This window comes from Roseovarius tolerans, assembly GCF_900109855.1.
GTDB lineage: Bacteria > Pseudomonadota > Alphaproteobacteria > Rhodobacterales > Rhodobacteraceae > Roseovarius > Roseovarius tolerans.
The window spans coordinates 1-54,877 of sequence record NZ_FOBO01000021.1 but is presented as its reverse complement, the minus strand read 5'-3'; the positions used below and the strand labels follow the sequence as shown (position 1 = coordinate 54,877).

Annotated in this window: 57 protein-coding genes, 1 tRNA gene and 1 pseudogene; 27 read left to right on the top strand and 32 right to left on the bottom strand. The window is 64.1% G+C overall.

The window, feature by feature from the left end:
* Positions 1-55 precede the first annotated feature (55 nt).
* Positions 56-337: a hypothetical protein gene (locus tag BMX04_RS16715; protein WP_175477397.1), complete on the bottom strand. Its 282-nt coding sequence runs from the start codon at positions 335-337 to the stop codon at positions 56-58.
* A gap of 668 nt (positions 338-1,005) precedes the next feature.
* Here BMX04_RS16715 and BMX04_RS16710 point away from each other — a divergent pair.
* Positions 1,006-1,569 (top strand): hypothetical protein, encoded by a 564-nt coding sequence (locus BMX04_RS16710; protein ID WP_074788015.1) that lies wholly within the window; start codon positions 1,006-1,008, stop codon positions 1,567-1,569.
* Between the two features lie 61 nt (positions 1,570-1,630).
* On the opposite strand, the pseudogene BMX04_RS16705 reads toward BMX04_RS16710, so the two are convergent.
* Positions 1,631-1,900: pseudogene (locus BMX04_RS16705) on the bottom strand (transposase domain-containing protein); the annotation flags it as partial.
* A 101-nt stretch (positions 1,901-2,001) separates the two neighbouring features.
* Between BMX04_RS16705 and BMX04_RS16700 the strand changes: the two are divergent.
* On the top strand, positions 2,002-2,199 hold the full coding sequence (locus BMX04_RS16700) for a hypothetical protein (protein ID WP_074788014.1): 198 nt from the start codon (positions 2,002-2,004) through the stop codon (positions 2,197-2,199).
* Between the two features lie 59 nt (positions 2,200-2,258).
* On the opposite strand, the gene BMX04_RS16695 is transcribed toward BMX04_RS16700, so the two are convergent.
* Positions 2,259-2,334, bottom strand: a tRNA-Lys gene (locus tag BMX04_RS16695).
* A 108-nt stretch (positions 2,335-2,442) separates the two neighbouring features.
* Here BMX04_RS16695 and dapF point away from each other — a divergent pair.
* The 3 genes from dapF to BMX04_RS16680 are packed head-to-tail and all read left to right on the top strand — an operon-like array spanning position 2,443 to position 5,166.
* On the top strand, positions 2,443-3,276 hold the full coding sequence (gene dapF, locus BMX04_RS16690; protein ID WP_074788013.1) for a diaminopimelate epimerase: 834 nt from the start codon (positions 2,443-2,445) through the stop codon (positions 3,274-3,276).
* Positions 3,273-4,532, top strand: coding sequence for a tRNA (N(6)-L-threonylcarbamoyladenosine(37)-C(2))-methylthiotransferase MtaB (gene mtaB, locus BMX04_RS16685; RefSeq protein ID WP_074788012.1), 1,260 nt, complete (start codon positions 3,273-3,275; stop codon positions 4,530-4,532). The genes dapF and mtaB overlap by 4 nt, the downstream gene beginning before the upstream one ends.
* Before the next feature lie 13 nt (positions 4,533-4,545).
* A complete protein-coding gene (locus tag BMX04_RS16680; protein ID WP_074788011.1) occupies positions 4,546-5,166 on the top strand; it encodes an FMN-binding negative transcriptional regulator in 621 nt (206 codons plus the stop codon).
* A 294-nt stretch (positions 5,167-5,460) separates the two neighbouring features.
* On the opposite strand, the gene BMX04_RS16675 is transcribed toward BMX04_RS16680, so the two are convergent.
* From BMX04_RS16675 to BMX04_RS16665, 3 genes are all read right to left on the bottom strand, one after another.
* A complete protein-coding gene (locus BMX04_RS16675) occupies positions 5,461-6,957 on the bottom strand; it encodes a phosphomannomutase/phosphoglucomutase (protein WP_074788010.1) in 1,497 nt (498 codons plus the stop codon).
* 88 nt (positions 6,958-7,045) lie between these two features.
* The gene (locus tag BMX04_RS16670; RefSeq protein WP_074788009.1) at positions 7,046-8,686 is read right to left on the bottom strand and encodes a KpsE/RkpR family capsule polysaccharide export protein; all 1,641 of its coding nucleotides are present in this window, start codon (positions 8,684-8,686) and stop codon (positions 7,046-7,048) included.
* The gene (locus tag BMX04_RS16665) at positions 8,664-9,323 is read right to left on the bottom strand and encodes an ABC transporter ATP-binding protein (RefSeq protein ID WP_050663410.1); all 660 of its coding nucleotides are present in this window, start codon (positions 9,321-9,323) and stop codon (positions 8,664-8,666) included. The genes BMX04_RS16670 and BMX04_RS16665 overlap by 23 nt, the downstream gene beginning before the upstream one ends.
* A 761-nt stretch (positions 9,324-10,084) precedes the next feature.
* On the opposite strand from BMX04_RS16665, the gene BMX04_RS16660 reads away from it, so the two are divergent.
* The 4 genes from BMX04_RS16660 to BMX04_RS16645 are packed head-to-tail and all read left to right on the top strand — an operon-like array spanning position 10,085 to position 12,002.
* The gene (locus tag BMX04_RS16660; RefSeq protein WP_074788008.1) at positions 10,085-10,564 is read left to right on the top strand and encodes a UPF0262 family protein; all 480 of its coding nucleotides are present in this window, start codon (positions 10,085-10,087) and stop codon (positions 10,562-10,564) included.
* Positions 10,565-10,567: 3 nt separating this feature from the next.
* A complete protein-coding gene (locus BMX04_RS16655) occupies positions 10,568-11,029 on the top strand; it encodes an arsenate-mycothiol transferase ArsC (protein ID WP_050663408.1) in 462 nt (153 codons plus the stop codon).
* Positions 11,026-11,421 (top strand): ketosteroid isomerase-related protein, encoded by a 396-nt coding sequence (locus BMX04_RS16650; protein WP_074788007.1) that lies wholly within the window; start codon positions 11,026-11,028, stop codon positions 11,419-11,421. Before BMX04_RS16655 ends, BMX04_RS16650 begins: the two co-directional genes overlap by 4 nt.
* A complete protein-coding gene (locus tag BMX04_RS16645) occupies positions 11,418-12,002 on the top strand; it encodes a GNAT family N-acetyltransferase (protein ID WP_074788006.1) in 585 nt (194 codons plus the stop codon). Before BMX04_RS16650 ends, BMX04_RS16645 begins: the two co-directional genes overlap by 4 nt.
* A gap of 63 nt (positions 12,003-12,065) precedes the next feature.
* On the opposite strand, the gene rimO is transcribed toward BMX04_RS16645, so the two are convergent.
* Positions 12,066-13,454, bottom strand: coding sequence for a 30S ribosomal protein S12 methylthiotransferase RimO (rimO, locus tag BMX04_RS16640; RefSeq protein ID WP_074788005.1), 1,389 nt, complete (start codon positions 13,452-13,454; stop codon positions 12,066-12,068).
* A gap of 109 nt (positions 13,455-13,563) precedes the next feature.
* Between rimO and BMX04_RS16635 the strand changes: the two genes are divergently transcribed.
* Together BMX04_RS16635 and BMX04_RS16630 are read left to right on the top strand one after the other, a co-directional pair.
* On the top strand, positions 13,564-15,507 hold the full coding sequence (locus BMX04_RS16635) for an AsmA family protein (RefSeq protein ID WP_074788004.1): 1,944 nt from the start codon (positions 13,564-13,566) through the stop codon (positions 15,505-15,507).
* Between the two features lie 52 nt (positions 15,508-15,559).
* Complete coding sequence (locus BMX04_RS16630) at positions 15,560-16,756, top strand: class I SAM-dependent methyltransferase (protein WP_074788003.1); 1,197 nt, start codon at positions 15,560-15,562, stop codon at positions 16,754-16,756.
* Here BMX04_RS16630 and BMX04_RS16625 read toward each other — a convergent pair.
* Together BMX04_RS16625 and BMX04_RS16620 are read right to left on the bottom strand one after the other, a co-directional pair.
* Positions 16,732-17,901 carry a geranylgeranyl reductase family protein gene (locus tag BMX04_RS16625; RefSeq protein WP_074788002.1) on the bottom strand — a complete coding sequence of 390 codons (1,170 nt, stop codon included), beginning with the start codon at positions 17,899-17,901 and terminating at the stop codon, positions 16,732-16,734. The two genes, BMX04_RS16630 and BMX04_RS16625, sit on opposite strands and share 25 nt — an antisense overlap.
* Positions 17,902-18,357 carry an Lrp/AsnC family transcriptional regulator gene (locus BMX04_RS16620; protein ID WP_074788001.1) on the bottom strand — a complete coding sequence of 152 codons (456 nt, stop codon included), beginning with the start codon at positions 18,355-18,357 and terminating at the stop codon, positions 17,902-17,904.
* 119 nt (positions 18,358-18,476) lie between these two features.
* Here BMX04_RS16620 and BMX04_RS16615 point away from each other — a divergent pair, with 119 nt between their 5' ends.
* Positions 18,477-19,523 (top strand): Glu/Leu/Phe/Val family dehydrogenase, encoded by a 1,047-nt coding sequence (locus tag BMX04_RS16615; RefSeq protein WP_074788000.1) that lies wholly within the window; start codon positions 18,477-18,479, stop codon positions 19,521-19,523.
* Positions 19,524-19,591: 68 nt separating this feature from the next.
* Positions 19,592-20,527 (top strand): orotidine 5-phosphate decarboxylase, encoded by a 936-nt coding sequence (locus tag BMX04_RS16610; RefSeq protein WP_074787999.1) that lies wholly within the window; start codon positions 19,592-19,594, stop codon positions 20,525-20,527.
* Positions 20,528-20,539: 12 nt separating this feature from the next.
* On the opposite strand, the gene uvrC is transcribed toward BMX04_RS16610, so the two are convergent.
* From uvrC to BMX04_RS16575, 7 genes are all read right to left on the bottom strand, one after another.
* Positions 20,540-22,405, bottom strand: coding sequence for an excinuclease ABC subunit UvrC (gene uvrC / locus BMX04_RS16605; RefSeq protein WP_074787998.1), 1,866 nt, complete (start codon positions 22,403-22,405; stop codon positions 20,540-20,542).
* 297 nt (positions 22,406-22,702) lie between these two features.
* Positions 22,703-23,482 (bottom strand): SDR family oxidoreductase, encoded by a 780-nt coding sequence (locus tag BMX04_RS16600; RefSeq protein WP_074787997.1) that lies wholly within the window; start codon positions 23,480-23,482, stop codon positions 22,703-22,705.
* A 13-nt stretch (positions 23,483-23,495) separates the two neighbouring features.
* Positions 23,496-24,461, bottom strand: coding sequence for a calcium/sodium antiporter (locus BMX04_RS16595; protein WP_050663396.1), 966 nt, complete (start codon positions 24,459-24,461; stop codon positions 23,496-23,498).
* Complete coding sequence (locus BMX04_RS16590; protein ID WP_074787996.1) at positions 24,458-24,649, bottom strand: hypothetical protein; 192 nt, start codon at positions 24,647-24,649, stop codon at positions 24,458-24,460. Before BMX04_RS16590 ends, BMX04_RS16595 begins: the two co-directional genes overlap by 4 nt.
* Positions 24,630-25,427, bottom strand: a complete 798-nt coding sequence (locus BMX04_RS16585; RefSeq protein ID WP_074787995.1) for a S49 family peptidase — start codon at positions 25,425-25,427, stop codon at positions 24,630-24,632. Before BMX04_RS16585 ends, BMX04_RS16590 begins: the two co-directional genes overlap by 20 nt.
* Before the next feature lie 89 nt (positions 25,428-25,516).
* Positions 25,517-26,278 (bottom strand): ABC transporter permease, encoded by a 762-nt coding sequence (locus BMX04_RS16580; protein WP_074787994.1) that lies wholly within the window; start codon positions 26,276-26,278, stop codon positions 25,517-25,519.
* Complete coding sequence (locus BMX04_RS16575) at positions 26,275-27,204, bottom strand: ABC transporter ATP-binding protein (RefSeq protein ID WP_074787993.1); 930 nt, start codon at positions 27,202-27,204, stop codon at positions 26,275-26,277. The genes BMX04_RS16580 and BMX04_RS16575 overlap by 4 nt, the downstream gene beginning before the upstream one ends.
* A gap of 199 nt (positions 27,205-27,403) precedes the next feature.
* Here BMX04_RS16575 and BMX04_RS16570 point away from each other — a divergent pair, with 199 nt between their 5' ends.
* Positions 27,404-28,126 (top strand): SGNH/GDSL hydrolase family protein, encoded by a 723-nt coding sequence (locus BMX04_RS16570; protein ID WP_074788019.1) that lies wholly within the window; start codon positions 27,404-27,406, stop codon positions 28,124-28,126.
* 13 nt (positions 28,127-28,139) lie between these two features.
* Here the strand turns inward: BMX04_RS16570 and BMX04_RS16565 are convergent, their stop codons facing one another.
* From BMX04_RS16565 to BMX04_RS16555, 3 genes are read right to left on the bottom strand one after another with little or no spacing between them, the layout of a single operon-like run.
* Positions 28,140-29,216 carry a 5-(carboxyamino)imidazole ribonucleotide synthase gene (locus tag BMX04_RS16565; RefSeq protein WP_074787992.1) on the bottom strand — a complete coding sequence of 359 codons (1,077 nt, stop codon included), beginning with the start codon at positions 29,214-29,216 and terminating at the stop codon, positions 28,140-28,142.
* Positions 29,209-29,697, bottom strand: a complete 489-nt coding sequence (gene purE / locus BMX04_RS16560; RefSeq protein ID WP_050663390.1) for a 5-(carboxyamino)imidazole ribonucleotide mutase — start codon at positions 29,695-29,697, stop codon at positions 29,209-29,211. The genes BMX04_RS16565 and purE overlap by 8 nt, the downstream gene beginning before the upstream one ends.
* A 46-nt stretch (positions 29,698-29,743) precedes the next feature.
* Positions 29,744-29,968: a YdcH family protein gene (locus tag BMX04_RS16555; protein ID WP_050663389.1), complete on the bottom strand. Its 225-nt coding sequence runs from the start codon at positions 29,966-29,968 to the stop codon at positions 29,744-29,746.
* Positions 29,969-30,132: 164 nt separating this feature from the next.
* Here BMX04_RS16555 and BMX04_RS16550 point away from each other — a divergent pair, with 164 nt between their 5' ends.
* On the top strand, positions 30,133-30,546 hold the full coding sequence (locus BMX04_RS16550) for an Hsp20 family protein (RefSeq protein WP_050663416.1): 414 nt from the start codon (positions 30,133-30,135) through the stop codon (positions 30,544-30,546).
* Positions 30,547-30,552: 6 nt separating this feature from the next.
* The gene (locus BMX04_RS16545) at positions 30,553-30,780 is read left to right on the top strand and encodes a DUF1150 family protein (protein WP_074787991.1); all 228 of its coding nucleotides are present in this window, start codon (positions 30,553-30,555) and stop codon (positions 30,778-30,780) included.
* A gap of 15 nt (positions 30,781-30,795) precedes the next feature.
* Here the strand turns inward: BMX04_RS16545 and hemF are convergent, their stop codons facing one another.
* From hemF to bhcR, 5 genes are all read right to left on the bottom strand, one after another.
* Positions 30,796-31,686 carry an oxygen-dependent coproporphyrinogen oxidase gene (gene hemF / locus BMX04_RS16540; RefSeq protein ID WP_074787990.1) on the bottom strand — a complete coding sequence of 297 codons (891 nt, stop codon included), beginning with the start codon at positions 31,684-31,686 and terminating at the stop codon, positions 30,796-30,798.
* A gap of 28 nt (positions 31,687-31,714) precedes the next feature.
* Complete coding sequence (locus tag BMX04_RS16535; protein ID WP_050663386.1) at positions 31,715-32,515, bottom strand: SDR family NAD(P)-dependent oxidoreductase; 801 nt, start codon at positions 32,513-32,515, stop codon at positions 31,715-31,717.
* A 42-nt stretch (positions 32,516-32,557) separates the two neighbouring features.
* On the bottom strand, positions 32,558-33,547 hold the full coding sequence (locus tag BMX04_RS16530; RefSeq protein WP_074787989.1) for a class I SAM-dependent methyltransferase: 990 nt from the start codon (positions 33,545-33,547) through the stop codon (positions 32,558-32,560).
* A 1-nt stretch (position 33,548) separates the two neighbouring features.
* Positions 33,549-33,896: an ATP-dependent Clp protease adapter ClpS gene (gene clpS / locus BMX04_RS16525; RefSeq protein ID WP_050663384.1), complete on the bottom strand. Its 348-nt coding sequence runs from the start codon at positions 33,894-33,896 to the stop codon at positions 33,549-33,551.
* A 140-nt stretch (positions 33,897-34,036) separates the two neighbouring features.
* Entirely contained in the window at positions 34,037-34,861 is an 825-nt protein-coding gene (gene bhcR / locus BMX04_RS16520; protein WP_074787988.1) for an HTH-type transcriptional regulator BhcR, read from the bottom strand.
* 204 nt (positions 34,862-35,065) lie between these two features.
* Between bhcR and bhcA the strand changes: the two genes are divergently transcribed.
* The 8 genes from bhcA (at position 35,066) to BMX04_RS16480 (ending at position 43,741) form a co-directional block, all read left to right on the top strand.
* Positions 35,066-36,259: an L-aspartate--glyoxylate aminotransferase BhcA gene (gene bhcA, locus BMX04_RS16515; protein WP_074787987.1), complete on the top strand. Its 1,194-nt coding sequence runs from the start codon at positions 35,066-35,068 to the stop codon at positions 36,257-36,259.
* Between the two features lie 11 nt (positions 36,260-36,270).
* Positions 36,271-37,239, top strand: coding sequence for a beta-hydroxyaspartate dehydratase BhcB (bhcB, locus tag BMX04_RS16510; RefSeq protein ID WP_074787986.1), 969 nt, complete (start codon positions 36,271-36,273; stop codon positions 37,237-37,239).
* A 46-nt stretch (positions 37,240-37,285) separates the two neighbouring features.
* Positions 37,286-38,449, top strand: coding sequence for a 3-hydroxy-D-aspartate aldolase BhcC (gene bhcC / locus BMX04_RS16505; RefSeq protein ID WP_074787985.1), 1,164 nt, complete (start codon positions 37,286-37,288; stop codon positions 38,447-38,449).
* An 11-nt stretch (positions 38,450-38,460) separates the two neighbouring features.
* A complete protein-coding gene (gene bhcD / locus BMX04_RS16500; RefSeq protein WP_074787984.1) occupies positions 38,461-39,453 on the top strand; it encodes an iminosuccinate reductase BhcD in 993 nt (330 codons plus the stop codon).
* A gap of 140 nt (positions 39,454-39,593) precedes the next feature.
* Positions 39,594-40,901 carry a sn-glycerol-3-phosphate ABC transporter substrate-binding protein UgpB gene (gene ugpB, locus BMX04_RS16495; RefSeq protein WP_074787983.1) on the top strand — a complete coding sequence of 436 codons (1,308 nt, stop codon included), beginning with the start codon at positions 39,594-39,596 and terminating at the stop codon, positions 40,899-40,901.
* A gap of 40 nt (positions 40,902-40,941) precedes the next feature.
* Entirely contained in the window at positions 40,942-41,823 is an 882-nt protein-coding gene (gene ugpA / locus BMX04_RS16490; RefSeq protein ID WP_074788018.1) for a sn-glycerol-3-phosphate ABC transporter permease UgpA, read from the top strand.
* Between the two features lie 20 nt (positions 41,824-41,843).
* Positions 41,844-42,680, top strand: a complete 837-nt coding sequence (gene ugpE / locus BMX04_RS16485) for a sn-glycerol-3-phosphate ABC transporter permease UgpE (protein WP_074788017.1) — start codon at positions 41,844-41,846, stop codon at positions 42,678-42,680.
* Between the two features lie 5 nt (positions 42,681-42,685).
* Positions 42,686-43,741 (top strand): ABC transporter ATP-binding protein, encoded by a 1,056-nt coding sequence (locus BMX04_RS16480; RefSeq protein WP_074787982.1) that lies wholly within the window; start codon positions 42,686-42,688, stop codon positions 43,739-43,741.
* Between the two features lie 114 nt (positions 43,742-43,855).
* On the opposite strand, the gene BMX04_RS16475 is transcribed toward BMX04_RS16480, so the two are convergent.
* The gene (locus BMX04_RS16475; RefSeq protein ID WP_050663095.1) at positions 43,856-44,359 is read right to left on the bottom strand and encodes an SRPBCC family protein; all 504 of its coding nucleotides are present in this window, start codon (positions 44,357-44,359) and stop codon (positions 43,856-43,858) included.
* A 145-nt stretch (positions 44,360-44,504) separates the two neighbouring features.
* Between BMX04_RS16475 and BMX04_RS16470 the strand changes: the two genes are divergently transcribed.
* Positions 44,505-45,584: a CaiB/BaiF CoA transferase family protein gene (locus BMX04_RS16470; RefSeq protein WP_074787981.1), complete on the top strand. Its 1,080-nt coding sequence runs from the start codon at positions 44,505-44,507 to the stop codon at positions 45,582-45,584.
* Between the two features lie 245 nt (positions 45,585-45,829).
* Here BMX04_RS16470 and BMX04_RS16465 read toward each other — a convergent pair whose 3' ends face one another.
* The 6 genes from BMX04_RS16465 to BMX04_RS16440 form a co-directional block, all read right to left on the bottom strand.
* Complete coding sequence (locus BMX04_RS16465) at positions 45,830-46,549, bottom strand: NYN domain-containing protein (protein WP_074787980.1); 720 nt, start codon at positions 46,547-46,549, stop codon at positions 45,830-45,832.
* 52 nt (positions 46,550-46,601) lie between these two features.
* Positions 46,602-47,471 (bottom strand): glutathione-dependent disulfide-bond oxidoreductase, encoded by an 870-nt coding sequence (yghU, locus tag BMX04_RS16460; RefSeq protein ID WP_074787979.1) that lies wholly within the window; start codon positions 47,469-47,471, stop codon positions 46,602-46,604.
* A 103-nt stretch (positions 47,472-47,574) separates the two neighbouring features.
* Entirely contained in the window at positions 47,575-48,654 is a 1,080-nt protein-coding gene (locus BMX04_RS16455; protein ID WP_074787978.1) for a PLP-dependent cysteine synthase family protein, read from the bottom strand.
* A 181-nt stretch (positions 48,655-48,835) separates the two neighbouring features.
* On the bottom strand, positions 48,836-50,110 hold the full coding sequence (locus BMX04_RS16450; RefSeq protein WP_074787977.1) for a bifunctional folylpolyglutamate synthase/dihydrofolate synthase: 1,275 nt from the start codon (positions 50,108-50,110) through the stop codon (positions 48,836-48,838).
* Positions 50,107-51,042 carry an acetyl-CoA carboxylase, carboxyltransferase subunit beta gene (gene accD / locus BMX04_RS16445; RefSeq protein WP_074787976.1) on the bottom strand — a complete coding sequence of 312 codons (936 nt, stop codon included), beginning with the start codon at positions 51,040-51,042 and terminating at the stop codon, positions 50,107-50,109. Before accD ends, BMX04_RS16450 begins: the two co-directional genes overlap by 4 nt.
* A gap of 60 nt (positions 51,043-51,102) precedes the next feature.
* A complete protein-coding gene (locus tag BMX04_RS16440) occupies positions 51,103-51,990 on the bottom strand; it encodes a CPBP family intramembrane glutamic endopeptidase (protein ID WP_074788016.1) in 888 nt (295 codons plus the stop codon).
* Between the two features lie 100 nt (positions 51,991-52,090).
* Here BMX04_RS16440 and ilvD point away from each other — a divergent pair, with 100 nt between their 5' ends.
* Positions 52,091-53,848, top strand: a complete 1,758-nt coding sequence (gene ilvD / locus BMX04_RS16435) for a dihydroxy-acid dehydratase (RefSeq protein ID WP_074787975.1) — start codon at positions 52,091-52,093, stop codon at positions 53,846-53,848.
* Positions 53,829-54,524 (top strand): hypothetical protein, encoded by a 696-nt coding sequence (locus BMX04_RS16430; RefSeq protein ID WP_175477396.1) that lies wholly within the window; start codon positions 53,829-53,831, stop codon positions 54,522-54,524. Before ilvD ends, BMX04_RS16430 begins: the two co-directional genes overlap by 20 nt.
* A 143-nt stretch (positions 54,525-54,667) precedes the next feature.
* On the opposite strand, the gene BMX04_RS16425 is transcribed toward BMX04_RS16430, so the two are convergent.
* The coding region (locus BMX04_RS16425) for a transposase (RefSeq protein WP_139194596.1) at positions 54,668-54,877 on the bottom strand (210 nt) is incomplete at its 5' end.

The window sequence follows — 54,877 nt, the reverse complement described above, 5'->3', positions numbered from 1 at the left end:
ACGCTGCAAACGGATCTAATCCGTGCCTCAATCCACAATCAAGAACTCTGTCGCCTCAACATGTAGTCCCGCCGGAACAAAAGGGATAAGCCTTTGCGGTCAGATCGAAACCAAAATGATCGCGGTTCGCCACCCGCACCAGATCAATCAGCCGGTCCATCACCCAGCCCAGCCCATCAACCTCGTCGGTCCACACCAGATCGGCACTGCGCATGTTGTGGTCACGGTTTCGCCCGACCAGCAGCGCCGGATCTGTGGGGGCTTGGGATATGGCGGCCACGATCGCGTCGCATTCCGCGACGCTGAAGGCCTCGGGCATCGCATGCATAGACAGCATAAATGGGCCTTTCACACATGGATACTCCGGTCCCAGGCAGCCCGCATGGGAGGCAAGCGATCAGTCACGTAACATACCACCGCGCCGCGCCCTTGTCTGAAAATTCAATCGCCCGATGCTGTGCGGCAGGCGAAATCCTGCGTGTTTGGGGGCCTTGCCCTATGTGGAAAATCACACGGATTTGACGCGACGCAGCGCAGATTTCGGATCCTATCAGCGGGCGGCGTCACGCAATATTAGGCCAAACATCATGCATTTGTGACCAGAGCCGGACCTTGAGCGCGGTATGGGGCAAGGTCAGGTGAGCGGGACTAAATGAGCTTTCGCTGTGGTTGCGCTAATGAAGCGTCAGTTGCACTTTCGGGTACGCTCGGACGAAACCGGCATATGGCTCTGAATACGGACGTTCTGAGTTTGAGGCATTGGTGGTGATTGTCAGCTTGCCAACGGGTTGTTCGGCGCGCCGATTGATCGCGGCAACATGATGATGAAACTGCCGGCCAACAAGTTTTAGCGCGGCAAGGGGATGTTGCATAATTGACCCGGCTGAACTCGCGTATCCGGACTATGCGACCTCAAGGTATTCATCACACAGTGTTTTGCTAGACTGACTTTACCACGGTGCGGAAAATAGTGCCGGGCTATAAAATATTGTGAGGCAGAAAAGCATGAAAATCCTTTCCGGGTGCGCAAGTTTGCTTGCGGCCATAATCATTGCATTTCCCGCAGGCGCGGCAGATGAAGCCCTTGATCTTGAAGAGGCGCAGTTCGACCAAGCCACAGCGATACCCTTGATGTACAGCATGGAGGATCTGGCGGATGCTGCCCCGCTGGACGAACCTGTGCCGCTCCCTACCAGCATTCCCGGCGCGTCAGACCATGAGCGTCGCCGCCCGAATTTGGGTGCAGGTGTGGATGCCAAGTCTCCCGGTGTTCCAGCGCTCCCGCGTCCCAGCAGCAACAACTTGGGCCTAAGCGGGGCTTTCGATATAACCGACACCTTCGCCCTGATGAGCGGCTATGGCATCGTGGATGCCAAAGACAGATCGCAAGATCGCGCTCAACTGGGCGTTCGGTTCGCCCCAAGCTCGCAGTCTTCCTTTACCGCCAGTATCGAGTTCTCAGACCCGAAACAGCTGAATTTCACAGAATCTGACATGGTGCTGAATATTGGCGCTGAATTCACCTTTGGGGCCCCGCGCGCGAAAAAATCAGGTGGCCGGTGGCGATGAAGTAGCTGCCGGTCAACAAGCTGTAACCAGCTTTCAATCGTAATCGTCCGGTCTGACTGGTCTACGGCGCTGTTTTCAACGGCCGCAGGTCATCGACGCGGTTGATCTTGTAGTCCGGGATGCGTGCGAGTTTATCGGCCAGCCAGGCTTGGTGATCGACGCCATTCAGTTTGGCGGTTTCGATCAGGGTGTAGGCGATGGCGGCTGCGCGACCACCGGTCTGTGATCCGACGAACAAGTAGTTTTAGCGCCCAATTGCGACGGATCGCATAGCGTGTTCTGCAGTGTTGTTGTCCAACTCCAGGATACCATGTTCGAGGTAAGGTCTGAGCACCTCAGCCGAACGGCCATTTTAGCTTCTCTCTATCATGGACTGGAACTTGAGAAGCTGACATTCGTGCAGCCCGCAGCAACAGGCAAAATGGGCTCGTTATGGACATTCGCCGCAGAGCGATCGCGGGTCTGGTTTTGGTCGGCCAGGTGCCAGAGCGCCAACACCGAACGGTCACTGCGCAAGAAATCACTGCACGCATTGACCACAGCAGGCTCAAATACCTTGGACTATCGCGCCGTTTGATTGCGTTTGTAGCAAATACTGTAGAAAAAAACGGTATGGAGATGGTGTTTTAATCAGCGCTTTTTAGGAGTTTTTAACCGATAATATCTTTTATTATCAGCACTTTATGCAGTGGTGAGCCGTGCAGGATTCGAACCTGCGACCCACTGATTAAAAGTCAGTTGCTCTACCAACTGAGCTAACGGCCCACTAGGGGCGGTATCTAGAAAGAGCGGGGCGGGGGGTCAACCCCGAAAGTGACGCTTGTTCGAAGGATCGTATGGATTCATCCCGCGCGCGGGTTTATATGCCCGGGCATGACCGATATGCGCGAAACAGGGCTGGCTTTCATGAAGATGCACGGGTTGGGCAACGACTTTGTCGTGCTCGATGCGCGCGCAGGGGATATCGCGCTTTCTGCGGCGCTGGTCGCGGCGATCGCGGACCGGCATCGCGGCATCGGATTCGATCAGCTTGCGGTGATCGGGACGGGCGAGGGCGACGCGCATCTGACCTTTTACAATGCCGATGGCTCGACTTCGGCGGCCTGCGGCAATGCCACGCGCTGCATCGCGCGCCACCTGATGGCGGAGACCGGCAAGACCGCGCTGACGCTGAGCACTGCGCGCGGGGTGTTGCAGGCGGTCGATGCGGGGGGTGGTCTGACCTCGGTCAATATGGGGCAGCCGCAGCTCGGCTGGGACGAAATTCCGCTGGCCGAGGCGATGGAGACGCTGGAACTGCCCATAGAGGGCGGCCCCGCCGCCACCGGCATGGGCAACCCGCATTGCACGTTTTTCGTCGAGGATGCCTGTGCTGTGCCACTCGACCGGTTCGGGCCGCGCTACGAGCATCACCCGCTATACCCTGAGCGCACCAATGTGCAGGTGGCGAGTGTGATCGGTGCCGATCATCTGCGCATGCGGGTGTGGGAGCGGGGCGTGGGCGTGACGCTGGCGTCGGGGTCGTCGTCCTGCGCCGTGGCCGTGGCCGCCGCGCGGCGCGGGCTGACCGGGCGGCATGTGCGGATCAGCCTCGATGGCGGCACGCTCGATGTCGATTGGCGCGAGGATGGCGTGTGGATGACCGGCGAGACGGCGCATGTCGCGAGCGGCGTGCTGACGCCGGAGTTTCTGGCGAGGGTCCAATGAGCGACGCGCCGCGATTCACCACGCTGGGCTGTCGGCTGAACGCCTATGAGACCGAGGCGATGAAGGATCTCGCCGGGCAGGCGGGGCTGGAGAATGCCATCGTGGTCAACACCTGCGCCGTCACCTCTGAGGCCGTGCGCAAGGCGCGGCAGGAAATTCGCCGGTTGCGTCGCGCGCATCCGGGCGCGCGCCTGATCGTGACCGGCTGCGCGGCGCAGACCGAGCCCGAGACCTTTGCCGCGATGGAAGAGGTCGATGCCGTGATCGGCAATACCGAGAAGATGCAGGGCGACACATGGGCCGGTCTTGCCGCCGATTTCATCGGAGACGCGGAGCGCGTGCAGGTCAACGACATCATGTCGGTGACAGAGACGGCGGGTCACCTGATCGACGGTTTCGGCACCCGGTCGCGCGCCTATGTTCAGGTGCAGAACGGGTGTGATCATCGCTGCACCTTCTGCATCATCCCTTACGGTCGGGGCAATTCGCGCAGCGTTCCGGCGGGTGTCGTGGTCGATCAGATCAAGCGGCTGGTGGGGGCGGGCTATAACGAGGTGGTGCTGACCGGTGTGGACCTGACAAGCTGGGGGGCGGACCTGCCGTCGCAGCCGAAACTCGGCGATCTGGTGATGCGCATCCTGAAGCTGGTGCCGGATTTGCCGCGCCTGCGGATTTCGTCGATCGACTCGATCGAGGTGGATGACAATCTGATGCAGGCCATCGCGACCGAACCGCGCCTGATGCCGCATCTGCATCTGAGCCTGCAGCATGGCGACGACCTTATCCTCAAGCGGATGAAGCGGCGACATCTGCGCGACGATGCGATCCGCTTTGCGGAAGAGGCGCGGCGCCTGCGGCCCGAGATGACATTCGGTGCCGATATCATCGCCGGTTTCCCGACCGAGACCGAGGCGGCGTTCGAGAACTCGCTGCGGCTGGTGGAGGAGTGTCACCTGACCTGGCTGCATGTGTTTCCTTACTCGCCGCGCCCTGGCACCCCGGCGGCAAAGATGCCGCAGTTGGACGGGCGCGCGATCAAGGCGCGGGCTGCACGGCTGCGGGCGGCGGGTGAGGCGCGTGTGGCGGCGCATCTGGCCGAACAGCAGGGGTGCCGCCATGCCGTGCTGATGGAAAACCCGCGGATGGGCCGGACCGAGCAATTCACCGAAGTGCGTTTCGACAGCGACCGTCCCGAGGGCGCGATCGTCACCGCCACGGTGACGGGCCATACCGGCACGCAACTGACAGCTGTCTGAAGGGTCGTCCGCGATGCATCCCAATCCTGCCTTTCGTCAGGCCGACACGGCCCGTAACATCGCCTTTGCGCGCGCACAGGGCTTTGGCCTGCTGGCGGTGGCCACCGGGGACGCGCCGCTGATCAGCCATATCCCGTTCCTGTTGTCGGAAGACGGCACGCGCGCCGAGTTTCACCTCGTGCGCTCCAATCCCATCGCGCGGCTCATGTCTGATCCGCTGCCTGCGCGGCTCGCGGTGCCGGGGCCGCAGTCTTATGTCTCGCCTGATTGGTACGGCGTCGAGGATCAGGTGCCGACCTGGAACTATGTCGCCGTGCATCTGGTAGGGCAGGTGCGCTTGCAGCCGCAGGAACGGATGCGCGATCTGCTCGACCGGCAATCGGCGGAGTTCGAGGCGCGGCTGGCGCCCAAGCCGGAATGGCGGGCGGAGAAAATGACACCCGAGGTGCTGGAGCGGATGATGCGCCAGATCGTGCCCTGTGAGATGCGGGTGGACGAGATCGCGGGCACCTGGAAGCTGGGCCAGAACAAGCCCGAGGATGTGCGTCTGCGCTCCGCTGATCCGCTGGCGGCGGCGGGGCAGGGGCAGGAGGTGGAAGTGCTTGCGGGGCTGATGCGGGAACCGCCGGCTTGAGTGCTTGGGGTGTTGGGACTGCGCGGGGAGCCTCAGCTGAGAAAGATGGCCTGAAGCTCTCGTGGTCGTGAGCCGCGTATCGACGGGCCGCGGTACGGCGATCCAACGTAAGTTTTGCAGCGCTTTATCTCAGCCAAGCCCGAGAAACATCAGAGCGCAGAGCAGGTTGCAGCCAAATCGCCGTGCCGTCGGGGCGGCCCGGCGATGCGCGGCGGCCTTCGGCCGCGTTTCGCGCAGGGTGCTTCAATCGGATGACCGCTCCACGCCAGATCACCCCGTGCCGGAAACCGAGCGTCAGATCATCTGATCGTAGTCGCCCACCTCGGGTTCGATGCGGATCACCGCGTCGATATCGGCGAAGATGGCGCGCATCTCGGCCTCGCTGTCGCTGCTTTCGCAGACCACCACGAGGTTGGGTGTGTTCGACGAGGCGCGCACCAGCCCCCATGAGCCATTGTCGAGAATGACGCGCGCGCCGTTCACCGTCACCACCTCCTTGATGCGGCGGCCCGCGAGTGTGTCGCCCGCCTCGTGCTTGGCGACCAGTCGCGCGACGATGCGCTCCAGCACAGCGTATTTCTCGGTGTCGGCGCAATAGGGCGACATGGTGGGGGTGGCGTAGGTCATCGGCAGGGCGCGCCGCAGGTCCGACATGGACATATCGGGATTGCGGTCCATCAGCTTGCAGATTTCCACGGCGACGCGCATGCCGCAATCGTAGCCGCGCCCCACCGGCTCGGCGAGGAAGTAGTGCCCCGATTTCTCGAACCCGGCGAGCGCGCCCAGTTCCTTGACCCGGCGCTTCATGTGGCTGTGCCCGGTCTTCCAGTAATCCGCCGTCACGCCGTTTCTGATCAACTCGGGATCGGAGGCAAAGAGCCCGGTGGATTTCACATCCGCCACGAAGGTGGAGTTGGGGTAAATCTTCGACAGGTCCCGCGCCATTATGACGCCGACCTTGTCGGCGAAAATCTCTTCGCCCTCGTTATCGACCACGCCGCAGCGGTCACCGTCGCCGTCGAAGCCGAGCGCGAAATCGGCCCCGGTGGCGCGCACCGTGTCGGCCATGTCGTGCAGCATTTCCATGGCTTCGGGGTTCGGGTTGTAATGCGGAAAGGTGTAGTCGAGCGTGTTATGCGAGGCGACCACCTCGACCCCGATGCGCTCGAACAATTCGGGCGCAAAGGCCGAGGCGGTGCCGTTGCCGGTGGCGCAGACGACGCGCAGCTTGCGGCTCATCTTGAAGTCACCGGCGAGGTCGTCGAGATAGGCCTCGCGCACGCCGGGCACGAATTCGTAAGATCCGCCGGGATGCGGCTGACCGCGCCCTTCGAGCACGATCCCCTTCAGTTCGGCCATCTCGTCGGGGCCATGCGTCAGGGGGCGTTCAAACCCCATCTTGACACCGGTCCAACCATTCGGATTGTGCGAGGCGGTGACCATGGCGACGGCGGGCACATCGAGGTGAAACTGCGCGAAATAGGCCATTGGCGAGAGGCAGGGCCCGATATCCTTGACCGTGATCCCGGCCTGCATCAGCCCGAGGATGAGCGCGTTCTTGATGCTGAGCGAATAGTCGCGGTAATCGTTGCCGACCGCGATCACCGGCGCGATCCCGCGTGCGCGGATTTGCGTGCCGAGGCCAAGACCGAGCGCGGTGATGCCGGGCAGGTTGATCTGATCGGGATATTTCCAGCGCGCGTCATATTCGCGAAAGCCCGTCGGCACGATCATCGCGTCGCGGAGGAATTCCCACGTGTTGGGGGTGACGGTCGGCAAGGGTGTGGTCATGCAATGGCTCTTTATCAAGGGGTCTCCGGTCGCTGCGCGCGTTGTGGCAAAAAGCCACGCGGGGGTAAAGCGCCCGCGTGGCCACTGGTTACGATGACACCTGTTCGCGCAGGATCGAGGCGGTGAGCGAGATCATCAGGTAGATGCCCGAAAAGATCAGGAAGGCCAGGACCGTGTTCTCGAACACGCGCGGATAGGAGGAATCCTGCGAGGGCAGGGGGCGCACGCTGACGGTGAGATAGCGGACCTGCTTGTTGGCCTCGACCTCGGATTGGCGCTTGGTTTCGAGGGCGGATTGCAGAACCATGTCGGCGGTTGCGAGATCGGCCTGCGCCATCTGGATCGCGGCCGTCTTGGAGGCGAGCGAAGTTTCGCCTTCCGTGGCCTCGGTCAGGCGCCCCTTTTGCCGGTTCAGTTCGGCGCGGAGTACGTCGATTTCGCTGCGAAGGGCCGCGACCCGGGCGCTGTTGGGGCGGGCGTTGTTCAACTGGATGCTGAGATCGAGCTCTTTTTCCTGGAGCTGCAATTCGACGGTGTTGACGAGGCTGCGGATGCCCGCGATCTCGCCCTCGGGATCGAGGATGCTGCCCTCTTGCAGCGATACGAGTTGTTCCTGCGCCGTCCGCCGCTCTGCCTTGGCCTGGTCCAGGCTTTCGATGGCGGTCTTGACCGCGTCCTGCCGTTTTTCCTGACTGAGTTCATCGACCCGTTCTTCGGCATAGGCGATGAGGTGTTCCGAGAACTCGGCGCTTGCCTCGGGATCGGCGCTCGAGACCTCCATCCGGATCACCCCCTCGGTCGGGTCGTAGCCAAGCTTCACGTATTTGCGGTAGAGGCTGTAGGCCTCCTCGTTCGAGGCATCCGGGTCGAGCCGTTGCAAGGGGTCGATATGGGGCTGGCTGAAATGCGCGCGAAAGCCGACATCGGCGTCGAGGCGCAGCATCGCATCCTTTGATTCAAGATATTCCTGCGTGGCGATGGCATCCTGCCCGGTGGCGAACTGGCTGGGCAAAAGCCCGCCAAGCCCGCCGCGCCCACCGCCGCCACTATCCGCCGAGAGGATCAGAAAGGCGGATTTGGTGGCATACATCGGCGTGGCGACGGCGATGTAGTAATAGCCCACGATCACCGTCGGCAGGATGACAAAGGCCATCAGCCGCGAGAACAGCAGGGCCAGCTTGCGTCGCCGTCGCCGCCCTATATCACGCTGGATTTCCTGGATTTCCCGTGCGCGGCGGTCGGCGGGGCTGATGTCCGTCGCGGGCAGGTTGGGGTGACGCCCCGCTGGCACGGTTTGCGGCAATTGCACCCGCGTTTCGGCCTTGGCGTCATCGGTTGCGTCCGCGGTCTGGGCGGTGCCGGTGCCCTTGTTTGCGACGAGTTCGAGGATATTGGCGCGCTGGAACGGGTCGATGCCGCGTGCCCGCAACAGGCGCACGGCGTCGAAATCGGAGGTCGGGGCCAGCCCGTGTTTCTGGGCCATGCGCCGCGCCATGCGCAGTTGCCGCCCGGTCAGACCCTCGCGGCGGATCTCGTCGATGCCCTGGGCGGTGTCGGTTTCGCGGGCCGAGGCGAGTTCGCCGGTCTGCGCCTGTGCCTCGTCCTGTTCGGTCTCAGGCGGCGGCGCGTCGTCATAGGCGCGCGCGGCATTTCCCGTCTCCGCCATGGCGGAGTCGCTGGGCGTGCTGCGCCGGATGCGGAATTTTCTAACCTTGGGTTTCGTAGTCATAAAGCTCTCTTGCCTCTTCCAAGGTGTCGAACATGTAGAGTTTCCCGCCCATCAGGACGGCCGCCGAGGTGGCGAATTTCTCCAGCACTTTGGGATCGTGCGACACGATGACGATGGTGGTGGTGCGCAGGCGTTCGCGCAGGATGTCGCCCGCCTTGCGATTGAATTCCACATCGGTGGAGCCGGGCATGCCCTCGTCGATGAGATACATGTCGAAATCGAGCGCCAGCATCAGCGCAAAGCTGAACCGCGCGCGCATGCCCGAGGAATAGGTGCCGATGGGTTGATCGAAATATTCGCCCAGCCCGCAGAGCCAGCGGCAGTAGGATTCGATGTAGTCGGGATCGAGCCCGTAGAGCCGCGCGATATAGCGGGCATTCTCATGCGCCGAGAGGCGGCTGATCACGCCGCCCATGAAACCCAGTGGAAACGAGATGCGACAGTCCCGCCGGATCACCCCTTCGTCGGGTTTCTCGAGCCCGGCGATCATGTTGATCAAGGTGGTCTTGCCGGTGCCGTTGGGGGCGAGGATGCCGAGGCTGCGGCCCAAATCCACCCGAAAGGACACACGGTCAAGGATGACCTTGCGCTGTGTGCCCGTCCAGAAGGACTTGCTGACATTCTCGAATTCGAGCATCCGTTGGCCCCGATACTACTGCTCTCCCGCTTTAACGGGATACTCTTAAGGTCGGCTTAGCCTCATCGCGTCATTATTGCCGATCTGACGACAATATGCCATTGGAACAAGGCAATATTATGCGCCTGGTGACGTAAATCGTGGCAATTTCCTGATCCTGAGCGGACCGCCGCTTGTCGAAAGCAACCTGAAGGCTGCGATCCGGGCGCGGCCACGCCCTGTCTGAGCGGTCACCGCGCGGATGTTTCGACTGGGGTTTCGGGCGTTCGCCCGCGCTGTTGCGCGGCACGGGGGGTGGGTGTCGTCTGCGTGAACATTTGCCAATAGTGGTTTTGGGCGGACATACGCACCACCCGCGCGAAACGCACCGAAGGTGCCGCGCGATCGCCGGGCCGTCCCGCGGCCTGGCGATATGATAGGACGCGCAACGTGTCGAGTTCAGGATGACTTGGCTGGGATAAAGTACCCGCCACGGCAGGTACATCGCCAGTCCCCGGCCCTGCGATCACGCGGCACCTTCTAGGGGTCAGCAGTGACCGCTCCAAGCCAATCCCAACCGTCAAAATGAACACGGTCACCGGCGGTAAAGCCCGCACGCCCGGCGCGTCGCGGCGCTCGGCCTTCATCGCCGCCCGAGCCATTCCGGCGTGGCGCATCGGGCACGGGGGGCGCGCCGCGTCGCCCGTGCGGCACGCTGGCGATTGCCCAAGCGCGCCGCCTGCGCTAGGCACGAGGCGGATAAAGCTGCACGAGTGATTGCCATGAGCCGGATTTGCCATATCGAGTTGGATGACGCCAACCTGCCGCCCCCCACGCCCGAGATCGAGCAGGAGCGCAAGGTGGCGATGTATGATCTCATCGAGGAGAACAGCTTTGCCCTGCCCGCGCGCGACGATCGCGTGGCCCCCGATGGCCCCTATCGCGTCGGCCTGTCGATCCGCGAAAAGCGGCTGGTGTTCGATATCCGAACCGAAACCGGCGATCCGGCGACGGAATTCCACCTGTCGCTCAGCCCGTTCCGACAGGTGGTCAAGGATTACTGGGCGATCTGCGAGAGCTATTTCGACGCGGTCAAGAATATGCCGCCCAGCCAGATCGAGACCATCGACATGGCCCGGCGCGGCATCCACAACGAGGGCGCGCGCGTGCTGTCCGAACGGCTGGAGGGCAAGGCGGAGATCGACAACGACACTGCGCGGCGGCTCTTCACGCTGATCTGCGTGCTGCATTTCGGGGGCTGATCCATGCCCGAGGCGCTGCCGCAATCGGTGCTCTTTTGCTGCGATCACAACGCGGTGCGCTCGCCGATGGCGGAAGGCATCATGAAGAAATTCTACGGCGCGGGCACCTATGTGCAATCCGCTGGCGTCAAGAGCGACATGGAGATCGACGGCTTTTCCATTGCCGTCTGCCGCGAGATCGGGGTCGAACTGGAACGCCACCGCACGCGCAGTTTCGATGAGATGGAGCAATGGGGCGACGATCTGTCGTCGTTTGACCTGATCGTCGCGCTCAGCCCGGCAAGCCAGCGCCGGGCGCTCGACCTTACCCGCTATTTTCACCTCGATGTCGTTTATTGGCCAATCATGGACCCGACCGGGCTTGCGCAGGAGCGCGGCGCGCGGTTGGTTGCGTATCGCAAGACCCGTGATCAGATCATCGGCCATTTGCAGGACAGATGGGGCCCACCCCGGGAGGACACATGAACGAGACTGTGCGCGCCTATTTCAACTCCTTCAACCATGGCGACACGCCCGCGATGCTGGCCTGCCTGAGCGATGATATCCGGCATTTCGTCAACGAAGGGCAGGTGCGGGTCGGCAAGGATGCCTTTCGCGCCTTTTGCGATCACATGAACCGCTGCTACCGCGAGGAGTTGACCGATATGGTGATCTTCGACGCCGAGGGCGGCAGCCGGGCGGCGGCCGAATACATCGTCAACGGCACCTATCTGGAAACCGACGAGGGGCTTCCGCAGGCCAATGGGCAGACCTACCGCCTGCCTGCAGGTTCGTTCTTTTCGCTGGAAAACGGGCTGATCACCCGCGTCGTGACCTATTACAACCTTGCCGACTGGACGCGTCAGGTTTCGGCATGATCGCGGTGGAGCGGCTGACCGGCGATAAGCTGTCCGCCGCTTTGCCCGATGTGGCGCGGCTGCGGATTGAGGTGTTCCGCGCCTTTCCCTATCTCTATGACGGCGATCTGGCCTATGAGGAACGCTATCTTCAGGTCTACCGCGACAGCGATGATGCGATCCTTGTCGGGGCCTATGACGGGGAGCGCCTGATCGGGGCTGCGACCGGCACCCCGATGGAGGATCACGCCGATGATTTCGGCGCGGCGTTTGCGGGCACGGGGCTGGCGCTTGAGCAGATCTTCTATTGTGCCGAGAGCGTGCTCTTGCCCGGCTATCGCGGGCGGGGCATCGGGCATCGGTTTTTCGATGCGCGCGAGGCGCATGCGCGGGCGCTGGGCCGGACGCATTGTGCCTTTTGCGGGGTGCTGCGCCCGGCGGACCACCCTCTGCGCCCCGAGGGCCACCGCACGCTTGATGCGTTCTGGCGCAAGCGTGGCTATGCGCCTGTGGAGGGGGCCGTGGCGCAGTTCCGCTGGAAGGATATCGACCGCGAGGATGAGACCGACCACGATTTGCAGTTCTGGATGCGGTCGCTCTGAGTTTTTACAGTCAACCCCGCGAAGGCGGGGGGCGGAGGGCGAGATTGACCGGAGATCCTCGGGTCAAGCCCTAGGATGACGGGGGATGCGCCCCCACAGGTCATATTCCCCGGCCTCGTCCACCTCGACGGTGACGATGTCGCCGACCGAGAGGGGGGCTGTGTTCTCGTCGATGAAGAGGTTGCCGTCGATCTCGGGGGCGTCGGCCTTGGTGCGGCAGGTGGCGATGCCGTCCTCGTCGATATCGTCGATGATGACGTCGAGATGCTGGCCGACCTTCGCGGCGAGTTTCGCCTCGGAGATCGCCTGTGCCTTGGCCATGAACTGGTCCCAGCGGTCCTGTTTGACCTCTTGGGCGACGTGATCGGGCAGGGCGTTGGAGCGGGCGCCGGCGACGTTTTCATATTGAAAGCAGCCGACCCGGTCGAGTTGCGCCTCGTCGAGCCAGTCGAGAAGCGTCTGGAACTCCGCCTCGGTCTCGCCGGGATAGCCGACGATGAAGGTGGAGCGCAGGGCGATGTCGGGGCAGTCGCGCCGCCATGCAGCGATCTCGTCGAGGGTGCGCGCGGCGGCGGCGGGGCGGGCCATGCGTTTGAGCGTGTCGGGATGCGCGTGCTGGAACGGGATGTCGAGATAGGGCAGCACGAGCCCCTCTGCCATCAGCGGGATGAGATCGCGCACATGCGGGTAGGGATAGACGTAATGCAGCCGGACCCATGCGCCGAGCGATCCCAGATCGCGCGCCAGATCGGTGATATGGGCGCGGTGGCCGGTCGTTTCGGCATGTTTGATATCGACACCGTAGGCGGAGGTGTCCTGGCTGATGACCAAGAGTTCCTTTACGCCGCTCTGCACCAGCTTTTCGGCCTCACGGATCACCGCATGCGCGGGGCGGCTCTGTAGACGCCCGCGCATGTCGGGGATGATGCAGAACTTGCACTTGTGATTGCAGCCCTCGGAAATCTTGAGATAGCTGTAATGGCGCGGCGTCAGGCTGACGCCCGAGGCGGGCAGCAGGTCGATGAACGGGTCGGGCGAGGGCGGCACGGCGGCATGCACGGCATCGAGCACCTGTTCGTATTGATGCGGCCCGGTGACGGCGAGCACGCGGGGATGCACCCCGGTGATGTAGTCGGGCTCGGCCCCCAGGCATCCCGTGACGATCACCCGGCCATTTTCGGACAATGCCTCGCCGATGGCCTCCAGGCTTTCGGCCTTGGCGCTGTCGAGAAAGCCGCAGGTGTTCACGATCACCGCATCCGCGCCGGTATAGTCGGGCGAGATGCCATAGCCCTCGGCGCGCAGCCGCGTCAGGATGCGCTCGCTGTCCACCAGCGCCTTGGGACAGCCCAAGGAGACCATGCCGATGGTCGGCTGGCCATGGCGGGGCGTCTCGGTCAGGCGGGCGCGCGGGGCGAGGTCGGGGCGGAGGCTGGGCGGGTTCTGTGACATGGCCGCGATATAGCCTCTGCCCGGTCCCGCGGGAAGGGGCAAAAGCGGTTGCCCAAGCCCGCGCTGCACGCCTAGAGTTGTGCTGAGCGTTGCAAAAGGGGATTGTGCCATGCGGTGGGTGTTTCGGCTGATCGGGCTGGTGGTCGTGATATTGGCGATCGTTCTGGGCGCGCTGTTTTTCCTGCCGGGCGACCGGATCGCCAAGATCGCCGCCGAGCAGATCACCAAGGCGACGGGCCGTCAGGTCACCATGTCGGGGGATACGCGGATCAGCTTTTACCCCGTTCTGGGGGTTGCGACCGGGGCGGTCGAGGTCGCCAATGCCGACTGGTCCGAGGCCGGGCCGATGTTCACCGCCGACAGTCTCAAGATCGGGGTGGAGCCGGGGGCGCTCTTTGGCGGCGATATCCGCATCACCGGGCTGGAGGCGGTGGGGCCGCAGATCCGGCTGGAACGGGCCGTGGACGGCCGGGTGAACTGGGAATTGGGGGTCGAGGGTGTGGCCCCCTCTGGCCAGTCCGAGGGCGGCACGCGTGCCACCGCGAACCGGTTGTCGCTGACGCTGGACCGGGCGCTGATCAAGGGTGCCTATCTGACCTATACCGATCACGGCACTGGCGAGGTGCAGGCGATCCGCGACATGGATTTCGATCTGCGCTGGCCCGATTACGATGGCCGGGCGACATTCGACGTGGTGCTGCGGCAGGCGGGCGATCCGGTGACGGTATCGGGCCATCTGGAACAGGTGGGCGCGTTCATCGACGGGGCGGTCACGGATGTGGTGGCCAATATCGAGGGGCCGGGCGGGCGCATCGGTTTTGACGGGCGTGCCAGGCTGCAGCCGCAGGTGCAGGGGCGGTTCGACATCGACATGCCCGACACGCGCGCCTTTGTCGCGGCGCTGGATTTGGGCGCGGTGGACCTGCCGCAGGGCTTTGGCGCGGGGGTCAGGGGCGGGGCAGATGTGACGCTGACGCAAGCGATGCGGCTCAGCTTGCGCGACATGACGCTCGATCTGGGAGGGAATGCGCTGTCGGGGGCGGCGGATATCGAGCTTGCGGGCGAGGTGCCGCGCATCAATGCGCAGCTCAATGCGGGCGCGCTTGATCTCTCGAAGCTGGCCGGGGCGGACAGCAATGAGGCGGGCGCGGGCGGTGACACCGGCTGGTCGCGCGCGCCGATTGATGCAAGCGGTCTGGCGCTTGCGAATGGCGAGGTGGCGCTGGTGGCCGACAGCATCGACCTGGGTGATCTGAAGCTGGGCACGACCCGCACGCTGATGACGCTGGACCGGTCGCGCGCGGTCTTTTCCTTGCGCGAATTGCGCGGCTATGACGGGTTGATCACCGGCGAGTTCGTCGCCAACAACCGCTCGGGCCTGTCGGTGGGCGGCACCATGAAAGCCGAGGGTATCAACCTCGAACGGTTCCTTGCCGATGCCATGGACATCACCCGGTTCGCGGCCTCGGCGAGCGGCGAGGTGGAGTTTCTGGGTGTCGGCCAGTCGGTGCATGCGATCATGAATTCGCTCTCGGGCAAGGGCGCGTTGCGCACCGGTCGCGGGGTGATCTCGGGGATTGATCTGGACCGGCTGATGCGCGCGGGCGACGTGTCGGGGGGGACCACGGTTTTCGACACGCTGAGCGCCAGTTTCACCATGGACAAGGGTAATCTCTACAACCGCGATCTGGCGATGAAGCTGCCGCTGGCGCGGGCCGAAGGGACCGGCCGTGTCGGCCTTGGTGCGCGCGATATCGACTATCTTTTCACGCCGGTTCTGCTGGAGGGGGACAACTCGCGTGGCCTTGCCATTCCGGTGCGGATTGAGGGCCCCTGGGCCAGCCCACGGATCAAACCCGATCTGGAGAAGGCGCTTGACCTCAACCTCAAGGCGGAGCGTGAGGAGCTTGAGCAGAAGGCCGAGGAGCGGTTGGAACGCGAGGTGCAAAAGCGGCTCGACGTGACGCCGCAGGAGGGCCAGAGCGTCGAGGATGCGGTCAAGGACAAGCTCAAGGACAAGGCCGAGCGCAAGCTGCGCAAGCTTTTCGACTGAGGCGGGCGTCGGATTTGAGTATTTTGTCCAAGAAGAAACAGGGGGCGCGGCGGTGAGCGAGGTCAGGGCGCAATACGAGGCCTATCCCTATCCGGCGCGCGACCCGGCGGAGGAAAAGACGCGGCTGATCACAGGGTCGCCCTCGCATGTGCTGGAGGTCGATCATTTCGTCTTCGGCGGTGCGCGCGACTGGTCAAAGCCGCTGCGCGTTCTGGTGGCGGGCGGTGGCACCGGCGATGCGCTGATCCAACTGGCGCAGCAGATGCAGGATGCGGGCCGGGTGGCCGAGATCACCTATCTGGACCTCTCAACCGCCTCGCGCGCGATTGCCGAAGAGCGGGCACGGGTGCGGGGGCTGAGCGGCATCCGCTTTGTCACCGGCAGCCTGCTGGACGCGGCGGATCATGGCATGTTCGACTATATCGACTGCTGCGGCGTGCTGCATCATCTGCCCGACCCGGCGACAGGGTTTCGTGCCCTGCTGGCCGCGCTGGCCCCCGGCGGCGGCATGGGCTTCATGGTCTATGCGCCTTATGGCCGATCAGGTGTCTACCCGTTGCAGGAGGCGTTTGGCGCGCTTTTGGACGGGATGGCGTCCGAGGCGCGGCTGAAGGCGGCACGCAAGATCGTCGCGGGCCTGCCCGAGGGGCATCCGTTCAGGGCCAATATCAATCTTGGCGATCACAAGGACAGCGATGCGGGGTTCTATGACCTGCTGCTGCATTCGCAGGACCGTGCCTTTGATGTGACCGCGCTCAACGACATGCTGGAGGCGACGGGCTGGCACCTGTCTGGCTTCACCTTGCCGGTGCTTTATGATCTCGCACGGATCACCGATGTGCCGGACCGCTTGGGCCCGGTCGAGCGCATGGCGCTGGCCGAAAAGCTGGGCGGCACGATCAAGACCCACGTCGGCTATGCCGTGCGCGGCAGTGAGGCGCGGGGCCCGGCGACGGGACGCAATCGGGCGCTGGTGCCGCATCTCAAGGGGCTGCGTGCCGCTGATCTGGCGCGGGCCGTGGGGCAGGGGCAAAGCCCCAAGCTGAGCTTTGGCAGCGTTACCGCGCGGCTGAGCCTGCCGAAAGAGGCGGCCCGGCTGATCGCCGCGATTGACGGGCGGCGCAGCCTGCAAGAAATCGCGCAAGCCACCGGGACCGACCCGATCAGTATGGGCGCGCTCTGGTCGCGGGTCGAGCGGGAATTGAGCGGTCACGGGCTGTTGGTCTATTCCTCGATCCTGCGGCGCTGAAGCAGCATCAGGCCGAGGCGCGGCAGGCGCTGCACCACTTGCCAGAGGATGTCGTGGTAGTCCGTATCGCCTGCCATCAGGTCGAGGAACTGCCGCCGCAGCGTGGTGGAGCGGGCAAAGGCGCGGGCGAAGGACCGCTCGAGCGCGGGGGCGAAGATCACCGGGCGGATCAGCCGTGCCATCCGGAGGCTGCGGTGCAACGGGCGCAGGGCGCGCCGGTAGCGGCGCAGAGCCGTGTCGGGGCGGTGCGCGGCGAGCGCGTCGATTGCCGCCTGTGCGGCCAGTTGACCGCTATGGAGCGCGTGGCCGATGCCCTCGCCGGTGACCGGATCGACCAGCCCGGCGGCATCGCCCGCAAGCAGCACGGCACCGCGCCCCGGCACCTTGCGAACGTCGCCGAAAGGCAGGAACTGACCCTTGATGCGTGCCTCGGGGGCGTCGATGCCGAGCAGATCGCAATAGTCCGCCATAGCGCGTTTCATCCCGGGGTTCTTCGACAGCAGGCCGCCGACGCCGATGGTGGTCGAGCGGCGTTTCGGAAAGGTCCAGCCATAGCCCCATTGCGCCGCTGCAAGGTCGATGCGGATCGGCGCGTCGGGGGCCAGGTGCGGATCGGTTGCCTCAATCTCCAGCCCGAAACCGATGCGCGCGCGCTCGAAGCTCCGGCCGAAGAGGCGTTTCGCCACCTGGCTGTTAACCCCGTCGGCCCCGATCAGCACGCGATAGGCAAGGGCGCGGCCATCCGTGAACGTGACTGTGCGCGCGCCGAAATCCAGCGCCGACACCTCCTGCCCTGTGAAATCCCGCGCGCCCGCGCCGAGCGCCTGTCCGCAGATCATCGCATCCATGTCCCACCGCATGGTGGCGCAGAGGGGTGGCGCGTCTTCGATCAGTCCGACCGACTGGCCACGATAGCGAAAATCGACGGTGGTCTTGCAGTCCTCTGGGTCGAACGGCATCTCGTGGCCGAAAATCTCTGCATAGTGCCGCCGGGCGCGTCCGGTGACGAGACCGCCGCACAGCTTGTCACGCGGAAAGGACTTGCGGTCGATAAGCGCCACGGTGAGGCCCGCGCGCGCGGCCCAGAACGCCGCTGCGCCACCTGCGGGCCCGGCCCCGATCACGATGACGTCGAACTGCTCCATTCAGACCTCGGGCAGCGCGTCGCGCCGGATCATGGTGCGCAATGCGAAGCTGGAGCGCATAGAGCGGATGCCGGGCGTCTGCATCAGCCCGTCTTCGAGGAACCGGTCAAAGCCCGCGAGATCGGCGGCCACGACGCGAATGAGCACGTCGCGGGTGCCGGTCATCAGGTAGCATTCCATGACCTCGTCAAACCGGCGCAGGCGGGTTTCGAAGGTCTTGATGGCGTCGCGGGTGTGATGCTCCAACTCGACGAAGATGAAGGCATTGAGCGGCAGGCCGAGCTTTTCCTGATCGACGCGGGCGGCATAGCCGGTTATCACGCCCGCCCCTTCGAGCCGGGTTATGCGGCGCGCAAGCGGCGTTGGCGAGAGGCCGATGGTGGCCGAGAGATCGGCCAGTTTCTGGCGGCCGTCGCGTTGCAGGGCGGCGATGATGCGGCGGTCGATATTGTCCATAATCCCCAAAACCCCTCTCACTTTTGGGGATAATCCCCAATCGTCACGGCCAAGTGACAAAAGTTTGCTGTTTTTTCGCGTCTGCGTGGTCTTACCCTGAGTGGAAGGAGGATTCCACCATGCTGACACGTCTTTCATCGCCCGGCCACGAGGATCTGTACCGCGTCGAGGACCGCGAGAGCGGCTTGCGCGGCTATATCGCGTTGCATTCCACGCGGCTTGGACCGGCGGCGGGCGGACTGCGGATGCGGGTCTATGAGGGGGATGATGCGGCGATCGAGGATGTGCTGAACCTGTCGCGCGGCATGAGCTACAAGAACGCCGCCGCCGGTCTGCCCTTGGGGGGTGGCAAGGCGGTGATCATGGGCGATCCGGGCCACGACAAGACGCCCGCGCTGCTGCGCGCCATGGGGCGCGCCATCGACAGCCTTGCGGGGCGCTACTGGACCGCCGAGGATATGGGGATGAGCCCCGAGGACATGGCAGAGATCGCGCGCGAGACGCGTTTCGTGGCGGGGCGCGATCAGGGCATGCATGCCAGCGGCGATCCCTCGCCGGTGACGGCGCGGGGTGTGATGGGCGCGATGCAGGCGGGCGCGATGCGGGTCTGGGGCAAGGCCGATCTGTCCGGTCGCCGGGTGGCCGTGCAGGGGCTGGGCCATGTTGGCTGGCACCTGTGCCTGATGCTGCACGAGGCGGGAGCGCGGCTGATCGTGGCGGATATGGATGCGGCGCGCGTTGCCTCGACCGTCAAGGAGTTCGAGGCGGAGCCGGTGGCACCCGAGGCCATTCACGCAGCGGAGGCGGATATTTTCGCGCCCTGCGCGATTGGCGGCGTTCTGAACGCGCGCAGCATTCCCGAAATCAGGGCCGCACTGATCTGTGGCGCGGCGAACAATCAGCTGGCGACGCCCGAGGCCGCCGAATTGCTGGAGGCGCGCGGCATTCTCTATCTGCCGGATTACGTGGCCAATGGCGGTGGGATCATCAATGTCGCTGCCGAGATCCTGCAGATCGCGGATCGGGATGGCTGGGTGGCTGACCGGCTGTCGGCGATGCAGGCCAACATGGCCCATATCCTCACCCTTGCAGCGGCTGAGGGCGTAAGCCCCGCCGTGATCGCCGACCGGATGGTCGAGGAGCAACTTCTCGCGCAGGCGGTCTGACGCCGGTCTTGATTTGTGCGGGGCCACGCGGCTTGCTAAGCTGGGTGAAACAATGCCGGAGTCCCGCCATGCGTCTGCCCCTGATCCTTGCCCTTGCCCTCGGCCTTGCCACGGCCGCGCAGGCCGAGACCCGGCTGAGCGACGGGGTGAGCCTTGCTCATGGCACGTTTTCCTCTGGCGGGGGATTGACCATCGCCACCGAGTTTCGCCGCACAACGAAAGGCGGCACCGCCCTGTGTGGTGCATGGTCCGAGAGCGAGAGTCAGGCGAGTTACACCACGGGCGAGGCGCGGCGCATCGTGCAACTGGCCAGCGTCTATTCGCAGGGGCGGCGGGTGATGCAGGATCTGGGCGCGCTGCCACAGATCGCGCCGCGGCTGGATTACGCGGGTGCGCCCGCGGGCTGCATCCTGACCGATCTGCCGTGGCGGGCGGGGCGCGTGCCCGAGGTCTTCCTGCCAAGACAGCAGATCAGCCGATCCGGTGGCGGCAGCAGCGCCCCAAACATCGTCTTTCGTCAAACGGGGCCGGGGGCCATGGGCGCAGGGCTGGAGGTGGTGCCGGTCCTGCGCCGTCTGAGCCGTCTGCTGGATCTGAGCCCCGCCGCGACAGTGGCCGAGGGGCGCTATTCCTCGGGCGGCGGGGTGCGCGTGGCGGCTGAACTGGTGTCGGTCAACGGGCGCGCGCATGTCTGTGGCCTGTGGTCCGACCTGCCGGGGCAGGACAGGCGCAGCGGGGCGCTGGGGCGCGAGATCTTGCGGCGCACGCAGGCGGTGCTGGACGGGCGCATGATGCGTGATGATCTGGGCGAGCTGCGCCGCGCGCGGGCGCGGATCGATTACGCTGGGGTGGATGCGACCTGTCTCGATACCGGCCAAGCGTGGCGGGCCGAGATGGCCCGTCGCCCGCTGGTGCTGCGCCTGCCCGAAACGGTGGTGTACCGCGACACGACGCTCGAAGGCCGGGTGCTGATCCGGTTCGCGCCGGTCGCGCCGCAGGGCTGAGATGCCGCGCGCTCAACCCTCGTTGAAATAATCGTAGATCTTCTGGGCGAGGCCCTTGCTGACCCCGTCGACCGCGCGCAGGTCGGCGAGGTTGGCGCGGCTGATGGCCTTGGCCGATCCGAAATGCGCAAGCAGGGCGCGCTTGCGGGCGGCACCGACGCCGGGCACCTCGTCGAGCGGGGTGGCGGAGATCGCCTTGGCGCGTTTGGCGCGGTGCGTGCCGATGGCGAAGCGGTGCGCCTCGTCGCGCAGGCGCTGCACGAAATAGAGCACCGGGTCATTGTGGCGCAGCGCCATGGGCCGCTTGCCGGTGCGGTGGAATTCCTCCTTGCCGTGGTCGCGGTCCACGCCCTTGGCGACGCCGACCATCGGGATATCCGAAACCCCCATCTCGCGCATGATGCCTGCAACCGCGCTCACCTGCCCTGCGCCGCCGTCGATCAGCAGCAGGTCGGGCCATTGGCCCTGGCTGCGATCCGGGTCTTCTTTGAGCAGGCGTTTGAAGCGGCGGGTCAGCACCTCTTTCATCATGCCGAAATCATCGCCGGGGGTCAGGCCGTCGCCCTTGATGTTGAACTTGCGGTAGTGGTTCTTCATCATCCCTTCGGGCCCTGCCACGATCATCGCGCCGACGGCGTTGGTGCCCTGAATGTGGCTGTTGTCATAGACCTCGATCCGCTGCGGGGGGCTAGGCAGGTCGAATGCCTCGGCCAGGCCTTTGAGCAGCTTTCCTTGCGTCGCGCTCTCGGCCATTTTGCGGGCGAGGCTTTCGCGGGCGTTGCGCAAGGCGGCGTCGATCAGTTCGGCCTTTTCGCCGCGCAGAGGGACGGTGAGCGTCACCTTGCGGCCGAGTTTCTCGGTCAGGGCCTGGCTCATCAGGTCGGGGTTTTCCAGATCATGTGACAGGATGAGGGCGCGGGGCGGCTCCTTGCTGTCGTAGAACTGACCGATGAACGCCTCGAGCACTTCGGGCTCCTCCACATCCGCACCGACGCGGGGATAGAAATCGCGGTTGCCCCAGTTCTGCCCGGCGCGGATGAAGAAGACCTGCACGCAGGCCTGCCTCTGTTCCAGGTGCAGCGCGATCACGTCGGCCTCATCGACGGTGCGCGGGTTGATGCCCTGCGCGGTCTGCACCTGCGTCAGCGCCTTGATCCGGTCGCGCAGGGCGGCGGCGCGCTCGTATTCCATCGCCTCGGCGGCCTGCGACATCTCGGTGGCCAGCTTTTCCTGTATCTCGGTGGAGCGGCCCGAAAGGTAGCGTTCGGCGTCACGCACCTGAACGGCATACTCGGCCTTGGATATCTTGCCGACGCAGGGCGCGGTGCAGCGTTTGATCTGGTATTGCAGGCAGGGGCGCGTGCGGCTTTCGAACATGGTGTCGTTGCAATTGCGCAGCTGGAAGACGCGCTGCAACTGTGCGAGCGTGCGGTTGACCGCGCCGGCGCTGGCAAAGGGGCCGTAATAGCTGCCCTTCTCGCGCTTGGTGCCGCGATGTTTCTTGATCATCGGATAGTCATGCGACGTCACAAGGATGTTCGGAAAGCTCTTGTCGTCGCGCAGCAGCACGTTGTAGCGCGGCTTGAGCTGTTTGATGAGGTTCTGTTCGAGCAGCAGTGCCTCGGTCTCGGTTGCCGTGGTGAGGAACATCATCGAGGCGGTTTCCGAGATCATCCGTGCGATCCGCGCGGTGTGACCGGTGGACCGCGCATAGTTCGATACCCGTGCCCGCAGGTTGCGTGCCTTGCCGACATAAAGCACCCGCGCCTGCGCATCGAGCATGCGGTAGACGCCCGGTGAGGCATCGAGCGTGCGCAGGTAGCCCCGGATCACGTCGGGGCCGGTGGCAGGCGGGGAGGGCGGGTCAGTATCGGGCATATGCTTTCAGATATGATTCTCGTGTTGTGCTGCAATGATCCGGGGCCGAGGGCAAGGGATAAGGTTTCCACCATTGCTGTGGATAACTCTGCCTATAAGTTTTCGTGAGCGGGAAATTTTCGTTGAATCAAGCCAGCTTCGCTGAAATGATTAAAATATAGGCAGTATAATATACCATTGATTCAAAAAGATAAAAATCTCTGTCCTGAACATACCATTGAAAACGTTAGCATTTTTGTGACGCTTACGTAACGGCAGTATGACCGGTGCAAAACTTCTCTGCGAGAGTCATGTTCTCTACTCAACTCCGAGGACATCCGGGGTCTGCCAGCCCAGGTGCTGACCGCCATCGACGCAGATCAATTGGCCGGTCACGCCGGGCGCGTGCAGCAGGTAGGCGAGCGCCCCGGTGATGTCCGTCTCGTTGGCTCCGCGCTGCAGAATCGTCGCGTTTCGCTGGTTCGCGAAATGCTCGGCGCTCTGGCGATGGCCCTGCAGGGTGGGGCCCGGCCCGATGGCATTGACCCGCAGTCGGGGGGCAAGGGCCTGTGCTGCCGTCTGCGTAAAGGCCCAGAGGCCCATCTTGGCGATGGTGTAACTCATGAATTCCGGTGTCAGCTTGCGCACGCGCTGGTCGATCATGTTGACGACAAGGCCCTGCGCACGCGGCTCGTCATTCTCGTCGGTGAGCGGATCGGGAACCTGTCGCGCCAATTCCTGTGTCAGCACGAAGGGCGCGCGCAGGTTGCTTTCCATGTGCCGATCCCAGCCTTGCCGGGTGGCGCTGTCGATCGTGTCATATTCAAAGATCGAGGCGTTGTTGATCAGGGTGGTCAGTGGCCCGCCGAGCGCCTCTGCGGCGCGTGTGATCAGCGGCGTGACTTGTGCCTCGTCCAGCAGATCAGCCTGTAGCGTCACCGCCTGCCGACCGAGCGCGCGGATCTCTGTGGCGACCTCCTCGGCGGCCTGTGCGGAGGTGGCATAGTGGATCGCCACATCCTGCCCTTGCCGCGCCAGTTCCAGCGCCATCGCGCGGCCCAGCCGCTTGCCTGCCCCGGTCACCAGCCCTCGTGTCATGCCCTGCCCTCGCTTATGTCAACACGATTGCAACATAGCCCACATAGGCCGAGGTCAACAGGACACCCCAGACCCTGCCGATATCCCGCCCGAGAAACACGAACGGAATGAGAATGAGCGACGCCGCCAGCATTACCCAGAGGTCGAAGGTGAGGAATTCCGCATTGACCGGCACCTCGCCGATCAGCGCGGTGATCCCGATAATGGCAAGCAGGTTGAACATGTTCGAGCCGATCACGTTGCCAAGTGCCACGTCGGCCTGCTTGCGCAGGGCCGCCATGACGGTGGTGGCCAGTTCCGGCAACGAGGTGCCGAGAGCCACCAGCGTGAGCCCGATCGCGGCCTCGCTGATGCCGTAGCGCATCGCGAGGATGGAGGCGTTGTCGACGAGGATATCCGCGCCGAGGGGCAGGCCCACGAGGCCAAGCAGCAGGAACGTCACGATCTGCCACCATGGCATGTCGGGGTCGGCCCCTTCGACATCCTCGATGAAATCGGCCTCCGAAAGTGCCTTGATCGCCGCATCGCGCCGATGGCTGAGCGCGTCACGCAGCGCATCGCCCAGCATGAGCATGAGGGCCGCCAGCAGGATCAGCCCGGCGATCCAGTCGAACGATCCGCGAAAGGCGAGGGCGATGAACAGCACGCTTGCGCCGAGCATTTGCAGGTAGGACTTGCCGCATTTGCAGCCGCTTGTGTGCAGCACCGACAGGATCGCGGGAATGCCCAGCACCAAGAGCACATTGGCCGTGTTCGAGCCCACCACGTTGCCAAGCGCCAACCCCGCCTTGTCGTTCAGAACCGCGTTGACGGAGATCAGCAGTTCCGGGGCCGAGGTGCCGAAGGCCACCACGGTGAGGCTGACGATCAGCGCCGGAATGCCCAGCCGCAGGCTGAGGTTGACCGCGCCCTTGACCAGCGCATCCCCCGCCAGAAGCAGGATGACGAGGCCGAGCGCCACCATGAGCCATGGCATCATGGATTGCGTCCCTTTTCGCAGGAACATTGCCCCTTGCCGATGCGGTAGCGTCCGCATTTGCGGCACTTGGCCGCCGCAAGTCGTTTCTGTCCGGGAAACCGCAGCTTGCCGAACATCGCGAGCACGCCCATGGCCACGAGGAAGAGAACGACGATCTTCACCACCATGTCAGAGACCGAACCGGGCATAGCTCGCCCGTTCCTCGACCGCTGACAGCGCATCCTGTGCGATCGTCGCGCCAAAGCGTGAGAGCAGCCCGCGCTTGCGGCCGTATTTGGCAAAGCGCACCTTGTCGCCGTAAATCTCTTTCATCTTGGGCATCAGATGTCCGACGCCATCGGCCAAGCCCAGTTCGACGCTGCGCTGTCCCAGCCAGAACTCCCCTGTGAAGATGTCCGGATCATCGGCCAGCTTTGTACCGCGCCGGGCTTTGACATGCGCGATGAAGGCCTCGTGAATCTGGTCCAGCAACCCCTTGAGGCGTTTCACATCCTCGGGTTTTTCGGGCAGGAACGGGTCAAGCGTGCTCTTGGATTTGCCGGCGGTGTAGACCCGGCGTTCGATCCCCTGCCGTGAGAGAAATACCTGCGCGCCGAACCCCGCCGAGATCACCCCGATGGAGCCGAGGATCGAGCTGTCATCGACCCAGATATCGTCAGCCGCGACCGCCAGCCAGTAGCCACCCGAGGCCGCCACGTCCTCGACGAAGGCATGCACGGGGATTTCCTTTTCGGCCGCCAGCCTGCGGATGCGTGCGGCGATCAGTGAGCTTTGCACCGGCGAGCCGCCGGGCGAGTTGATCACCAGCGCCACCGCCTTGGGCTTACCCCGCGAGAACGCCTTTTCGATCACCGGGCCGAGCGCCTCGTCATTTAGCTGCGCGCGGCCGCCCGCGCCGATCACGCCCTGAAGTCGGATGACCGCCACTGTGGGGTGACGGTTGAGGAAAGGGATCAGATGCTTCATGCGTCCCGATGTAGAGTGCGAGGGGCAGACAAACAAGGCGCATGGACCAACTGAGAGCGCCCAGCGTAAAAAAGGTTACGCGCGCGCGCTCAGGACTTGATCCGGTAGCCGGTCTTGAAGATCCACCAGACCACCCCGAGGCAGAGCGTGAAAAAGATCCCGATCGCGGCGAGGCTCAGGCCGACGCCGACATCCGCCACGCCGAAGAACGACCAGCGAAAGCCCGAGATCAGGTAGACCACCGGGTTGAACAGCGTCACCGTCTGCCAACCCTCGGGCAGCATCGAGACCGAGTAGAAGGCCCCGCCCAGGAACACCAGCGGCGTGATCACCAGGAGAGGGATCAGTTGCAACTGCTGGAAATTTTCCGACCAGATGCCGATGATGAAGCCGAAGAGCGCGAAGCTGACGCAGATCATCACCAGAAAGACCAGCATCATCACCGGGTGCTGAATGTCGAGATCGACAAAGAACCCGGCGGTGATCAGGATCACCCCGCCGATGAGCAGCGATTTCGTCGCCGCCGCTCCAACATAGCCCAGAACGATTTCGAAAAAGTTGATGGGGGCCGAAAGCAGTTCGAAGATCGTGCCGATGAATTTCGGGAAATAGATCCCGAACGAGGCGTTGGAGATGGCCTGTGTCATGACGCTGAGCATGATCAGCCCTGGCACGATGAAGGCGCCGTAGCTGACGCCCTCGACCTCTTCGATGCGGCTGCCGATGGCGGCGCCGAAGACCACGAAATAGAGCGTGGTGGAGATCACCGGGGATAGGAGAGATTCGAGAATCGTGCGGAAGAACCGCTTCATTTCATAGACATATATGGCCTTGATGGCGTGCAGGTTCATGCCGCGTCCTCCCGCACAAGACCCACGAAAATCTCTTCCAGACTGCTCTGTCGGGTCTCGATATCGCGCAAGTTCAGCCCCTCGTCTGCGAGCGCCTGCAACAGCCGGGTGATGCCGGTGCGCTCGCCGCTGGTGTCGTAATGATAGAGCAGCGCATGCCCGTCATGGGCCAGTTCGAGCGCGTATTGCGCAAGCGTATCTGGCACCGCCTCGACCGGCTGCACAAGGTCGATCTGCAGCGTCTTGCGGCCCATCCGGCGCATCAGATCCGCCTTGTTCTCGACCAGCAGGATCTCGCCGCGATTGATGACGGCGATGCGGTCGGCCATGGCCTCGGCCTCCTCCAGATAATGCGTGGTGAGGATGATGGTGACGCCGCTTTCCTTGAGCCCGCGCACCACCTCCCACATGTCGCGGCGCAGTTCCACATCGACGCCAGCCGTGGGCTCGTCGAGGAACAGCACGCGCGGCTCGTGGCAGAGCGCCTTGGCGATCAGCACGCGGCGTTTCATGCCGCCCGACAGTTCTCGGATGCGGTTGTTGCGCTTGTCCCAGAGCGAGAGTTGCCGCAGCACCCGCTCGACCAGCGCATCATCGCGTGACTTGCCGAAGAGGCCGCGCGAGAACTGCACGGTGTTGATCACCTTTTCAAAGGGTTCCAGCGCGATTTCCTGTGGCACTAGGCCGATCATCGCGCGCGCGGCACGGTAGCCGGTGACGATGTCATGCCCGCCGACGCGCGCCTGCCCGGCGGACGGAGTGGTGATGCCGCAAAGCGCCGAAATGAGTGTCGTCTTGCCCGCGCCATTGGGGCCGAGCAGGGCGAGAATTTCGCCCTCTTCTATATCCAGAGAGACGTCGCGGAGAGCCCGAAAGCCGTCCTTGTAGGTCTTGCTCAGCCGGTCCACCGTGACGATCGCGCGCATTGTCCATTCCTTCTGTCTGAGCGCGAACCTAGAGGTTTGAGGCGGGAGTGCAATGTTCGTTGCCGCAGGCCATTCTGTGCGAAGGACAGGTCGCCTCCGGGCAACAGAGTGTTTTTGGGAATTTGTTAAACCTTCGGTGCCAGTCTGATAGCATGGATGCTTGGGGGCGTCCGATCCGATCATGGTGACGAGGCTGAAAATGACACGACAGATATTCGCGATCGCACTGCTGACCCTTGTTTTGACGGGGCCGCAGGCGATGGCGCAGGGGCGCGACGGGTTCCGTATCCTGGTGATGGGCGATTCGCTCATGGCGATGCACAAGCTGGTCGGCCTGTCGGTGTCGTCGACCGTGCGACGCATGACCGGGGCGCAGGTGACCGACCGCGCCATCGGCGGGGCGCGGTATTTCTACCGGCTGCCGATCAGCGGGGCACTCGGGCTCAATATCAAGCAGCAATATCATCGCGGGAACTGGGATTGGGTGGTGCTCAATGGGGGCGGCAACGATCTGTGGCTTGGTTGCGGGTGCAACCGCTGCGAACGGCGCATGAACCGGTTGATTTCGCGTGACGGTCGCCGTGGTATGATCCCCGGCTTCCTGTCGCGACTGCGCCAAGACGGGGCGCAGGTGATTTATGTGGGCTATCTGCGCTCGCCGGGTGTGAATTCCCCGATCGAGCATTGCGCCGACGAGGGTGACGAATTCGACCGACGCATGGCGCGTCTCGCGGCACTGGACCGGGGGCTGCATTTCATGCCGCTGGCCGACATGGTCCCGCATGGCGATCTGAGCTATCACGCGCTGGACCGCATTCACCCCTCGGTCAAGGCAAGCCGCCATATCGGTGCGCGCATCGCAAATGTCATCGCGTCCCAGACGCAAGGCACGGTTTCACGCAACGCGCTGACCGGAAACTGATGGGGTCAGGGCGCTAGGTCGGCTTGCGCATGATCCGGTTGACATGGCCCATCTTGCGACCCGGCTTTACCTCGGCCTTGCCATAGAGGTGTAGCGCGGCATCGGCCTCCTGCATGATCTGCGGCAGGCGGTTCACGTCATCGCCGATGAGGTTCTCCATCACCACATCCGCATAGCGCGACCCGTCGCCCAGCGGCCAGCCCGCCACGGCGCGGATATGCTGTTCGAACTGGTCGATGGCGCAGCCGGATTGCGACCAGTGGCCGGAATTGTGGACGCGTGGCGCGATCTCGTTGACCACGAGGCCCTTGGCCGTCACGAACAGTTCCACCCCCATGACGCCCACATATTTCAAACGGTTGAGGATCTTGGCCGTCAGCAGGACCGCATCGGTGCGCTGTGCCGCCGTCAGGCGCGCGGGCACGGTGGTGGTGCGCAGGATGCCGTCGTCGTGGACGTTCTCGCCGGGATCATAACAGGCCACGTCACCGGCGGCATTGCGCGCCGCGATGACCGACACTTCGTGGCTAAACTCGACAAACCCCTCGTAGATCGCTGCGGCGCCGTTCATGTCGGCCAGGGCCTGTTCGGCGTCCTGCGCCGTCATGATCCGCGCCTGCCCCTTGCCGTCATAGCCGAAGCGGCGGGTCTTGAGGATCGCGGGCAGGCCGATCTCGGCCATCGCTTCGGCCAGATCCTCGGCGTCATCGACGGCGGCAAAGGGCGCGGTTGCCAGCCCCAGATCCGACAGGAACGCCTTTTCCATCAGACGGTCCTGGCTGACCTTGAGCGCGCGGCGGCCGGGGTGGACGGGCTTAATCCGCTCCAGCAGATCAAGGGCCGAGGCGGGGATATTCTCGAACTCAAAGGTGATGACATCGACGCTTTCGGCAAAGCGGCGCAGGGCATCCTCGTCGGTGTACTCGGCCTTGAAATGGAAGTTCGCCACATGGCTCGCCGGGCAATCGCCGCCCGGCTCGAAGATGCAGGTCTTGAACCCGAGGCGCGCCGCGGCGACCGAAAGCATGCGGCCCAACTGGCCGCCACCCAGGATGCCGATGGTCGCGCCGGGAGAGAGAGGATCAGTCATCGCTTGGCTCGTCTGGAATGGAGGCAGAAAGCGCGGCGCGCCAGTCATCGAGGCGCTGCGCGAGGGCAGCGTCGGAATTGGCAAGGATCGCGGCGGCCATCAGCCCGGCATTGGCGGCCCCTGCCGCCCCGATCGCCATGGTCGCCACCGGGAAGCCCTTTGGCATCTGCACGATGGAATAGAGGCTGTCGACACCTGCGAGCGCGCGGGTCTGCACCGGCACGCCGATCACCGGCACGCGGGTTTTCGACGCCATCATGCCCGGCAGATGCGCCGCCCCGCCCGCGCCGGCTATGATCACCTGCAAGCCGCGCTCAACGGCGGTCTTTCCGTAGTCCCACAAGCGGTCCGGCGTGCGATGCGCCGAGACGATGCGCGTCTCGTATCCCAGGCCCAACTCGTCGAGAATGCTCGCCGCTTCGCGCATGGTGGACCAGTCGGACTGACTGCCCATGATGATGCCGATTTTCACGCCTGTCATGTCACGCCTCACGTTTTGAAGCGCGCACTATACCCATCAAGGGGGGTTACGCAATGATGTCGGGATAGAGCCGGTCCTCGATCCGGGCGATCATGTCGCGCAGCCAGAGTTTTTTCTTCTTGAGCCGTTGCAGGGTCAGCTGATCGGCGGTGCTTTTCTCCTGCAGCGCGCGAATGGCCGCGTCGAGATCGCCATGCTCGCGGCGGAACTCTTCCAGTTCCACGCGCAGCACATCCTCTGATTTCATCGAAAGGTCGCTATAGGCGTTCATGGCAAGCGATTCCTCCAAGGGGGCCGTGGGCTTACAAGATAGTCAATCCGCGCCCATTCGCAAAGCCCTTGCGCGCATCCGGGGCAATCCCCATATTTTTGGGCGCAGGCTGCCATAACGGGGCCTTGCGCAACGGACGGTCGCTTAAGCTCAAGGACGTGTCGATGACAAAGCTTACTCTGGGGTCGCACCCCTACATGCTGGGGTTCGAGCAGCTCGAACGGATGCTGGAACGCAGCGCCAAATCGGGCAACGAGGGTTATCCGCCCTTCAACATCGAACAGACCTCGCAGAATTCCTATCGCATCACACTGGCCGTGGCCGGGTTCTCGGAGGAGGATCTGGCGATCACCGTGGAGGACCGGCAACTGGTCATCCGGGGCCGTCAGGGCGACGACGCCGAGGGCCGTATCTACCTGCATCGCGGTATCGCCGCGCGTCAGTTCCAGCGCTCTTTCGTGCTGGCCGACGGTGTCGAGGTGGGCGAGGCGATCATGGAAAACGGACTTTTGCACGTGGACCTCACCCGCGCCCAACCCGAGCCGGTGGTGCAGAAAATCAGGATCAACAAGGGGTAAGCCATCATGGATACGAAGTATGATTTCGGAAATATCGAGGACCGGGCCATCGTCTATGTGCGGCCCGTCAATGTCGAGGATCTGCCCGAAGACATGCGCGAGCAGGTCGGCGATCTGACGACGCTCTACGCCGTGCACAGCACCGAGGGCGAGCGGCTGGCGTTGGTGCGCGACCGCAAGCTGGCCTTTCTTCTGGCGCGCCAGAACAACATGGAGCCGGTGACGGTTCACTGACCAGGCGTTGTGCCTCTAGTGCCACTTGGCCAAGGGAGGCAGGCTCATCAGCACCGCGTTTGCGTCATGCCCGGTGGCCAGCCCGAACTTGGTGCCGCGATCATAGACGAGGTTGTATTCCGCATAGAGCCCGCGATGCACAAGCTGGGTATCCTTGTCGGCCTCGGTGAAGGGCTGCACCCGGCGCCGTTCGGTCAATGGCACAAAGGCGGGTAAAAACGCCCGCCCGATATCCTGGGTCAGGGCGAAATCCGCTTCCCAGTCGCCGGTGTTGCGGTCATCCATGAAGATGCCGCCGACGCCGCGCGCCCGGTGGCGATGCGGGATGTAGAAATATTCGTCCGCCCAATCCTTGAGGCGCGCGTAAAGATCCTCGCCATGCGGGGCGAGATGCGCCTTTTGCTGGTCGTGGAAATGCGCGGTATCCTCGGGATATTCGATGCAGGGGTTGAGATCCGATCCGCCGCCGAACCACCACGCGCCGGGGGTCCAGAACATCCGGGTGTTCATGTGCACGGCCGGGCAATGCGGGTTCTGCATATGGGCGACGAGGCTGATGCCGGAGGCCCAGAAGCGCGGGTCGTCCTCCATCCCCGGCACGCCGCGCGCGGCCATCGCCTTTTGCGCGGCCTCGCCCAATGTGCCGTAAACCTCAGAGACGTTGACGCCGACCTTCTCGAAGACGCGGCCGCCGCGCATCACGCTCATCAGCCCGCCGCCGGCGTCTGATCCGTCGTCGCTGGCGCGGCTCGTCTCGGTCACGTCGAAGCGGCCCGGTTCGGCCTCTGCAAACGGCCCCGTGTCAAGGCTGTCCTCAAGCCCCTCGAATGCGGCGACGATCTCGTCGCGCAGATGGCGGAACCAGGCGCTTGCGCGGGCTTTCTTGTCGGTGAAATCGTCACTCATCGGGTCAATCCTTGGGCTCTTTGTCCCATTAATGCGCCGGGGCGGCGACGGGATCAAGCAGGGTGCGCCCGCCATCCATCGTCATGATCTGCCCGGTCATGAAGCTGGAGCCGTCGCAGGCGAGATATTGCACCGCCTCGGCGAGTTCCGTGGCCGAGGCGATGCGGCCAAGGGGGGTGTGGTCCTCGATATCGTCGCGGTAATCGCTGTGCTCGCGCAGCGTGTCCTTGAGCGACGCACTCATCACCGAGCCGAACGCTACGGCATTGACGCGAATGCGGTATGGCGCGAGCGCCACCGCGAGGCTGCGCGTCATCTGGTCGAGGGCCGCCGAGGAGATCGAGTAGGCCATGAGATCGGGATGTGTGCGGCGCGCGGCGATTGAGGAGAGGTTGACGATGGTGCCGGTGACCCCTTCGGTCTGGCCTTCGGCCTGCTTGATCATCCGCTTGGCGACCTGTTGGCTCATCCTGAGCGAGGTCATCAGGTTTTGCTGTAGCAGCATCTCGACGGCATCATCCTCGGGGTTGAGCGCGTCCGAGGGCACAACCTGACGGCACGCATTCACTAGGATGTCGATCTGCTCGAACGCGTCGATGGTGGCCGAGAGCAGATTGGCCTGCGCCAGTTTCTGCCGCAGGTCGCCTGCGAAATACCGGATATTGTCGGCTTCGGCGGCCTTGCCCAATTCGTCTTTCAGGCGTTTCTCGTCCATGTCGGCGAACATGACATTGGCGCCCTTGTCCGCGAAATGCCGCCCGATGGCGAGGCCGATCCCGTTGGCGCCGCCGGTCACGATGGCGGTCTTGCCCGCGATGGAGAATGACATGAAAGCGCCTTTCGAGCTGATCTTTGGGGAGGTTAGGCGATTCTACCGCGTCTGACGAGACGGGTGACGCGCCTGAAGGATCTTGAAGCGGGTGTCGCCCGCGATCTCTTCGACATGTTTGAAGCGTTGCGCCAGCGTCGCCTCGTAGGGCAGATGGCGGTTGGCCACAAGCCAGAGCGTGCCGGAGGGCTTGAGCGCGCGCGCCGCCGAGGCGATGAAGGCGCGGCCCAGATCGGGGTTGGCGCTGCGTCCGGTGTGAAAGGGCGGGTTCATGATCACGCTGTCAGCGCGGCTGTCGGGTTGCCACTGGGTGGCATCGGCCCAATGGAACGCGGCGCGCGGATCGAGCACATTGCGCTGCGCACAGGCGAGGGCGGCGTGATCCGCTTCGACCAGATCGAGCCGGGTGATGCTCTCGCGGCCCAGCACCTGCGCGGCGAGGTATCCCCAGCCTGCGCCAAGGTCGATCACATTCGCGCCCAGCTTTTCGGGCAGCGCGCGCGCCAGCCAGTCGGAGCCCGGGTCGATGCCGTCGGCGGAAAACACGCCGGGGGCGGTGACATAGCCGCCTGCGATCTCGCTCTCGGTGGTGTGCCAATCGGCAAACTCGGCCTCTGCGGGCAGGGTGAAGACCTTGCCATGCGCCTTGGACAGCGGCGCGCCGGTCTCGACGCGCTTGCGGCAGTCCTTGAGGATCGATTCGACCCCGTCGGTCTTGTCGCCATCGACGATCACCGACCCGTCGGTCACATCCGCCGCCTGCGCGATCAGCGCACGCGCCAGCGGCTTGGCGCGGGGCAGGCAGACAAGCGCCGCCGCGTAGCGGCCCTCGGGGGCCACCGCGCAATCGTAGCCACGCGCGGCGAACGCGTCGAAATCGGGTTTCATCGTGGTGATGACCTGCACACGTTCGGCGGGCAGTGCCGTGATATCCGCCCCGGCGCGCGGTGCGATCACGGCGATACGTCCCGCTTCGGGCAGCGTCACGGTGCCGGACTCGACGGCAAGCGACAGGCGCGAGGGCGTGCTCACGCTATTCCTTTTCCATGGTGCATTGCAGCGGGTGCTGATGACGGCGGGCGAAATCCATCACCTGCGCGACCTTGGTCTCGGCAATCTCGTGGCTGAACACGCCGACAACCGCGACGCCCTTTTTATGCACCGTCAGCATGATCTCGAAGGCCTGTGCGTGCGACATGCCGAAGAACCGCTCGAGCACCGCGACGACGAATTCCATCGGGGTGTAATCGTCATTCAGCAGCAACACCTTGTAGAGCGGCGGGCGCTGCGTCTTGGGGCGCGTCTTGATCGCGACGGAGACGTCGTCGTCGCCATCCTCGTCCTTGCCCGGACCGGCCAGTTGGGGAAACTGCACTGTCATCACTTTGCTGTCGCACCCTTGTTGCGCATGAGGTCCATCGCTTTGGCCTCTCTATATAACCTATGACCCCTCCGAGAAAAGGGGGCAGATCGGGATTCGCGGGGTCAAATTTTTCGGCGTCAGGATTGATCACCGGGCTATCACGTTCCCTCGGCGTCGTGTCCGGCGATCAGGTGGGTGATCTGTGCGGCCGCCTGCGCCACGGCGCGGCCGAATTCGGGAAGGCGCGCGTCGGAAAACCGCGAGGAGGGGCCCGAGATCGACACACCGGCACAGGGCTCTCCGCGGTCGTTGAAGATCGCGGCGCCGATGCAGGACATGCCGTCATACCGCTCGTTTCGGTCGAACGACCAGCCGCGCGCGGCGGTCTGTTCGAGGTCTTCGAAGAGGGCGCGGGGTGTGACATGGGTGTTCGCGGTAAAGCCCTGTAACCCTGCCCCTTTCAGCAGCGCGAGGCGGCGCTCTTCTGACAGCGCCGCGAGAAGAGCCTTACCGATGCCCGAGGCGTGCATGGGCGTGCGCGAGCCGGGCGGAAAGAAGGCCCGGATCGGGTTGCCGGTCTCGACCTGCCCGATGAACACCACCTCGGCCCCGTCCGGCACGGCGAGATTGGCGGTCTCGCCGGTTTGTTCCATCAGGCGGCGCATCACCGGGCGGCCCGCATCCGACAGGTTGGTGCGCTTGAGATAGGCCACACCCGTGCGATAGGCCTCGATGCCGATGGTCCAGTCCTGCCGCTCTTCGTCGAAGCGGACGAACTCGCGCTTTTGCAGGGTCGTCAGAATGCGGTGCGTGGTGGCCGTGGGGATGCCCAGCGAAAGCGACAGATCGGTGAGGTTCACCCCTTCCTGCCGGGCCACCGTCGTCAGCACGCCAAGCGCGCGGTCGAGCGACTGCATGGTGCCGGCGCTGCTTTCGGAGAATTGGGATTTGGGGCGGCCCCGGGGGCGTTTGGTCTGGGTCATGAGAAGCGATTCCCTGGGTGGGCGATTGCATGCAGAATAAAAATATTTTTCACGAGTTTATATAGGGCAGATATGAAAAAATAAAAACCTATATAACACAGATATTTATGATTTTATAATTATAAATGAAAAATGTTTTCAAGAAAATTGCCGAAAAGCTGGGCATCCCTCATATTCACTGCATCACCCAAGGAGGATGGTGTCATGTCAGATCAGAACCCGGTTTTCATTCCCGGCCCGACCAATATTCCCGACAGGTTGCGCCGCGCGATGCAGGTGCAGACGCAGGATCACCGCTCGCCCGCCTTCGTCAACACGCTGACGCCGGTGCTGGCGGGGTGCCTTACGGTGTTCGGCGCATCGGAGGCCGAGATCATCACCTTTCCGGCCTCGGGCACTGGCGGCTGGGAGGCGGCGATCACCAACACGCTGTCGCCCGGCGACACTGTTCTGGTGGCGCGCTATGGCATGTTCAGCCATCGCTGGATCGACATGTGCGCGCGGCATGGGCTGAACGTGCAGATCATCGAATGCCCCTGGGGCAGCGGTGCGCCCGCCGACAAGTTCGAGGCGGCGCTACGCGCTGATACCGCGCACAAGATCAAGGCCGTGCTCGTCACCCATAACGAAACAGCGACCGGCGTGCGCTCTGACATCGGGGCGGTGCGGGGTGCGATGGACGCTGCCGCACATCCCGCGCTCTTGATGGTCGATTGCGTCAGTTCCCTCGCGTCGATGCCGTTCGAGATGGATGCCTGGGGTGTCGATATCGCGGTCGCCGGCTCGCAAAAGGGGTTCATGCTGAATACCGGCATGGCCATCCTCGCGGTCAGCGACAAGGCGCTTGCCGCGATGGACAGCGCCACGCTGCCGCGCACCTTTTTTGATTTTCGTGATATGCTGACGACCAACGCCAAGGGCGGCTATCCCTATACGCCGCCGCTGCAACTGATCTACGGCATGGCCGAAAGCCTGAACATGCTGTTCGAGGAGGGGTTGGAGAATGTCTATGCCCGGCACACGCGCTTGGCCGAAGGTGTGCGGCGTGCGGTCGAGGCCTGGGGTCTGCGTCTCGTGGCGCAATCGCCGGAACTCTACTCTGACACGGTCAGCGCCATTTATGTGCCTGACGGGTTTGACAGCAACGCCCTGACCGAGCACGCCTTTGCCACCTATGGCATGAGCTTTGGCGTGGGGCTGGGAGAGATGAACGGCCGCGCTTTCCGCATCGGCCATCTGGGCAGTCTGACGGATGCGATGATGCTGTCGGGGCTGGCCACGATCGAAATGGCGATGGCCGACCTGAACTACCCGGTCAAGCTGGGCTCGGGCGTGATCGCGGCGCAGGATTATTACCGCAAGACCGCCAAGCCCGTTCTGACCGAACAAGCCGCGTGAAAGGAGAGAGCATGCTGGACCAACGAAGCCCGGGCGATCTGACGATTGAGGACGTGCGCACCGCGCATGAGCGGATCAAGCCCTATATCCACCGCACGCCGATCCTGACCTCGTCCTTCCTGAACGAGCTGACCGGTGCGGAGCTGTTCTTCAAATGCGAGAACTTCCAGAAGGCGGGCGCGTTCAAGGTGCGTGGTGCGTCGAACGCGGTCTTCGGGCTGACGGACGAGGTGGCCAAACTGGGCGTGGCGACGCACAGCTCGGGCAACCATGCGCTCAGCCTCAGCTATGCGGCCGGACGGCGCGGCATTCCGTGCCATGTGGTCATGCCCCGCACCGCGCCGCAGGCGAAAAAGGATGCGGTGCGCGGTTATGGCGGCATCATCACCGAATGCGAGCCCTCGACCACCAGCCGCGAAGAGGTCTTTGCCAAGGTTCAGGCCGAGACCGGCGCGGAATTCGTGCATCCCTATAATGACCTGCGCGTCATCACCGGGCAGGCCACCTGTTCGCTCGAGATGATGGAGCAGACCGAGGGGCTCGATGCCGTGATCGCGCCCATCGGCGGCGGTGGCATGATCTCGGGCACGTGTCTCACGCTGTCGAACATCGCGCCCGATGTGGATATTTATGCCGCCGAGCCCGAGCAGGCCGATGACGCCTATCGCAGTTTCAAGGCCGGGCATATCATCGCCGATGACGCGCCCGAGACGGTGGCCGATGGGCTCAAGGTGCCGCTCAAGGACAACACCTGGCATTTCGTGAGCCATAACGTGACCGACATCCTGACCGCCAGCGAAGACGAGATCATCGACGCGATGAAACTCACCTGGGCGCGGATGAAGATCGTGATCGAGGCGAGCTGTGCCGTGCCGCTGGCGACGATCTTGAAAAACCGCGAGGTGTTCGCGGGTAGGCGCGTCGGCGTGATCATCACCGGTGGCAATGTCGATCTCGACAAGCTGCCCTGGATCAAATGAGCATCGGCCGGGCCGCGCCCGGCCATAGGATAAACCGGAGGATACCATGAAAGACGTGATCAATCTCGACGACTACGAAGTGGGCTTTGACATCCCTGCCCTGCCGGGCATGGATGAGGCCGATATTCAGACGCCCTGCCTCGTGCTCGATCTCGACGCGCTGGAGCGCAACATCAAGAAGATGGGCGATTGGGCCCGCGAGCACGGCATGCGCCACCGGGTGCATGGCAAGATGCACAAGTCGGTTGATGTGGCGAAGCTGCAGGAGAGCCTTGGCGGCTCTTGTGGTGTCTGCTGCCAGAAGGTGAGCGAGGCCGAGGTCTTTGCCCGTGGCGGGATCAAGGACGTGCTGGTGTCCAATCAGGTGCGCGACCCCGCCAAGATCGACCGTCTGGCGCGGATGCCCAAGCTGGGCGCGCGCACGATCTGCTGCGTCGATGATCTGGCCAACGTGGCGGATCTTTCGGCGGGGGCGCAAAAGCACGGGACGCAGATCGAATGTCTGGTTGAAATCGACTGCGGCGCGGGGCGCTGCGGCGTCACCACGACACCCGAGGTGGTCGAGATCGCCAAGGCCATCGACGCGGCACCCGGCCTCAAGTTCGCGGGGATTCAGGCCTATCAGGGCGCGATGCAGCACATGGACAAATACGAGGACCGCAAGGCCAAGATCGACCTCGCCGTAGCGCAGGTGCGCGACGCCGTCGAGGGGCTGAAAGCCGAGGGGCTGGAGTGCGACATCGTCGGCGGCGGCGGCACCGGCAGCTATTATTTCGAGGGCAATTCGGGGGTGTATAACGAGCTTCAGTGCGGCTCTTACGCCTTCATGGATGCCGATTATGGTCGCATCCTCGACAAGGACGGCAACCGGATCGACCAAGGCGAATGGGAAAACGCGCTCTTCATCCTGACCTCGGTGATGAGCCACGCCAAGGCCGACAAGGCCATCGTCGATGCGGGCCTCAAGGCGCAGTCGGTGGATAGTGGCCTGCCGTTCATCTTTGGCCGCAAGGACGTGGAATACGTCAAATGCTCGGACGAGCATGGCGTGGTTGCCGACCCCGATGGCGTGCTCAAGGTCAACGACAAACTGCGCCTTGTGCCCGGTCACTGCGATCCGACCTGCAACGTACATGACTGGTATGTCGGCGTGCGGGGCGGCAAGGTCGAAACCGTCTGGCCGGTCTCGGCCCGTGGCCGGGCCTATTGAGGGCTGGCATGATGGATCAGAAAGTAGAGACCCAAGGCATCGTCATCGTCGGTGAGGAAATCTGCCAGGAGGTGATCAGCCGCGCCGACGCGTTTTCGGCCGTCGAAGCCGTGTTCGGCGCGATGGCCAAGGGCGACGCCTATAACTTTCCGGTGGTGCGCGAGGCCATCGGCCATGCCGATGCGCTCTACGGCTTCAAGGGCGGGTTTGACAAATCCGGCCTGACCCTCGGGCTCAAGGCGGGTGGCTACTGGCCTGGAAACATGGAGAAGGGGCTGACCAACCACCAATCCACGGTCTGCCTCTTCGATCCCGATACCGGGCAATTGTCGGCGCTGGTGGGGGGCAATTACCTCACTGCGCTGCGCACGGCGGCCTCAAGCTCGGTCTCCATCGCGCATCTGGCGCGCAAGGATTCACGCGTGCTGGGTATGGTCGGTGCGGGGCATCAATCCGCCTTTCAATTGCGCGCCGCCGCCGAGCAGCGCGATTTTGACAAGGTCGTGGCGTGGAACCCGCATCCCGACATGCTGCCGCGTCTGCAAGCGGTGGCCGAGGAACTGGGGCTGGCCTTCGAGGGTGTGAGCCAGGAGGAATTGGGCGCGCAGGCGGATGTGATCATCACGATCACCAGCGCGTTCGAGCCGCTGCTCATGGCCGACTGGATCAAGCCCGGCACGCATATCGCCTGCATGGGCACCGATACCAAGGGCAAGCAGGAGGTCGACCCGGTCCTCTTCCAGCGTGCCACCGTCTTTGCCGACGAGATCGCGCAGTCGATCAGCATCGGCGAGGCGCAGCATGCGGTCGCGCAGGGCCTTATTGCCGAGGGTGACATTACCCCCGTCGGTGCGGTGATCAACGGCACCCATGCCGGTCGTGCATCAGCAGAAGAGATCACGTTGTTCGATGGCACCGGCGTCGGTTTGCAGGATCTTGCCGTGGCCTCGGTCGCCGCAAGGATCGCGCGCGAGAGGGGGCTGGTGACACCCGTCACCCTCTGATCCGGCGCTATATGACAGTTCGGTGATTTTTGAACAGGCAGCCGTGCGCACGGTTGCCTGTTCGCGTTTTCCGTGTAGCCTGTCGCGGCCTGCCGTCGCCCGGAGATGGGCGGCGCACCATTGCTTCAGGGAGAAAAATCATGCGCAGCCTTGCACTTGGCGCGACACTCGTCGCCACCACGACGCTCACACCGCTGGCCGCACTGGCCGAAACCGAAATCCAGTTCTGGCATGCCTTTACGGGTCGTCTGGGCGAGTTGGTGGCCGAGCAGGTCGCTACGTTCAACGAAAGCCAGTCCGACTATACGGTCAACGCCACCCACAAGGGCAATTATTCCGAGACGCTCAATGCCGGGATTGCCGCGTTCCGCGCCGGTGAGCAGCCGCATATCCTGATGGTGTTCGAGGTGGGCACTGCCACGATGATGGGCGCGCAGGGTGCGATCAGGCCGGTCTACGAGGTGATGGCGGGGGATGAGTTCGACCCCGATGCCTATATCGGCGCGGTGAAGGGCTATTACACCACTACCGACGGGCAGATGCTGTCGCTGCCGTTCAACTCCTCCACCCCGGTGCTGTGGGTCAACCGCGACGCGCTCGAAGGCGCGGGGATCGACCCCGATACCGATCTGAGCACCTGGCAGAATGTCGATGCGGTTCTGGATCAGCTGGCAGAGGCCGGGCATGACTGCCCGCTCACCACAGCATGGCAGAGCTGGATTCACCTCGAGAACCTGTCGGCCTATCACGACGTGCCGTTCGCCACGAAAGACAACGGCTTTGCCGGGCTCGACACCGAGCTTGCCTTCAACGGGCCGGTGCAGGTGCAGCATATCGGCGCCATGGGCGAATGGGCCGATGAGGGCAAGTTCATCTATGCCGGTCGCCGTAACGAGGGTGGCGCGAATTTCCGCGCGGGGGAATGTGCGCTCTTCACCGAAAGCTCGGCGGGCTATGCGGGCATCAAATCCGAAGCGCAGTTTGAGTTCGACGTGCGCCCGCTGCCCTATTGGGACGGCGTCGAGGGTGCGCCGCAGAATACCATCATCGGCGGTGCGTCGCTGTGGGTGATGGAGGGGCACGAACCCGCAGAATACGAGGCGGCGGGGGCGTTCCTCAACTTCCTGTCGTCGCCCGAGATTCAGGCCAAGTGGCATCAGGACACCGGCTATCTGCCGATCACCACGGCGGCGGGCGAGTTGACCCGCGAGCAAGGGTTCTACGACGAGAACCCGGGCACCGATGTGGCCGTCAAGCAGATGACCACCAACAGCCCCACCGCCAATTCCAAGGGCCTGCGGCTCGGCTCCTTCGACCAGATCAGGGGCATCATCGACGAAGAGCTTGAGGCGGTGTGGTCCGGCGACAAGGACGCGCAGGCGGCGCTGGATTCCGCGGTTGAGCGCGGCAACCAACTGCTGCGCCGGTTCGAGCGCGCCAGCAACTAAAGGTTTGATGGGGGCGGGCGACCGCCCCCTCACCCCCCGCATGGAAAAGCGCGTCACCTTCAAGGGCTGGCTTCTGCCGCTCTGCCTGATCGCGCCGCAGGTGATCATCTCTGCGGTGTTCTTCTTCTATCCGGCGGGGCAGGCGGTGTGGCAATCGCTGTTCATCCCCGACCCGTTCGGCCTCTCGTCGCAATTCGTCGGGCTGGAGAATTTCGAATATCTGCTCGGCGATCCGTACTATCGCGCATCGTTCATCACGACCGCGATCTTTTCCACGCTGGTGACGCTCGCGGCGATGATCCCGGCGTTGTTTCTGGCGGTGATGGCCGACCGGCTGGTGAAATCGGCGGGCGTCTACCGGACGCTGCTGATCTGGCCCTATGCGGTGGCCCCTGCTGTCGCTGGCGTGCTGTGGCTCTTCATGTTCAACACGCGGGTCGGCGTGGTGGCGTGGTATCTGGGGCAGTTGGGCTATGACTGGAATCATGTGCTCAATGAAGGCGAGGCGATGGGCCTCGTCGTCGTCGCCTCCGCCTGGGGGCGCATCAGCTACAATTTCCTTTTCTTCTTCGCCGCCCTTCAGGCCGTGCCCCGCTCGATCATCGAGGCGGCGGCGATCGACGGTGCGCGCTTTTGGCGGCGGTTCTTCACCATCGTGCTGCCCCTCTTGTCGCCGACCACGTTTTTCCTCTTGGTGGTCAACATCGTCTATGCCTTCTTCGAAACCTTCGGGGTCATCCACACCATCACAAGCGGCGGGCCGCAACAGGCCACCACGATCCTCGTCTACAAGGTGTTTTCGGACGGGTTCGTCGGGCAGGATCTGGGATCGAGCGCCGCGCAATCGGTGATTCTGCTCGTGGTCGTGGGGCTGCTCACCGTGCTGCAATTCAAGTATATCGAGAAGCGGGTGCATTACTGATGGCAACCGAGATCACAGGCATGGTCGACAAGCGCGGGTTTGGTCTGTGGCTCACCCATCTGGTGATGATCGCGGGCGTGCTGGTGATCTTCTTCCCGATCTGGCTGGCTTTCGTCGCCTCGACCGTCAGCCAACCCGAAATCGTGCAGCCGCCGATGCCGGTCTGGCCCGGCGATCAGTTCATCGAGAATTACACCGCCGCGCTCGTCTCGGGCGTCAACGTGCCGGTGGCGGTGATGCTGGGCAACTCATTGATCATGGCGGTGGGGATCGCGGTGGGCAAGATCATCATCTCGCTCCTGTCGGCCTTCGCCATCGTCTATTTTCGCTTTCCGGCGCGCAACCTGTTCTTCTGGCTGATCTTCCTGACGCTGATGCTGCCTGTCGAGGTGCGCATCGTGCCCACCTATGAGGTGATCGCGGGCTTCGGCATGCTCAACAGCTATTCGGGGCTAATCTTTCCGCTGATCGCCTCGGCCACCGCGACCTTCCTTTTCCGTCAGTTCTTTCTCACCATCCCGGACGAATTGGCCGAAGCCGCCCGCGTGGACGGTGCGCGCCCGATGCGGTTTTTCTGGGATATCCTCTTGCCGATGAGCCGGACAAACATTGCGGCGCTCTTCGTGATCCTGTTCATCTATGGCTGGAATCAGTATCTCTGGCCGCTCCTGATCACCACCGACCCGTCGATGAACACCATCGTGATGGGCATTAAGCAGATGTTCCCGAGCGGAGACGATGTGGCCGACTGGCCGGTGATCATGGCGACCTCGATCCTTGCGATGATCCCGCCGGTGGTGGTGGTCATCTCGATGCAGAAACTCTTTATTCGCGGCCTTGTGGACAGCGAGAAATAGGCGACATGGCAACCGTAGAGCTGGACAATATCAAGAAACGCTTTGGCCCCACGGAGGTGATCAAGGGCGTGAGTGTCGATGTGGAGGATGGCGAGTTTATCGTCATCGTCGGGCCGTCGGGCTGTGGCAAGTCCACCCTGCTGCGCATGGTAGCGGGGCTGGAAACGATCACCGAGGGCGAATTGCGCATCGGCGGCACCCGCGCCAACGATCTTGAGCCGATGGACCGCGATATCGCCATGGTGTTCCAGAACTACGCGCTCTACCCGCATATGAGCGTGGCGCAGAACATGGGCTACGGCCTGCGGATCGCGGGGCTGCCCAAGGCGGAGATCGCGGCCAAGGTGCAGGGTGCAGCGAAGTTGTTGCAACTGGCCGAACTGCTGGATCGCAAGCCGAAACAGCTCTCGGGCGGGCAGCGGCAACGCGTCGCCATGGGCCGCGCCATCGTGCGCGAGCCCAAGGTGTTCCTGTTCGATGAGCCGCTATCGAATCTCGACGCCAAGCTGCGGGTGCAGATGCGGCTGGAGATCCGCGAGTTGCAGGCCAAGCTGGGGATCACCGCGCTTTACGTCACCCATGATCAGGTCGAGGCGATGACCATGGCCGACCGGATGATCGTGATGAACGAAGGGATCGCCGAACAGATCGGCACGCCGCTCGATGTCTATGAACGGCCTGCGAGCCTATTTGCCGCGCAGTTCATCGGCAGCCCGTCGATGAACGTGGTGCGGGCCGAGGGGCGTGACGGCGCGCTGCATGTCGGGGATATGGGTCTGCCGAACCCCACGGGCGTCTCGGGCCCCGTCATGCTGGGGCTGCGCCCCGAACATCTGGTGCCCGACGCGCAGGGTCCGATCACCATGCAGGTGATGCTGACCGAACCTTTGGGGGCCAACACGCTCTTGCATGGCAAGCTGCCGGACGGGTCGGCGTTCACCGCAAGCCTCTCGGGCGTTCACCGCGTTGGCCACGGCGGCGAGGCGCTGCGCCTGTCGGTGGCGGCAGAGCATATGCACCTGTTCGATGCGACGAGCGGGGCGCGGATGGACGGCGACTGAGGCAGCGGCCAGGAAAGTTTGAAACTTTCTTGAGCGGAGTTTGCTCAAAATCCCGTCGCTCGATGGCGGCGTCGGGTCACTCCGGATCAGTCATGTCAGCGCCCAACGGCGCGCCTAGCTGATCAGCCGCTTCAGCCAGCCTTTTTTCTCGGCCTCGGGTTCCGGATCGTCCTCGGACGGGCCTTCGATCACCTCTTCCAGCCGGGTGAAGAACTGATCCGCCATCCGCTTGGCAAAGCCATCCACGATGCGGCTGCCAAGCTGTGCCAGCTTGCCGCCGACATTGGCCTCCACGTCATAGCTCAGCCGCGTGCCGTCCTCGATCTCTTCCAGCCGCACATCGGCCGATCCCTTGGCATAGCCAGCCGCCCCGCCCTTGCCCTCGCCGGTCAGGGTCAGGCTTTCGAGTTCGACCATGTTCGAGACGGTCACGCCGCCCTTGAACGTGGCCTTCACCGGCCCGACCTTCTGTGTCACCGTCGCCTCGAACCCCTCTTCGGGCGTGCCGGTCACTTCCTGCGCGCCCGGCACGCATTCCTTGAGCACCTCGGGGCTGAGCAGCGCCGCCCAGACGGTGGCGCGGTCGGCCTTGATATCACGCGTGTCGCTCATCTTCATCTGGCTGGGTCCTCCCTGTTCCTCGGGCAAAGCCTAGCCCAGCCCTGCGGCCCAGCCAAGAGAGCAGAAAGTCGGCACCGGTCACATCCTTGGCATGGCGCGCGGGTGCGGCCATAGTGCCGGTCAATGACCGGGGAGGGACCGAATGCTGACAGGGCTGCGCGTGGTGGAATTCGAGGGGCTGGGGCCTGCGCCCTTCGCCGCGATGATGCTGGCCGAGATGGGGGCAGAGGTGGTGGTGATCCATCGCCCCGGCGCGGCCAACCCGGTGGCGGGGGATCGCAACCTGCTCGACCGGGGCAAGCGGTCTATCGTGCTCGATTTGAAAGACCCCGGTGATATTGCCGTGGCGCGCGCGCTGGCTGGCCGCAGTGATGCGCTGATCGAGGGGCTGCGCCCCGGCGTGATGGAGCGGCTGGGGCTGGGGCCCGACGAGATGCGCGCCGCCAATCCGCGCTTCGTCTATGGGCGCATGACCGGCTGGGGGCAGGATGGGCCGCGCGCCCGGCAGGCCGGGCATGACCTCAATTACATCGCGACCTCGGGCGCGCTCTGGTATGCGGGCGCGCCGGGCACGCCGCCGCTGACACCGCCGACGATGCTGGGCGATGTGGGGGGTGGCGCGCTCTATCTCGTGGCCGGAGTGCTGGCGGGACTGGTGCAGGCAGCGCGCACGGGTCAAGGTACCGTGGTCGATGCCGCGATCGTCGACGGATCGGCGCATATGATGGCGTTGCTGATGTCGATGGGGCCGTCGGGTAATCTGTCGATGACGCGAGGGCAGAGCCTGCTGGACGGGCCGCATTGGAGCCGGGTCTACGCCTGCGCCTGTGGCGGCTGGTTGTCGGTGCAATGCCTCGAGCCGCAGTTCTATGCCACGTTTCTGGGGGTGCTGGGGCTTGGCGATGATCCGCGCTTTGCCGCGCAGCACGACCCTGCGCAATGGTCCGCGCAGACCGGGGCGCTGGCCGCGCTCATCGCCGAGCACCCGCTTGCGTATTGGGCTGAGCTCTTTGCCGGGTCCGATGCCTGCGTCGCCCCGGTGCTGCGTCCCGATGCGGCTGCGACCGACCCGCATATGGCGGCGCGCGGGGTCTGGCAGGGGGAAGGCGACACTCTGGCGCCCGCGCCTGCGCCCCGTTTTGACGGGGTGGTGTCTCCGGTCGCGGACCCGCCTGCACGCGGTGCGGATAGCGCGGCAATCCGGGCAGAACTGGGGATGTGAGGGTGGATGGCCTTATGCGGACATAAGCACCCCACCAGACAGTGCTGCGCGGTCGCAGGGCCGGGGACTGGCGATGCAACAGTCGATGCTCGCGCTTTATCCCAGCCAAGTCAGTCGTAGTTCAACACGTTGTGCGCCATTCCAAATCGCCAGGCCGCGGGACGGCCCGGCGATCGCGCGGCACCTTCGGTGCGTTTCGCGCGGGCGGTGCGGTATGTTCGGTTCACGCCCAAACTCACTGCCGCTCAATCCACCCGCCGCACCAGAAGCTGATTGCCCGGCCCCGATTGGGTCTCGAAGACCTTCAATTCCTTGATCAGGTCGCTCAGCTTCTTCTTGCCATAGCTGCGCGTGTCGAAATCGGGTTTGTCGGCCTGGATCTGCTGGCCGATGCGCCCCAGCGGATACCATTCATCGTCGCTGTCGATCTTCTCCATCGCCTCGAAGATCAGCCGCCGCGCATCGGCGATATGCTGGCTGTCGAGTTTGGGTTTGGGGGCGCTGCGGGGGGCGTCGCTCGCATCCTCGTAGATGTTTTCGATGGCGACGAAGCGGTTGCAGGCGTTCTTGAGCGCATCCGGAGCCTTGGCCTCACCGATGCCGATCACGGTCAGCCCCTGTTCGCGGATGCGGCTGGCCAGCCGGGTGAAATCGCTGTCCGACGAGACCAGCACGAAGCCGTCGAAATGGCCCGCGTGCAGGATGTCCATCGCGTCGATCACCAGCCCGATATCGCTGGCGTTCTTGCCCTTGGTATTGGCGGTCTGCTGATGCTGGACGAGGCCGAGATTCTGCGCCGTGCGGGTCCAGCCTGAAAGCTGCTGGCTCGACCAGTCGCCATAGACCCGGCGCAGCCCCGGCTCGCCATAGCTGGTGACTTCGCGCAGGATCGCGTCGGCGTATTTAGCGGGCACGTTGTCGGCGTCGATCAGAACGGCGAGGAGTTGGGTATCGCGTGTCGGCATGAAGAGGCTCCTTTGCCCCTTCATGCCCGATCCAGACGCGCGGCGAAAGCGATTAGGCGTCTTCGCCGATCTTGTCCTGTGTGCGGGTCTCGAAATCTTTGGCCGAGTGTCGCTCGTGCAGTTGCATATGCGGCTCGCCGAAGCTGCGGTTGACCATGCGGCCGCGTTGCACAGCGGCGCGGGCGTCGATCTTTTCGGCCCAGGCCGTGACATGCTTGTAGCTCTGCACATCGAGGAAAGTGCCCGCGCTATAGAGCCGGTTGAGGCACAATTGCCCGTACCACGGCCAGATCGCGATATCGGCGATGGTATAGTCGTCGCCCGCGATATAGGGCCGTTCGGCCAGTTGCCGGTCGAGCACGTCAAGCTGGCGCTTGGCCTCCATCGCGAAACGGTCGATGGGGTATTGCCATTTCTCGGGCGCATAGGCGTAGAAATGGCCAAAGCCGCCGCCCAGATAGGGCGCGCTGCCCATCTGCCACATCAGCCAGTTGATCGCTTCGGTGCGCGCGGGGCCTTGGCTGGGCAGGAACGCGCCGAATTTCTCCGCCAGATGCATCAGGATCGAACCGCTCTCGAACACCCGCAGCGGCGCATCGCCGGTGTGGTCGACCAGCGCCGGGATCTTGGAATTGGGGTTGATCTCGACAAAGCCGCTGCCGAACTGATCGCCGTCGCCGATCTTGATCATCCATGCGTCATATTCCGCGTCGTGACCGGCGGCGAGCAGTTCTTCGAACATCACCGTCGCCTTGACGCCGTTGGGCGTGGCGAGCGAATAGAGTTGGAAGGGATGCTCTCCGACCGGCAGGTCCTTGTCATGGGTGGGGCCTGCGATGGGCCGGTTGATCGAGGCGAATTGCCCGCCGGAGGCCGCTTCCCATTTCCAGACGTCGGGTGGAGTATAGCTGTCGTCACTCATACGATGAATCCTCTACGATTGTCTGGCGAACAAGCTAATCCCTGCACGCGCGCGCACAAGCGGCGCGTTTGCACAAAGTTGTGTGCAAATGTGCAAAGGTCCGTCAGCCCAGCCGGTAGCCCGGGGTCGAGGCCGAGATCGCCTGTTCTTCCTCGTTCATATCCTCTCCGATCCCCTCGAACAGCGGCGTGGTCATGTAGCGCTCGCCGGTATCGGGCAACATGCACAGGATCACCGATCCGGGGGCGGCTTTCTCGGCGATCTGCAAGGAGACCGCAAACGTGGCACCGCCCGAGACGCCGGTGAAAATCCCCTCTTTCGCGGCCAGATCGCGCGCGGCCTTGATGCCGTCAGGGCCGGTCACGGGGATCAGGTCGTCGTAATAGCCCTTGTCCACCGTCTCTTGCAGCACCAACGGGATGAAATCCGGGGTCCAGCCCTGAATCGGGTGCGGCTCAAAGGCCGGGTGGCTTACGGCGGGGGCGCCTTCGTCGGTGCGCTCCTGTGCGTGGCCGCTGCCCAGAAGGGCGGCATTGGTGGGCTCGGACAGGACGATTTTCGTCTCGGGCCGCGCCTCGCGCAGCACCCGGCCCAGCCCGGTCACGGTGCCGCCGGTGCCATAGCCGGTGACCACGTAATCGAGCGCCTCGCCCTCGAAATCACCGAGGATTTCCTGCGCCGTGGTGGCGGCGTGAATATCGGCATTGTCCCTGGTCTCGAACTGGTGGGCGAGAAACCAGCCATTCGCCTCGGCCAGTTCCTCGGCCTTCTTGTACATGCCAAAGCCCTTCTCGGCCTTGGGCGTCAGCACCACCTTGGCCCCCAGCATCCGCATCAGGCGGCGTCGCTCGATGGAGAAGCTTTCCGCCATGGTCACCACCAGCGGATAGCCCTTCTGCGCGCAGACCATGGCAAGGCCGATGCCGGTATTGCCGCTGGTCGCCTCGACCACCGTCTGCCCGGGCTTGAGTCTGCCGTCGCGCTCGGCGGCCTCGATGATATTCACCGCCAGCCGGTCCTTGACCGAGGCCGCCGGGTTGAACGCCTCGGCCTTGACGTAGATCGTTACGTGGTCGAGCCCGAGATTGTTGACGCGGATCACCGGCGTGTCGCCGATGGTGTCCAGAACGTTGTCAAAGCGCCTGCCGCGCCCTTTTGTGGTGCGAATGCTGCTGTCGGTCATCGTGCGTCTCCCTTTCGGTTCACCCCGGAGACTATGATTTGACCGGGTCTTGGAAAAGGATCGTTCTGCAAATTCGAGGTGCTTGCTCTGAAATCAGAACAAATTTCCATATGGCTGTTCGATTTCAGAACGAAAGAGGGCGCGGTTTCGGTTGTGTCGAGCGGGATCAACCGGGCGCGACTCAGCCGTTCTCGCGCAGGATGCCGCCAGCAAGATAGAGCGAGCCGCAAATCAGGATGCGTGCCTGCGGGGTCTGTGCTGCGATGCGCTGAACGGCCTGTAGCGCAGTCTCGGCGGTCTCGGCGCGCAGCCCCACCGCTTGCGCGGCCTCTGCGGTGGCCTCGGCGGGCAGGGTGTTTGCCTCGCCGGGAATGGAGAGCGCGATCAGCCTGTCCGCCTGTGCGGCCAGGGGCCCAAGATAGCCGCCGATATCCTTGGTGTTGAGCATGCCGCAGATGAGATGGGTGGGACGTTTCGGCAGCCCGGAAAGATGCCGCCCGAGCGCCTGCCCGGCGGCGGCATTGTGCCCGCCATCGAGCCAGATTTCGGCGTCAGGTGCGGCCTCGACCAACGGTCCGCGCACAAGCCGCTGCATCCGCGCGGGCCAATGCGCGCGCGTCACTGCCGCCTCATACCCTGCATCACCCGTCCCAAGGTGGCGCAACGCAGCGAGAGCCGCGCCCGCGTTCTCAATCTGATGCGCGCCGGGCAGGTTCGGCAGCGGCAGATCGCAGAGCCCGGTCTCGTCCTGATAGATCAGCCGCCCGCGTTCCTCATAGGCGTGCCAGTGTTGGCCATGCGCCAGAAGCGGCGCGCCAAGGGCGGTGGCGCGCGCCTCGATCACGGCCAGCGCGTCATCCTGTTGCGGGCCGACGACGCAGGGCACGCGGCGCTTGAGAATTCCGGCCTTCTCGCCCGCGATCTTGGCCAGCGTGTTGCCGAGATATTGCTCGTGGTCGATGGAGACGGGGGTGATCACCGTCAGCGCGGGGCGGTCCACGACGTTGGTGGCATCGAGCCGCCCGCCAAGCCCGACCTCAAGCAGGGTGTAATCCGCAGGTGTGCGCGCCATGGCGAGGAGGGCGGCACAGGTCGTGATCTCGAAATAGGTGATCGCCTCATCGCCATTGGCGGCATAGCATTCATCGAGAATGGCGGTCAGGTGGTCTTCGGAAATCGGCACGCCAGCCAGCCGGATCCGCTCGTGAAAGCGGGCCAGATGCGGCGAGGTATAGGCGTGGCAGGTCTTGCCCACAGCCTCCAGCCCGGCGCGGATCATCGCGAGGGTGCTGCCCTTGCCGTTGGTGCCCGCGATATGGATCACCGGCGGCAGGTCGTTCTGCGGATTGCCCAGGGCATCGAGCAGACGCCAGACCCGGTCGAGCGTGAGGTCGATGATCTTGGGGTGCAGCGCCATCATCCTCTCAAGGATGAGGTCCGATGTGGGCGCGCTCATGTCTCGGGGTCGTCCTTGGCGGGGGCCTCGGCCACGACCGGATCGGGCATCGCGGGCGCGGGCAGATCGCCCTTCACGGCGGGCGGCATATCCATCAACATGCGGGTGATGGTGATCAGCTCATCGCGCATCTGCGTGCGTGGCGTCACGCGGTCGAGCATGCCATGCTCCAGCAGGTATTCGGCCCGCTGAAAACCCTCGGGCAGTTTCTCGCGGATTGTCTGCTCGATCACGCGCGGCCCGGCAAAGCAGATCAGCGCGCCCGGCTCGGCGATCTGCACATCGCCCAGCATCGCGTAAGACGCGGTGACCCCGCCGGTGGTGGGATGGGTCAGCACCACGATGTAAGGCAGCCCCGCCTCTTTCAGCATCTGCACCGCCACGGTGGTGCGCGGCATCTGCATGAGCGACAGAATGCCCTCCTGCATGCGCGCGCCGCCTGCGGCGGAGAACAGGACCAGCGGGCGCTTGAGCCGCACGGCCGTCTCGGCGGCGGCGATGATCGCGTTGCCGACATACATGCCCATGGAGCCCGCCATGAAGCTGAAATCCTGTGCTGCCGCGACAATAGGCGTACGGCCCATTTCGCCGGTGGCGACCAGCATCGCCTCTTGCTCGCCGGTTTCCTTTTGCGCGGTGCGCAGCCGGTCGGGATATTTTTTCTGATCGCGGAAGTGCAGGGGATCGGGGGTCGGCAGCGGCACCTCGACCTCGGTGAAGAGCCCACCATCGAAGAGCGCGGCAAAACGGGCGCGCGGGGTGATCCCCATGTGGTGGCCGCAATTGGTGCAGACGTTCAGATTGCCCGAGAGTTCGCGGTGAAACAGCATGGTCCCGCACTCGTCGCATTTGGACCAGAGGTTTTCCGGGATTTCGCGGCGCGAGAAGATCGAATTGATCCGCGGACGCACGTAGTTGGTGATCCAGTTCATCGGGCGGGCCCCTGCCTTGACGTTGCGCCACCACATAAGCGGGGCGCACGGGAAATGCAATCAGCCGCGCAGGGCAAGACGAATGGCCAGCCAGCCGCAGAACAGCACCATCAGATCGACCGGCATCATGGTCAGGATCATCGCCGTGTCATCCATCGCGAAGGGATAGGCATAAAGCGCCATACCGTCGAACTGCCCCTCGGGGGCGGCGATCAGGATGGCGCTGAAATTGTTGATGAAGTGCAGCGCCGTTGCAGGTCCCAGCGTGCCGAACCGCGCCGTCAGATCCGCCGCCGCAAGACCGAAGGCCCCGGCCCAGAGCACAACGATCCAGGCGGTGCCGCCATAGTTCATCGCGTCGAAATGAAGAACGGCGAAGGCCGCAGAGGGCAGCACCAGCCAGATCAGGGGCGATGAAAAGCGTGCCGCAAGCTGGCTTTGCAGGTAGCCGCGGAAAATCAGTTCCTCGGCGAAGACCTGACAGAAGAGGGCGAAGAGCGCAGGCAGCAGAAAGAGCATCCATGTGCCCGCATCGAGATTGGGCAGGGGGGCGACCGGTTCGGGCATCGGGATCAGCATGACAACCGCATAGAGCAGCAGCATCGCCGCAAGCGCCCGCCCGAATTGCCGCACCGCCAGCGGCATCGGGCCGATCAGCGTCGCGAGGCTCCGCCGGTGGACGACCCGCAAGGTCACATCGAGCGCCACGATCAGAAAGGCGAAGGTCAGCAGGTTGATCAGCACGCCCGCCGGGGTGGTGGCGGCGCTGATCCCGGGTGACATGCGCGCCCATGTCTCCGGGCCGAAGATCACCGGCAGCAGGGACGCGTAGCCGAAACTCAGCGCCAGAAAGAGCGGCACCAGAAGCACAATCCCTCCCACAAGACGCGGCAGGGCGGCAGAGGCGCGGGCGGGGGCAACAAGCCGTTCATGGGCGTCGTATCGCATAAGCGCGACGCTATCCCGGCGCGCCATGCGTTGCAATCCGGCTTGCCCCGCCCGCGGCTCTGGCCTAGACCGATTGCCAGCTAATTCCGGGAGGCCCTTCATGACCAAGTTCGACAAAGCCAAACTGCCCAGCCGTTACGTGACCGAAGGCCCGTCACGTGCGCCGCACCGGTCCTATTACTATGCCATGGGGATGACCGAGGCGGAGATTCATCAGCCGCTCGTCGGTGTGGCGACCTGCTGGAACGAGGCCGCGCCCTGCAATATCGCGCTGAGCCGTCAGGCGCAGGCCGTGAAGGGCGGCGTCAAGGAGGCCCACGGCACCCCGCGCGAGTTCACCACCATCACCGTCACCGATGGCATCGCCATGGGGCATGAGGGCATGCGGTCCTCTCTGGCCTCGCGCGAGGCGATTGCCGACACGGTGGAGCTGACGATGCGCGGCCATTGCTATGACGCGCTGGTGGGGCTTGCGGGTTGCGACAAGTCGCTGCCGGGGATGATGATGGCGATGGTGCGGCTGAACGTGCCGTCGGTGTTTATCTATGGCGGCTCGATCCTGCCGGGCAAAGCGCCGCAGATCGACGAGATTCCCGAGGAATTCCGCACCCGTGACCTGACGGTGCAGGACATGTTCGAGGCCGTGGGCTGGAACCAGAACGGCACCATGTCCGACAAGGCGCTAGATGCGCTGGAGCGCGTGGCCTGTCCCTCTGCCGGGGCCTGTGGCGGGCAGTTCACCGCCAATACCATGGCCTGTGTCTCCGAGGCGATCGGCCTTGCGCTGATGAATTCGTCGGGCATGCCCGCCCCTTACGAGAGCCGCGACCAATATGCCGAGGCCTCGGGGCGCGCGGTGATGGACCTGCTTGAAAAGAACATCCGCGCCCGCGACGTGGTGACGCTCAAGAGCTTGCAGAACGCCGCCCGCGTGGTGGCCTGCACCGGTGGCAGCACCAATGCCGGGCTGCATCTGCCCGCGATTGCGCATGAGGCGGGGATCGATTTCTTCCTCGAGGATGTCTGCGAGATTTTCCGCGACACGCCTTATTTCGTCGATCTCAAGCCGGGCGGGGCCTATGTCGCCAAGGATCTCTATGACGCGGGCGGCATCCCCGTGGTGATGAAGGAATTGCGCAAGGCAGGCCTCATTCACGAGGATTGCATGACCGCGACCGGACGCAGCATTGGCGAGGAGTTGGACCTGATCGAGCGCGAGGCGGATGGCAAGGTCATCTATCCGATCGACGCCCCGATCACCAAGACCGGCGGCGTGGTCGGCCTCAAGGGCAATCTCGCGCCGCAGGGGGCCATCGTGAAGGTGGCGGGCATTGCCCCCGAACATCAGGTCTTTACCGGCCCGGCCCGCGTATTCGACTGCGAGGAGGATGCGTTCGAGGCGGTCAAGTCGCGCGAATACGAGGAAGGCGAGGTGATCGTCATTCGCAACGAGGGCCCCGCAGGCGGCCCCGGCATGCGCGAGATGCTGTCCACGACCGCCGCGCTTTCGGGGCAGGGCATGGGCAAGAAGGTGGCGCTGATCACCGATGGCCGGTTCAGTGGTGCGACGCGCGGGTTCTGCGTGGGTCATGTCGGCCCCGAGGCGGCACATGGCGGGCCGATTGCCCTGATCCGGACCGGCGACGTGATCACCATCGACGCGATCAAGGGCGAGTTGTCGGTGGATCTCTCGGATGAGGAACTGGCCAAGCGCAAGGGCGCATGGGCGGGCCCGCGCGAGACGATCTATGCCTCCGGCGCGATCTGGAAATTCGCGCAGCTTGTGGGCGAGACCTACAAGGGCGCGGTCACCCATCCGGGCGGCAAGGCCGAGCGGCATGTCTACATGGATCTCTGAGACGGCTGTGGCCCGGCTCAGGATGATGGTGCGCGCCGGGCTGTTGCTGGTCTGCCTGCCGCTTGCCGCCTGTCTCGACGTGGCGGGCGAGGCCGGGCCGGACAATGCGTTGCGCGCCGTGGCCTTTTACGATGGTAAGGTCATCGTGACCGGACCGCGCGGCTATTGCATCGACCGCAGCAGCGTCAAGCGTGGTCCCGCCGGGCGGTTCGCCCTTCTGGCCAGTTGCGAAAGCCTGACCGATCAGCCGGGCATCTCGGTGGAGCCGGCAGTGCTGACCGTCGCGGTGCTGCCGCATGCACCGAGTGCTGAGCAGCCGTCGTCCGAGGCGATGGCCGAGGCGCTGGGCCGCGGGTCCGTGCGCGACACCGAAGACGGCGACGGTATCGCCCTCGTGCACATCGCGCAGGGCGGCGACACGGTGCTGCCCGGCGGTGATCCGTCCTATTGGCGGGCAAGCATGGTGATCAACGGTCATCTGGTGGGGCTTGCCGCCTACGGCCCCAAGGACGGGGCCATCGCGGGAACTGGGGGGCGTGATTTGCTGCGCGATCTCGCGGAAACCCTGCGCGCCGCCAGCCCGGCACCGGACAGTGTCAGCCGCGATGTGACGGAGATCGACATACAGGGCGGGACAGGCGGATTATTCCGCGGATTGTTTCCTGTTTCGAATTAATGTTAAAGGCTTATCCCTTTTGTTCCGGCGGGACTACATGTTGAGGCGACAGAGTTCTTGATTGTGGATTGAGGCACGGATTAGATCCGTTTGCAGCGTTGCTCGGGCATGCAGAGCGTAGCTTTTACCGTGAAAGACGGTTCTCAGACGCGCTGATCGACGAAATCACGATAGGTCGCCGGTGCGAGACCGGCCCCGATCCCGAGCAGCGTATCAAAAGCGCTCTGCATGTGTCGCCGCCGGTTCCAGCGGAACACGAACTCGTCAAGGTAGCGTTGCAGATGGCGTTTCCTGAGGCCGTGAAACACACCTTTCGCCCATCGCTTCAGGTTGGAGAACACGCGGTGAACCCA

Bases quoted from the DNA above. Each gene is read 5' to 3' on its own strand.
- BMX04_RS16610 (WP_074787999.1), top strand. From the start codon at position 19,592: ATGCGTCTGCCCCTGATCCTTGCCCTTGCCCTCGGCCTTGCCACGGCC.
- BMX04_RS16700 (WP_074788014.1), top strand. From the start codon at position 2,002: ATGGACATTCGCCGCAGAGCGATCGCGGGTCTGGTTTTGGTCGGCCAG.
- BMX04_RS16715 (WP_175477397.1), bottom strand. From the start codon at position 337: ATGCTGTCTATGCATGCGATGCCCGAGGCCTTCAGCGTCGCGGAATGC.
- BMX04_RS16575 (WP_074787993.1), bottom strand. From the start codon at position 27,204: ATGCGCGCGATCGTCACGGTGGACCGGCTGAGCAAGACCTACAAGGAC.
- BMX04_RS16550 (WP_050663416.1), top strand. From the start codon at position 30,133: ATGACAAAGCTTACTCTGGGGTCGCACCCCTACATGCTGGGGTTCGAG.
- BMX04_RS16450 (WP_074787977.1), bottom strand. From the start codon at position 50,110: ATGAGCGCGCCCACATCGGACCTCATCCTTGAGAGGATGATGGCGCTG.
- accD (WP_074787976.1), bottom strand. From the start codon at position 51,042: ATGAACTGGATCACCAACTACGTGCGTCCGCGGATCAATTCGATCTTC.
- BMX04_RS16440 (WP_074788016.1), bottom strand. From the start codon at position 51,990: ATGCGATACGACGCCCATGAACGGCTTGTTGCCCCCGCCCGCGCCTCT.
- BMX04_RS16650 (WP_074788007.1), top strand. From the start codon at position 11,026: ATGAACGAGACTGTGCGCGCCTATTTCAACTCCTTCAACCATGGCGAC.
- hemF (WP_074787990.1), bottom strand. From the start codon at position 31,686: ATGAGTGACGATTTCACCGACAAGAAAGCCCGCGCAAGCGCCTGGTTC.
- BMX04_RS16570 (WP_074788019.1), top strand. From the start codon at position 27,404: ATGACACGACAGATATTCGCGATCGCACTGCTGACCCTTGTTTTGACG.
- rimO (WP_074788005.1), bottom strand. From the start codon at position 13,454: ATGTCACAGAACCCGCCCAGCCTCCGCCCCGACCTCGCCCCGCGCGCC.
- BMX04_RS16465 (WP_074787980.1), bottom strand. From the start codon at position 46,549: ATGCCGACACGCGATACCCAACTCCTCGCCGTTCTGATCGACGCCGAC.
- BMX04_RS16680 (WP_074788011.1), top strand. From the start codon at position 4,546: ATGCATCCCAATCCTGCCTTTCGTCAGGCCGACACGGCCCGTAACATC.
- bhcC (WP_074787985.1), top strand. From the start codon at position 37,286: ATGAAAGACGTGATCAATCTCGACGACTACGAAGTGGGCTTTGACATC.
- ugpA (WP_074788018.1), top strand. From the start codon at position 40,942: ATGGAAAAGCGCGTCACCTTCAAGGGCTGGCTTCTGCCGCTCTGCCTG.
- BMX04_RS16665 (WP_050663410.1), bottom strand. From the start codon at position 9,323: ATGCTCGAATTCGAGAATGTCAGCAAGTCCTTCTGGACGGGCACACAG.
- ugpB (WP_074787983.1), top strand. From the start codon at position 39,594: ATGCGCAGCCTTGCACTTGGCGCGACACTCGTCGCCACCACGACGCTC.
- bhcA (WP_074787987.1), top strand. From the start codon at position 35,066: ATGTCAGATCAGAACCCGGTTTTCATTCCCGGCCCGACCAATATTCCC.
- BMX04_RS16660 (WP_074788008.1), top strand. From the start codon at position 10,085: ATGAGCCGGATTTGCCATATCGAGTTGGATGACGCCAACCTGCCGCCC.
- clpS (WP_050663384.1), bottom strand. From the start codon at position 33,896: ATGACAGTGCAGTTTCCCCAACTGGCCGGTCCGGGCAAGGACGAGGAT.
- bhcR (WP_074787988.1), bottom strand. From the start codon at position 34,861: ATGACCCAGACCAAACGCCCCCGGGGCCGCCCCAAATCCCAATTCTCC.
- mtaB (WP_074788012.1), top strand. From the start codon at position 3,273: ATGAGCGACGCGCCGCGATTCACCACGCTGGGCTGTCGGCTGAACGCC.
- dapF (WP_074788013.1), top strand. From the start codon at position 2,443: ATGACCGATATGCGCGAAACAGGGCTGGCTTTCATGAAGATGCACGGG.
- BMX04_RS16480 (WP_074787982.1), top strand. From the start codon at position 42,686: ATGGCAACCGTAGAGCTGGACAATATCAAGAAACGCTTTGGCCCCACG.
- BMX04_RS16595 (WP_050663396.1), bottom strand. From the start codon at position 24,461: ATGATGCCATGGCTCATGGTGGCGCTCGGCCTCGTCATCCTGCTTCTG.
- BMX04_RS16655 (WP_050663408.1), top strand. From the start codon at position 10,568: ATGCCCGAGGCGCTGCCGCAATCGGTGCTCTTTTGCTGCGATCACAAC.
- BMX04_RS16565 (WP_074787992.1), bottom strand. From the start codon at position 29,216: ATGACTGATCCTCTCTCTCCCGGCGCGACCATCGGCATCCTGGGTGGC.
- BMX04_RS16470 (WP_074787981.1), top strand. From the start codon at position 44,505: ATGCTGACAGGGCTGCGCGTGGTGGAATTCGAGGGGCTGGGGCCTGCG.
- uvrC (WP_074787998.1), bottom strand. From the start codon at position 22,405: ATGCCCGATACTGACCCGCCCTCCCCGCCTGCCACCGGCCCCGACGTG.
- BMX04_RS16590 (WP_074787996.1), bottom strand. From the start codon at position 24,649: ATGCCCGGTTCGGTCTCTGACATGGTGGTGAAGATCGTCGTTCTCTTC.
- BMX04_RS16670 (WP_074788009.1), bottom strand. From the start codon at position 8,686: ATGACTACGAAACCCAAGGTTAGAAAATTCCGCATCCGGCGCAGCACG.
- BMX04_RS16585 (WP_074787995.1), bottom strand. From the start codon at position 25,427: ATGAAGCATCTGATCCCTTTCCTCAACCGTCACCCCACAGTGGCGGTC.
- BMX04_RS16620 (WP_074788001.1), bottom strand. From the start codon at position 18,357: ATGGACAATATCGACCGCCGCATCATCGCCGCCCTGCAACGCGACGGC.
- BMX04_RS16545 (WP_074787991.1), top strand. From the start codon at position 30,553: ATGGATACGAAGTATGATTTCGGAAATATCGAGGACCGGGCCATCGTC.
- ugpE (WP_074788017.1), top strand. From the start codon at position 41,844: ATGGTCGACAAGCGCGGGTTTGGTCTGTGGCTCACCCATCTGGTGATG.
- BMX04_RS16580 (WP_074787994.1), bottom strand. From the start codon at position 26,278: ATGAACCTGCACGCCATCAAGGCCATATATGTCTATGAAATGAAGCGG.
- BMX04_RS16635 (WP_074788004.1), top strand. From the start codon at position 13,564: ATGCGGTGGGTGTTTCGGCTGATCGGGCTGGTGGTCGTGATATTGGCG.
- BMX04_RS16475 (WP_050663095.1), bottom strand. From the start codon at position 44,359: ATGAAGATGAGCGACACGCGTGATATCAAGGCCGACCGCGCCACCGTC.
- purE (WP_050663390.1), bottom strand. From the start codon at position 29,697: ATGACAGGCGTGAAAATCGGCATCATCATGGGCAGTCAGTCCGACTGG.
- bhcD (WP_074787984.1), top strand. From the start codon at position 38,461: ATGGATCAGAAAGTAGAGACCCAAGGCATCGTCATCGTCGGTGAGGAA.
- BMX04_RS16535 (WP_050663386.1), bottom strand. From the start codon at position 32,515: ATGTCATTCTCCATCGCGGGCAAGACCGCCATCGTGACCGGCGGCGCC.
- bhcB (WP_074787986.1), top strand. From the start codon at position 36,271: ATGCTGGACCAACGAAGCCCGGGCGATCTGACGATTGAGGACGTGCGC.
- yghU (WP_074787979.1), bottom strand. From the start codon at position 47,471: ATGAGTGACGACAGCTATACTCCACCCGACGTCTGGAAATGGGAAGCG.
- BMX04_RS16645 (WP_074788006.1), top strand. From the start codon at position 11,418: ATGATCGCGGTGGAGCGGCTGACCGGCGATAAGCTGTCCGCCGCTTTG.
- BMX04_RS16675 (WP_074788010.1), bottom strand. From the start codon at position 6,957: ATGACCACACCCTTGCCGACCGTCACCCCCAACACGTGGGAATTCCTC.
- ilvD (WP_074787975.1), top strand. From the start codon at position 52,091: ATGACCAAGTTCGACAAAGCCAAACTGCCCAGCCGTTACGTGACCGAA.
- BMX04_RS16455 (WP_074787978.1), bottom strand. From the start codon at position 48,654: ATGACCGACAGCAGCATTCGCACCACAAAAGGGCGCGGCAGGCGCTTT.
- BMX04_RS16430 (WP_175477396.1), top strand. From the start codon at position 53,829: ATGTCTACATGGATCTCTGAGACGGCTGTGGCCCGGCTCAGGATGATG.
- BMX04_RS16710 (WP_074788015.1), top strand. From the start codon at position 1,006: ATGAAAATCCTTTCCGGGTGCGCAAGTTTGCTTGCGGCCATAATCATT.
- BMX04_RS16555 (WP_050663389.1), bottom strand. From the start codon at position 29,968: ATGAACGCCTATAGCGACCTTTCGATGAAATCAGAGGATGTGCTGCGC.
- BMX04_RS16600 (WP_074787997.1), bottom strand. From the start codon at position 23,482: ATGACACGAGGGCTGGTGACCGGGGCAGGCAAGCGGCTGGGCCGCGCG.
- BMX04_RS16615 (WP_074788000.1), top strand. From the start codon at position 18,477: ATGCTGACACGTCTTTCATCGCCCGGCCACGAGGATCTGTACCGCGTC.
- BMX04_RS16625 (WP_074788002.1), bottom strand. From the start codon at position 17,901: ATGGAGCAGTTCGACGTCATCGTGATCGGGGCCGGGCCCGCAGGTGGC.